Origin of the sequence: Ideonella benzenivorans, assembly GCF_020387415.1 — a bacterium.
GTDB lineage: Bacteria > Pseudomonadota > Gammaproteobacteria > Burkholderiales > Burkholderiaceae_C > Ideonella > Ideonella benzenivorans.
Genome location: NZ_JAGWCB010000008.1, coordinates 139,690 through 196,271 on the forward strand (window position 1 = coordinate 139,690; position 56,582 = coordinate 196,271).

The following is a 56,582-nucleotide window of genomic DNA, read 5'->3' on the forward strand; positions in this document are numbered from 1 at the left end:
ACCTGGGTGAGCATCGCCAAGCGCGATGCCGCCGAAGTCGGCACCACTGCGGAGTGGTAGTTCAGTTGGTTAGAATACCGGCCTGTCACGCCGGGGGTCGCGGGTTCGAGTCCCGTCCACTCCGCCACAGATTCGATGTTGTCATCGACCCGTTGGGGGTATAGCTCAGCTGGGAGAGCGCTTGCATGGCATGCAAGAGGTCAGCGGTTCGATCCCGCTTACCTCCACCATCGGCGATGACGGCAACGGAACCTTGCGCCCTTCGTCTAGAGGCCTAGGACACAACCCTTTCACGGTTGGTACAGGGGTTCGAATCCCCTAGGGCGTACCAGTTTGGACTGGTCAGGTGGCTGACACCTGGGTGAGCATCGCCAAGCGCGATGCCGCCGAAGTCGGCACCACTGCGGAGTGGTAGTTCAGTTGGTTAGAATACCGGCCTGTCACGCCGGGGGTCGCGGGTTCGAGTCCCGTCCACTCCGCCAAATCTCCGGTCCATGGACTTGCTTCATGGGCCACACAAGCCGCCGAAACCTGTCACCAGGTTCGGCGGTTTTTTGTTTTCAGGCGGGCTGTCGCCGTGGCCAGAGGCCGGTCACCAGCGCGGTGCCGGCCAGGATGACCCCGCAGGCGCCGACCATGGTCGGGCTGATCGATTCGCCCAGAAACAGCGCGCCCCACAGGACCGCAAAGGCCGGGATCAGGAAGGTGACCGTCATCGCATTGGCGGCGCCCACGCGGGCGATGAGCCGGAAATAGAGCACATAGGCCAGGCCGGTGCACAGCACGGCCAGCAGAATGGCGGCCCACCAGGCTGACACCGCCGGCGGCTGGGTGGGCCAGTGCGTGAGCATCAGGGGCACGAGCAGCAGGCTGGCGGACAGTTGGCTGCCTGCGGCCAGCGCCATGGAGGGAATGCCCTGCAGATGGCGCCGGGTGAAGTTCGCCGAGAAGCCGTAGAGCAGTGTGGCCGCCAGGCAGGCGCCGATGGCCAGCACGGGGCTCACGCCTTCGGCCCCCGGGTGGACGCTGGCCCGGTCCCAGGCCAGCCAGAACACACCGGCAAACCCCAGCAGCAGGCCCAGCCCGCGGGTGCGGGAGGGGCGTTCCCCCAACCACAGCCAGGCCAGCAGCGCGCCCCACAACGGGGTGGTGGCGTTGAAGATGGCTGAAAGCCCGCCGCTGATGGCCAAGGCGGCCAGGCCAAAGCAGATGAAGGGCAGGGCCGAGTTGGTCAGTCCCACCAGCAGAATGGGACGCCAGTGCCGGCGCAGGGCGGCCGCCTCGCCGCGCCACACCAGCAGGGGCAGCAGGCAGACCACGGCGCCCGTCACCCGCAGGCCTGCCAGGGCCAGGGGACCGAAGGCGGCGGCGCCCATGCGGATGAACAGGAACGAGGCGCCCCAGATGGCGGCCAGCAGGGCCAGTTCGAGCAGATCCCGGAGCTTCATCGTGGCCACGCCCCTTCCTGGCGCAGCAGGGCCGTCTTGCGATCCAGCCCGCCCGCGTAGCCGGTCAACTGGCCGCCCGTCCCCAGCACGCGGTGACAGGGAATGAAAAGGCTCAGCGGATTGCGCCCAACTGCCGCCCCCACGGCGCGGACAGCCTGCGGGCGGCCCAGTTCGCGGGCCAGTGCACCGTAGGTGGTGGTGCTTCCGGCTGGCAGGTGCTGCAACTGCGTCCAGACCGCCTGCTGAAATGCGGTGCCCACCGGGGCCAGCGGCAGGTTAAAACGGGCCCGTACGGGGGCCTGCCAGTAGTCCGCCAGTTGTTGAATGGCCTGTCTCAGCACCGGATGGGTGGGCGCCAGGGGCGCATCCAGCGGGCCGGGGTGGTGGCGCTGCCCCTCGAACCAGGCCCCTCCCAGACCGTCGGCCGTGGCGGCCAGTCGCATGGGGCCCAGGGGCGTGTCGATGAGGGCCTGGGCTTGCCAGGGCGGGCGTGTGGTGGTGCTCATGCGGGATCGGGGAGAAGCGGGTCGGCGGCGGGCGAGGGGGCGAATGTGGTGCTGCGGGCAGGGTCCAGGCCTTGCCACAGGTGCATCACGGCATACGAGCGCCAGGGGCGCCAGGCGTCGGCATGGCTCTGCGTGGCCTGGGGGGCGTGGCTGGCCAGGGCCCGCAAGACGCCCGCATCCCGGGCAGGGAAGGCGTCGGGCCAGGCCAGTACCCGCAGGGCGACCATCTCGCAGGTCCAGTCTCCCACACCAGGCAGGGCGCGCAGGCGGGCCAGCGTGGTGTCCATGATCGCGTCGGGGGAGAGCTCCAGCCCCTCATCGGTCACCGCGCGGGCCAGGGCCTGCAGGGCAGCCACCCGGGTGCGGACCAGCCCCAGGCCGCCCAGCCGCTCGGGGGCCGCATCGCGCAGGGCCTGCGGGCTGGGAAAGTGGCGGCCCAGGCCGGGCACCGGTGTGCTGCATGGCGTGCCCAGGGTCTGGACCAGACGGGCGGCCAGGGTGGTTGCAGCGGCCACGCTCACCTGCTGGCCCAGGATGATGCGCACCGTGGTCTCGAAGCCATCCAGACAACCCGGCACCCGCAGCCCGGGGCGCGGCGCGGCCAGTGGGCCCAGGGCCTGGGCGATGTCCAGTGGCTGGGCATCCAGATCCAGCAGATGTCGGACCCGCCGCAACACCTGGGGCAGGGCAGGCAGCAGACCGCTGGACAGCACCAGCCAGGCACCTTCGCGCCGTGCGTCCAGTTGCAGCCCCAGCCAGCCGGTGGCACCGTTGGCAAGGGTCAGGGTGTGCCACCAGTGATCGTCGTGCCAGGCCTCGACGCCGCCCAGCAGCCGCGCCCGCAGGAATCTGTTCATGCCCGCCCGGTCATACGGCGGGCGCCAGGGCAGGAACAGCCGGAGGGTGTCGCTGGCGGGGCGCGCAGGGGTGGGGCCCCGCAGCGCCTGGGGCGCCATCCGGTAATGGTCGCGAAACGCGGTGTTGAAGCGCCGCAGGCTGCTGAAGCCCGCGGCCAGGGCCACCTGGGCGATTGGCAGGGGCGTGTCGGTCAGCAATTGCTTGGCCCGCAACAGGCGGCGGGTGCCGAGCCACTGGATCGGGCTGACACCGTGCTCGGCCTGGAAGATGCGCCGGAAGTGGCGTTCGGTCACCCCCAGGCGGGCCGCCACGGCGGGCAGCTGCACCGCTTCACCACGGTCCAGCGCCAGCTCCAGCAAGCGCGTGCCCGCCTGGGTCAGGGCGCGGGATGAGTCGACCAATGCAACCCGGGCCAACCCCGGCGCCAGTTCCGGGCGGCAGCGCAGGCAGGGCCGAAAGCCGGCGGCTTCGGCCCGGGCGGGCGTGAGAAAGAAGCGGCAGTTCTCCCGCTTGGGCAGCCGCACCCGGCAGATGGGGCGGCAGTAGATGCCGGTGGAGGTGACGCCCACATAAAGCCGTCCGTCGAAGCGGGCGTCGTGGGTCTGCAGGGCCCGGTAGGCCGCCTCTTTGTCCAGTGCCGGTGCGAGGGGCGGCGGCAGAGTCGGGTTGGCGGACCGGGTGGGCATGGCCGCGATGATAGAGACCGGCCTCGGCTTGTCCCGCCGTTTTCGGACATCTGCTTGCGGCGGGCGACGATCTCCCCCGGCATCCCGGCGTGGCGTCTCTACAATCCACGCGCAGTCGTCGGTGTTTTCCCCATCCTCTTCTTCAGCTCCAACATCCAATTCCCATGAAAGTCGATGCATCCATCTTCAAGGCCTATGACATCCGCGGCATCGTGGGCAAGACCTTGAACGACAGCGTGGCCGAACATCTTGGCAAGGCCTTTGGCACGGAAGCCCTGAAGGCGGGGCAGAAGGCTGTGGTGGTGGGGCGCGACGGGCGTCTGTCCGGACCGGGTCTGGTGGAGGCGCTCAAGCGGGGTCTGGCCTCGACCGGGCTGGACGTGGTGGATCTGGGCGCGGTCACCACCCCGATGGTCTATTACGTCGCGGCCACGCGCGGCAAGTTCGGCTGTACCAGCGGCATCCAGGTGACCGGCAGCCACAATCCCAAGGACTACAACGGCTTCAAGATGGTGCTGGCCGGCCGCGCCATCTATGGCGACGAGATCCTCGGCCTGCAGCGACGCATCGAAGCCGAGGACTATGCGCAGGGCCAGGGCCGCATCGGGACGATGGACATCCTGTCCGAATACACCCACCGGATCGTCCGCGACTGCCAGCTGGCCCGGCCGATGAAGATCGTGGTGGACTCGGGCAACGGCATCCCCGGGGCCAGCGCGCCGGGCATCCTGAAGGCCCTGGGCTGCGAGGTGATCGACCTGTACTCCAAGGTCGATGGCGACTTCCCCAACCACCACCCGGACCCCTCCAAGCCCGCCAACCTGGCCGACCTGATCAAGGTGGTGCACGCGACCGATGCCGAACTGGGCCTGGCCTTCGACGGCGATGGCGACCGCCTGGGCGTGGTGACCAAGGACGGCCAGATCATCTACCCGGACCGCCAACTGATCCTGTTCGCGCGCGACATCCTGACCCGGGTGAAGGGCGGCACCATCATCTACGACGTCAAGTGCACCCAACGTCTGGCTCCGGAGATCAAGGCGGCCGGTGGTGTGCCGCTGATGTGGAAGACTGGCCACTCGCTGGTCAAGGCCAAGCTCAAGGAAACCGGCGCCCCGATCGCCGGCGAGATGAGCGGCCACATCTTCTTCTCGGAGCGCTGGTACGGCTTCGACGATGCGATGTACACCGCTGGCCGGCTGCTGGAGATCCTGTCGCGTTCGGACGATCCGAGCGCGGTGCTGAACGCGCTGCCGACCAGCTTCAACACGCCGGAACTGAACGTGCCCTGCGCCGAGGGGGAGCCGGCCCAGGTGATTGCCAAGATCCTGGCGACCGCGAAGTTCCCCGGCGCCGAGATCATCACCACCGACGGTTTGCGCGCGGAATACCCGGACGGCTTCGGCCTGGTGCGGGCGTCCAACACCACGCCCGTGCTGGTGATGCGCTTTGAAGGGCATACGCCGGAGGCCATGCACCGCATCGAGCATGACTTCATGGCCGCGCTGCGGGCGGTGAAGCCGGACGCCGAGTTTGCCGCTGCGGCGCACTGACGTTCCGCCGTCCCCCTTGAACCGCGATGACGTGTCGCCGCTGCGGGCGGCGCTGGCCCGGGGGGCCTACTCCTGGGCGCTGCGGCTCGGGGCGCCCGCCTACCTGGCCAAGCTGTGGCAGCGTGGTCGGCGTGAGCCGCTGTACCGGCAAGCCTGGGGCGAGCGCTTCGGCCTGAACCTGCCGCCGGTGCTCCCCGGGGCGCTGTGGCTGCACGCGGTGTCACTGGGGGAGACCCGGGCCGCGGCGGCGCTGGTGGCCGCGCTGCGGGCGCGCCAGCCGGGCCTGCGACTGGTGCTGACCCACGGCACGGCCACCGGGCGGGAGGCCGGGCAGGCCTTGCTGGTGCCGGGCGACCAGCAGCTCTGGCTGCCTTTTGACACCCCCGGGGCCGTGCGCCGCTTCCTGCAGCATGTGCGCCCCCGCGTGGGGGTGCTGATGGAAACCGAGATCTGGCCCAACCTGCTGCACGAGGCGCAGCAGCAGGGGGTGCCGATGGTGTTGGCCAACGCGCGGCTGAGCGAGAAGAGTGCCCACCAGGGCGAGCGTTTGGCGGCTTTGATGCGGCCGGCCGCGGATGCCCTGCAGCTGGTGCTGGCCCAGACCGAGGCCGACGCCAGCCGCCTGCGGGCCGCCGGGGCGGCCCGGGTCGAGGTGTGCGGCAACCTGAAGTACGACCTGCACCCCGACCCAGGCCAATTGCAGCGTGGGCACGACTGGCGCGCCAGACTGAACCGGCCGGTGGTGGCGGCCGTCAACACCCGCGAAGGCGAGGAGGCGGCCCTGTTGCCGCGGTGGGCGGCCCTGCCGGCGCCGCGCCCCTTGCTGCTGCTCGTGCCACGCCATCCCCAGCGCTTTGACGCCGTGGCCGCACTGGTCCGGCAACAGGGCCTGACGCTGTCGCGCCGTTCCGACTGGCCGGCGGGCGGTCCGGGCGCTGCGGAGACGCTGGCAGAGGTCTGGCTGGGTGACAGCCTGGGCGAGATGCCGCTCTACTATGGCCTGGCCGATCTGGCCTTGCTGGGGGGGAGCTTTGCGCCGCTGGGGGGGCACAACCTGATCGAGTCGGCAGCCTGTGGCTGTCCGATCATCCTGGGGCCCTCCACCTTCAACTTCGCCCAGGCGGCCGAGGGGGCTTTGGCCGCGGGGGCCGCCTGGCGGGTGGCGGATTGGGCCGCGGGCCTGGACCTGGTCCAGGCCCTGTTGGCCGATCCGCCGCGCCTGGCTGCGGCGGCCACGCAGGCCACTGGCTTTGCCGGTGCCCACCGGGGCGCGGCCGACCGGATGGCCCAGGCCATCCTTGAACTCTCGTTCAGCGGGCCAGCAGCCCGTTGACCCGCTGCACGTCGGCGTCGCTCAGTTGGCCAGTCACCTGGCGCAGCTTGAGATCGCCCATGATCACGTCATAACGCGCCTTGGAGAGTTGCTGCTCGGTGTTGTAGAGCTGGGTCTGGGCGTTGAGCACGTCCAGGTTCACCCGCACGCCCACCTTGTAGCCCAGCTGGGTGGCTTCCAGAGACAGCTTGCTGGAGGTCTCGGCGGCCTCGTAGGCCTTGACCTGGGCCAGGCCGGTTTGCACGCCCAGGAACGCCGAGCGGGTCGACTGGGCCACGCTGCGGCGAGTGCCTTCCAGGTCATTGACCGCCTTGTCTTCCAGCTTCAGGGTTTCCTGGATCCGGTTCTGGGTGGCAAAGCCGCTGAACAAGGGGATCGACAGCGTCACGCCGATCGATTTGTTGGTGTTGGTTCCAGCCTGGTGAGCCGCAGGGTCCGTGTCGATGTCGACATGGCCCTTGGTGTAGCTGCCGGTCAGGGCCAGCGTGGGCAGGTGGCCGGCACGGGCTTTTTCGGTCTCCAGCTTGGCAATGTCCAGTGCCAGTCGGGCCTGGGCCACGCTCGGGCTGCGATCGTCTGCCGTGCCCAGCCAGTCGTTCAGATTGGCCGGCGCGAGCGGGGGCAGGGCCGTCGGCTTGGCCAGCGGCCAGGGCTGGAGGCCGGTGCGGCCGACCAACTGCTCCAGGGCCAGCTGCTTCACATGCAGGTCGTTGGCCGCCGCCAGTTCCTGGGCGATGACCAGGTCATAGCTGGCCTGGGCCTCGCGGGTGTCGGTGATGGTGGCCGTGCCCACCTCGAAGTTGCGCTTGGCCGAGGCCAATTGCTCGGCGATGGCCTTCTTGTTGGCCTGGACCGTGGCCAGGGTGTCGGTGGCCGCCAGCACGTCGAAGTAGGCCTGGGACAGGCGAACGATCAGGTCCTGCTCGGCCGCCTGCAACTTGGCCTTGGCCACATCCACCGTCTTGTCGGCCTGGTCGATGGTCAGGCCGTTGGCGCGATTGAACAGGCTTTGCTGGGCGGTCACGGTGACCGGTGTGCTGGTGCTGCTAGTCCGCGTGGTCGAGGGGGTGTAGGGCGTGTCGCTGATCGTGCGGTCCGCCGAGGCCGTCAGGGCCACGCTGGGGCGCTGCAGCGCATAGGTCTGCGCCGCCTGGTACTGAGCCGACTCGGCTTCGGCCCGGGCGCCGAGGTAGGTGGCATCGTAGGCCCGGGCCGCCTCGTAGAGCTCCTGCAGGCTCTGGGCCCGGGCGGTTCCCCCGAGGCAGAGAGCGGCCAGGGCCAGGGGCACAAGGCGGGCACTCGGGATGAACAGGGAGCGCGGAGACAGCATGGTGTTTTCCTCTGGAGACGATGGATGAAAGCAGGGCACGGACGCGGTGAGGCGGCTCCGGACTCAGTAACGCGGCATGTCCGGGGCGACCTGGCGAGCCCACGCATCGGTGCCGCCCTCCAGGTTGTACACAGCCTCCAGACCGTGCTGCATCAGGAATGCGACGACCTGCGCGCTGCGCATCCCGTGATGACAAAAACAGACGACAGCTTGCTGCGTAGGCAGCTCTGGATAGCGTTCGGGAACTTCGCGCATCGGGATGGCCGTCGTCGTCACGCCTTCCAACACCAGAGGGGCCAGAGCCACCTCCCACGGCTCCCGCACGTCCAGCAGCACCAGGCCGGGATGGGCCTGGGCAAAGCTGAGCAGATCCTGGACGTGCAGCCGGTTCATGGGGTCAGAAGTGGAAGCGCGTGGGCTCGGAGAAACCATCCAGCCTCGGAGCCACGGTGTCGAACAGGTCGACCTTGGACAGCGCGCGGTCGGATTGCCGGGTGTAGAGCACACCGCGCATCACCGGTTCCGAACCTTCGATGGTGACCAGGCGGCCGCCCACCTTCAGTTGGTCGAAGATGACCTGCGGCACCTGCGCCACCGAGCCCGAAAGCACGATCACGTCGAAGGGGCCTTCGGCAGCCAGACCTTCGCGGCCATCGGCCTCGCGCACGGAGACATTGGACAGACCGGCGCGACGCAGGTTCTCGGTGGCCAGGCGGACGAGCGTCGGGCGGTTCTCCAGCGTGATGACGCGCTGGGCACGGTGGCCGAGCAGTGCGGCCATGAAACCCGAGCCCGCACCGACCTCCAGCACCGATTCATGGCGCTGGACCTTGGCTTCCTGCAACAGGCGGGCTTCCACACGCGGGGCCAGCATCACCTGTCCGTCCGGCAGCGGCACTTCGGTGTCGACGAAGGCCAGCGCACGGTAGGCGGTGGGCACGAAGTCCTCGCGCTTGACAGTGGCCAGCAGGGAAAGCACGGCGGGGTCCAGCACATCCCAGGGGCGGATCTGCTGTTCAATCATGTTGAAGCGGGCTTGTTCGATGTTCATCACGGCGTCCTCGATGAAAGGGTCCGGCAGGGGAAGGCCGGTCAACTTTTCATTCTAGGTGGCTTGGGGGCGCTGCCGACGCACCGTCCGCACGGATGCCATTGAGCAGCAACTGCAGGTGTTCCCGCATGAAGGCCTCGGGTTGCACATCCTTGAAGCCGCAGGCCCCCAGGGAGTGCTTGTTGACGCAGAGCATCACCATGGGCATGGTGATGGAGCGCACCGCCATGTCGACGTTCACCGGGCGGAACTCGCCCCGTGTGATGCCCTGCCGAAGCAGGTCGGCCATGATGGCTTCACCCGGCTCGATGACCTCCCGCGTGTAGAACTCGGCCAGCTCCGGAAAATTGCACATCTCTGTCAGCAGCAGCTTGAAGACACCCGAGGCCGGGCTGTTGTAGACGCGGACCCACCAGGCCAGCAAGCTGTCCTGCAGCGCTTCGGTGCTGCTGCCGGCATGGGTCGCCAGTTGCTGGGCGCCCGCAGCGACTTCCTTCGCCAGGGTTGAGCGCACCACTGCCTTCAGCAACTCTTCCTTGCTGGGGTAATAGAGGTAGAGGGTGCCCTTGGAGACGCCGGCCAGGCTGGCCACCTCTTCGGACCGGGTGGCCGCAAAGCCCTTCTCCACGAAGAGCGCGAGGGCGGCATCCAGCAACTCCTGGGGACGGGCATCCTTGCGCCGCTGGCGAGGCTGATGTTCAGACATCTCACTAATGACCAATTGGTCATTAATGCTAGCAGCGGTGGGGGTGACGTCAATACCCATTGGGGTATTTTGACGGAAAGCCTCTCGCTCGTGAAGAGGGGGGGGGCCCTCGCCGGCTCAGATGCCCGTCAGTTCAGGGGAAAACCCGCGGGTATGATCGCCCGGCTGTTCTGAATCAATCTCAATCCGAGGAGCGCCCGCTTTGGACTTTCTGCTGCTCAAGGCCGCCATCATGGGGGTGGTCGAAGGCCTGACCGAATTCCTGCCCATTTCGTCCACGGGGCACCTGATTCTGGCGGGTTCCCTGCTGAACTTCGCGGATGCCAAGGCCAAGGTGTTCGAGATCGCCATCCAGTCGGGTGCGATTCTCGCCGTGGTGCTGGTGTACTGGCATCGACTGCGGGATGCGGTGATGGGTATCGCCACCCAGGCCGCTGCCAGGCGCTTCGTGTTCAATGTGCTGATCGGCTTTCTGCCGGCGGCGGTGCTGGGCCTGCTGGTTTACAAGACCATCAAGGCCCATCTGTTCAATGCGCCTGTGGTGGCCGCGTCCTTCATCGTCGGCGGGCTCATCATCCTGTGGGCGGAGCGGCGGCCGACGGCGCAAGTGCGCATCCAGTCGGTGGATGACATGACCTGGCTGGATGCCCTCAAGGTGGGCTTGGTCCAGTGCCTGGGCATGGTGCCTGGCACCAGCCGCTCGGGTTCCACCATCATTGGCGGCATGCTGCTGGGGCTGTCGCGGCAGGCCGCCACCGATTTCAGCTTCTTCCTGGCCATTCCCACCCTGGTCGGCGCCGGGGCCTACAGCCTGTGGAAGGAGCGGGCCTTGCTGAGCATGGCCGATGTGCCGCTGTTCGCCGTCGGGTTCTTTGTCTCCTTTCTCAGCGCCTGGGTCTGCGTGCGCTGGCTGCTGCACTATGTGGCCAGCCACACCTTCATCCCCTTCGCCTGGTACCGCATCGCCTTTGGCGTGGTGGTGCTGCTGACGGCCTGGACGGGCTGGGTGAGCTGGGCAGACTGATTCGGTTCGCGGGCGCGGGGGCTCAGGCACAATGCCGGCCCCGTCCCGTTTTGACGCCATGACCAACGTGAGCTCCCTGCCGCCTGCCGAAGACACCCCGCCTGACGCGCACGACGACGACCGTCTGGCGGGTGGCGCCCCGCGTCGCATCCGCAGCTACGTGCTGCGCGCCGGGCGCATGGGCACAGGCCAGCAGCGCGCGCTCGAGGAGCTTGGCCCTCGCTATGTGCTGCCCTTCGACGGGCAGCCGTTGAACGCCGCCCAGGTGTTTGGGCGCGAGGCGCCGCTGGTGGTCGAGATTGGTTTTGGCATGGGCAGCGCCACTGCGCAGATCGCCCAGACCCGGCCAGACACCGACTTCATCGGCATCGAAGTCCACACGCCCGGCGTGGGGGCCCTGCTCAAGCGCATCGGCGAGGAGGGGCTGGGGAACCTGCGCATCATCCAGCACGATGCCGTCGAGGTGCTGGAGACGATGATCGCCCCGGGGTCTCTGGCTGGCGTGCATGTGTTCTTCCCCGATCCCTGGCACAAGAAAAAACACAACAAGCGGCGTCTGATCCAGCCGCCGTTCGTGGCCTTGCTGGCCTCGCGCCTGAGGCCGGGCGGTGTCTTGCACTGCGCAACCGACTGGCAACCGTATGCCGAGCAGATGCTGGAAGTGCTGTCGGCCGAGCCCCTGCTGCGCAACACGGCCGAGGGCTACGCGCCGCGTCCAGACTACCGTCCGCTGACCAAATTTGAGAGCCGAGGCATCCGTCTGGGGCACGGCGTGTGGGATCTCCTCTTCGAGAGGCGAGGAATCGCGTAAACTACGCGCTCTCGTTTTCCTGCGGGCGTCGTTCAATGGCAGGACCTGAGCTTCCCAAGCTCAAGACGTGGGTTCGATTCCCATCGCCCGCTCCACTTCTCGGCAAGTGGTTCATGCGACACAGCCTTCAGCGCTGATGTCGTTCCGCCGCAGAGACCTCCTACACATCGGAGTTCCTGTGGCCCGCATTCCCAACACCGGTCTTGTCCCTCGGGGGCTGTGTCGTTCGCACGAGCGTTCTGTCCTTCTGCGGGTGTGCAGCAACGGCAGAGTGTGACCGGGCTGCAGACGGAATGCCTGATCTCGACCCCATCGCCAATCCATCTGGGCGCCGTCAGGGATGAGGTCTTCATCCCTTGCACCGTGGGGCCGGCCGCCCAGGTCCGGGTTTTTCCGTGTCTGATCTGCGCTTCCTCGCGGGTTAGTCCCGAGACGGAAAAGGGACCTCGCCAGCTTAAAGTTTCTTATCCAGAAGTGAACGACCGTTCGCTTTTGAAAACACGATGATATTGAAGGAGTCCTGGATGCGTTTCCTGCGCCCATTGTCTTTGTTGCCGCTGGCTGCGGCACTTGTGTTGGCCGGTTGTGGTGGTGGCAGTGAAGATGCCCCGCCGGCTCGCGGAACGATCGTGTCGGCGCTGGAGGACGCTGAGTTGAATCCCAGCCAGACCTGGCCCATTCCCACCACCCAGATCGATGCGGGGACGGCGGCCACGGGCGTGCAGGCGCTGACCGGCAAGGCCACCTGCGATGTCCACATCGCCTACGTGCTCTACATGACGCGCGATCCGCAAGGTGAGGCTGCGACGGCCTCGACCGCGGTGTTCATCCCCTCGGGCGATGCGAGCGTGTGCTCGGGCTCCCGCCCCGTGGTGTTGTATGCCCACGGCACGACGACCGAGAAGGGCTTCAACATGGCCGACATCGCGAACAACGATGAGGGCAGTCTGGCGGCCGCGATGTTCGCCGCGCAGGGCTACATCGTCGTGGCGCCGAACTTCCTGGGCTATGACCTGTCCAGCCTGAGCTATCACCCCTACCTGAACGCCGAGGCCCAGGCCGTGGACATGGTGGATGGCCTGCGGGCGGCGTCGACCTTCCTGAAGGCGCACAGCAGCGTCCAGCCCTCGTCGCAGCTGTTCGTGACGGGCTACTCCGAAGGCGGTCACGTGGCCATGGCCACCCAGAAGGTGATCGAGCGCGATTACACCAGTGAGTTCACCGTGACTGCCGCCGCGCCGATGTCCGGGCCGTACAACCTGACCCGCTTCGTGGGGCAGATCCTGGCCAGCCCGGACTACTGCACGGGGGTGGGTTCCAGCGACCCGAACTGTGCGGTCAGCGTGGGCGGAACGCTCTTCGCCCCGCTGCTGATGACCAGCTGGCAGAAGGCCTACGGCGACGTCTACGCCTCACCGGCGGATGCCTACCAGGCGCCGTACAGCGACTTCATGGAGAGCCTGCTGCCGAGCAACAGTTCGGTGGAGGATCTGATGGCGGCAGGCAAGCTGCCGGCGGATGCCACCTTCCGCAAGCTGTTCGGCACCGGTGGCCTGTACACCGAGAGCTTCCGCACCACGTCGCTGGCGAACACCGGCAGTGGCCTGCTGGGCGCGGCCGCCAAGAACACGCTGCTGGGCTGGACGCCGAAGGCGCACATGGCGCTGTGCTATTCCTCGGCTGATCCGACGGTCTTTGGCTACAACACCACCGATGCCCAGGCCGACTTCGCGTCCCGCAACGTGACCGTTCCTGCGCTGAACCTGCGTGGCAGCACCACGACGATCGCATCCACGCTGGGGACGCAGGCGGCAACGCTGGCGGGTGCCTTCCAGGCAACCTATGCCCTGCCGGCCAACCAAGGCAACGAACACAGCAACGCGGCACCGTTCTGCGCAGCCTTCGTCAAGGGCTTCTTCCAGAACTTCGTGCAGTGACCTCTTCAGCAAGGATGTTTTTCATGCGCCACTCTCACAACAAATCCTCGCACGTTCTGCGTCTGGCGGCCGTGGCGGCCACGCTGGGGCTGACCGGGCTGGCTGCCCATGCCGAAGAGACCCCCAGCTGGCTCAAGGGCTGGAGCGTGTACCTGGGCGGGGCCTACATCGACGTCAACGTCGCCCCCAACCACTTCACCACCGACACTCCGACGGCCGTGGACAACGCCCAGACCGCACACGGCATCACCGCCGGCCTGGAAGTGGAAGACAAGGCGACCATCGGTTTCGGTATCGTCTATGCCTTCAGCCCGAAGTGGAGTGCCGAGCTGGCGCTGGGGATCCCGCCCGAGCACAGCGTGAAGGGCACCGATGCGATCCAGTCCTTCGGACAGGTGGCGCTGGTCAAGCAGGCCCCGCCTTCGGCCTTTTTGAACTACCACTTCGATGAGCTGCTGCCGGGTTTCTATCCGTTCGTGGGCCTGGGGGTGAACTACACCAAGTTCGTGCGTACCCGCAGCACCCAGGCCGGCAATGCGGCCAGCGGCGGTCCGACGAAGATCAAGCTGTCGCCCTCCTGGGGGCTGACCGGCCACGTGGGCGGCACCTACAAGATCGATGACCACTGGTCGATCGTCGGTACCGTGGCCTACGCGGATGTGAAGAGCACGGTGACCAACACCACCGAGGTCAATAACGGCGACGGCATCCAAACCGTGATCCGCAAGGACCGCCTGAACTTCCGTCCGGTCGTCTACACCCTGTCGGTCGGCTACGCCTTCTGATCCGACGCTCACCAGCCCCGGGTGACGGGTCCGCCTCGCCACCCGGGTGCATGGTCACACGGCGTGCCATGCGGCATCATGTCGGGACGACACGAGCAGCCCCATGAGCACGCCCCACCAAGTCCTCATCCTCAGCCCGGCTTCACCGGACCTCGCGACCTCGGCCTTTGGTCCCTTCGTGCTGCATGCCTGCCGCACCTTGGAGGAAGCTGCCCAGGCGCTCGCGGCGCAGACCTATGACGCCGTGCTGCTGGACCTGCCATCACCAGACGGGGCCTCGGTCTTGTCGGGCTGGCCTGGCTTGTCACGCGCGGCGCTGGACTGCGCCGTGCTGGCGGTCCTGGCGGACCCCACTCCCGCCCAGTGCGTGAAGTTGCTGCAGCGCGGGGTGCGGGACATTCTGTCGCCGGTCGATCTTCAGCCCGAGGTGCTGGGACGTTGCCTGCGGCTGGCCATTGAGCGCAAGAAGCTTGATGACACCGCCCGACGCGCTTACAGCATCGACCTGTCCACCGGCCTGCCGAACCGGCAGCAGCTGCAGGAACACATGACCCATCTGCTGGCGCTGCGCGAGCGGGAGCCCGCCGCGATGGCGCTGATCGTGCTGCAGCTGGAGGGGGTGCAGGCGGTGGAGACCTCGTTGGGCAGCGAGGCCGCCAACGTGCTGCGGCGCAAGCTGGCCGTGCGCCTGCGGGCCTCGCTGCGGGCCAGCGATGTGGTGGCCTCGCTGGGCGACGACCTGTTCGCCGTGCTGTTGGCCTGGATTGATGCGCAGGAAGATGCCGAGCGGGTGGCCCGCAAGCTGCTGCAGGCCGTCAGCCAGCCCTATCTGGTGGCAGGGCAGGCGCTGCCCTTGTCGGCCCGTCTGGGGGTGGCCCAGTACCCGGCCCACGGCCGGGAAGCGCGGGCTCTGCTCAGCCGGGCGCTGGGGCAGGCCGCAGGAGACGGCATGGCCCGTCAGCTGAGGGGGGCGGCGGCGAACGACGATCTGCCGCCGGCCGCCGACTGATCACTTCTGGATGTCGCCCAGGCAGAGGTACTTGACCTCGATGTAGTCGTCCATGCCCTGGTGTGCACCTTCACGGCCCAGGCCGGACTGCTTGACGCCACCGAACGGCACCTCGGCGGTGGAGATCAGCCCGGTGTTGATGCCCACCATGCCGTACTCCAGCGCCTCGCCGACACGGAAGATGCGGCCGATGTCGCGGCTGTAGAAGTAGCTCGCCAGACCGAACTCGGTGGCGTTGGCCAGCTCGACGACCTCGGCTTCCGTCTGGAAGCGGAAGACCGGGGCCACCGGGCCGAAGGTCTCTTCCTTCACGCAGAGCATGTCGCTGTTCACATTGGCCAGCACGGTGGGGGTGTAGAAGCGATCGCCCAGGCGTTCGCCACCCGCCACCAGCGTGGCGCCCTTGTCCAGTGCGTCGGCCACATGGCGTTCCACCTTGCCCACGGCCGCGTCGTCGATCAGCGGGCCCTGGGTCACGCCGGAGTCGAAGCCGTTGCCGATCTTCATCGCGCGGGCCTTCTCGGCCAGCCTTTCGACGAACTGGTCGTACACGCCGTCCTGCACGTAGAAGCGGTTGGCGCAGACACAGGTCTGGCCGGCATTGCGGTACTTGCTGACCATCGCGCCTTCCACGGCGCTGTCCAGGTCGGCATCGTTGAACACGATGAAGGGCGCGTTGCCGCCCAGTTCCAACGAGACCTTCTTGACCGTCGGCGCGCACTGGGCGGCCAGGATGCGGCCGACCTCGGTGGAGCCGGTGAACGACAGATGGCGCACCACATCGCTGCTGCACAGCACCTTGCCCACTTCGATCGAGTTGGCGCCATCGGCCGTGACGATGTTGAGCACGCCAGCGGGCATGCCGGCGCGCTGGGCCAGCTCGGCCACCGCCAGGGCGGACAGCGGGGTCTGCTCGGCTGGCTTGATCACCACCGGGCAGCCGGCGGCCAGGGCCGGGGCCACCTTGCGGGTGATCATCGCGATCGGGAAGTTCCAGGGCGTGATGGCCGCGCACACGCCGATCGGCTGCTTGATGACCAGGTAGCGCTTGTTGTTGTCGGTGGTCGGGATGGTCTCGCCGTAGACGCGCTTGCCTTCTTCGGCGAACCACTCCAGGAAGCTGGCACCGTAGCCCACCTCGCCCTTGGCCTCGGCCAGCGGCTTGCCCTGTTCGGCCGTCATCAGCCGGGCCAGGTCATCGGCGTTGGCGTGCATCAGCTGGAACCACTTCATCAGGATCGCGGCGCGTTCCTTGGCGGTCTTGGCGCGCCAGGCCGGCCAGGCCTTGTGGGCGGCCACGATGGCATGGTGGGCGGATTCGGGGCCGTGGTTGGCCACCTCGGCCAGCTTCTGGCCGGTGGCGGGGTCGATGACGTCAAAGCGGCTGTTGGCCGCCACCCACTCGCCGTTGATCAGCGCGTCGGTCTTGAGCAGGCTGGCATCCTTCAGCTGGGCCAGTGGGGAGGTGGACACGTCCATGGGATTCTCCTGAGCAAGGCTCCCGCCGTCGGGCGGAAGCGGTTGAAACCACACTCTATCGCGGGGCAGGGCCCGCTTCTCAGCGACGACGGCCTCGGATCCATTCCAGCACCAGCATCAGCCCGGTGGTGAAGAGGATCAGCAGTGTCGCCACGGCGGCGATGGTCGGGTTGATGTTTTCGCGGATGCCGGTGAACATCTGGCGCGGCAGCGTCACCTGGTCCGGGCCGGCAATGAAGAGCGTCACGACCACCTCGTCGAAGGAGGTGGCAAACGCGAACAGCGCACCGGAGATCACACCCGGTGCGATCACCGGCAGCGTCACGCGGAAGAAGGTCTGCACCGGGCCGGCCCCCAGGCTGAGCGAGGCCCGCACCAGGTTGTGGTTGAACCCCTGCAGCGTGGCCAGCACGGTCGTCACCACAAAGGGGGCGCCCAGCGCCGCGTGCACGACGATCAGACCGGTGTAGGTGTCGGCCAGGCCCAGCCGGGCGAAGAACAGGTAGCAGGCCACGCCCACCACCACGATGGGCACCACCATCGGGGCGATCAGCACGCTCATCAGCAGGCCCTTGCCCGGGAAGTTCACCCGGGCCAGACCCACCGCGGTCAGCGTGCCCAGCGTGGTGGCCAGCAGGGTGGCCGCCGGCGCGACGATGAAGGAGTTTTTCGTCGCGCGGCCCCATTCCTCGGAGGTGAAGAGGTTGTGGTACCACTGCAGCGACCAGCCCGGCATCGGGTAGGCCAGGAAGGAGCTGGCCGAGAAGGACAGCGGCATGATGACCAGGATGGGCAGCAGCAGGTACAGCAGCACGCCCAGGCTGAACAGCCGCAGCAGCCACCAGCCCGCCTTGTCGATTGGCGTGGCATAGGCCGGAAACTGGGGGCGCAGGAAGGAAAAGAAGCTCATCGGATCACCCCAGGCTCAGTTCGGACTTCACCACGCGGCGGTAGAGGCCGTAAAGCACCAGCGTGGCGGCCAGCAGGATGGCGCCCAGCGCACAGGCCATGCCCCAGTTGATGTCCACGTTGGTGTACTGGGCGATGTAGTAGCTCAGCATCTGGTCATCGGCGCCGCCCAGCAGCGCGGGCGTCACGTAGTAGCCGATGGACAGGATGAACACCAGCAGGCCACCCGCACCCACGCCTGGCCAGGTCTGCGGCACATAGACGCGGAAGAAGGCCGCCAGCGGAGAGCTGCCCAGCGACACCGCGGCACGTTGATAGGTGCCGGGCACCGACTTCATCACGCTGTAGAGCGGCAGGATCATGAAGGGCAGCAGGATGTGCACCATCGCCACGATCACGCCGACACGGTTGAACAGCAGGCTGAGGGGCTCGTTGATCACGCCGATGCCCATCAGGGCGCTGTTCACCAGGCCTTCGCGCTGCAGCAGCACGATCCACGCTGCCACCCGCACCAGGATGGAGGTCCAGAACGGCACCAGCACCAGGATCATCAGCACATTGGCCTGGCGCGGCGTCAGCGTGGAGAGCCAGTAGGCCAGCGGGTACCCCAGCACCAGGCACCAGACGGTGACCACGGCGCTGATCTCGAAGGTGCGCAGCAGGATGTCGACGAACACCCGTTGATCGGGCGCGACCTGCTCGATGCCGCCCTCGGGCTTGCGGTGCAGGTCCACGGCCGTCAGCAGGTAGTCCGGTGTCCAGCGGGAAGCGTTCTTGCCGATGGCCTGCCAGTACGGCAGTTCACCCCAGCGCGGGTCCAGGGCGAGCATCCGTTCCTTGACGGCCTCGGGGCTGAGCTGTTCCCCCAGGGGCAGGGCGCGGTAGGTGCCCATGATGAGGGAGCGCGAGCCGGGCAGCTCGGTGTTGAGCCGGCGGGCCAGGCCGCCGGCTTCCGAGCTGTCGCCCAGATGGCTCAGATCCTCGGCCAGCGCCGCATAGGCCGCTGCGGGCGGCAGATCCTGGCGTTTCCAGCCGGACAGGGCCTGGCCGGTGCGCGGCAGGGCGTCGGCCACCTCCGGGTTTTCGATCGCGCGCACCAGCAGCGCCCCGATGGGGACCAGCAAGGTCACCAGCAGGAACAGCAGCAGCGGCAGGGTGAGGGCGATGGCCGTCACGCGGCGACGCCGCTCTGATCGGGCCAGGGCGCGGGTCAGTGCAGCTGCTCCCGCGGGCGGGAGTGCAGCAGCACTGGTCGAGGCTGTGACGGTCATCGTGAACTCACCTCAGCGGCTGATCATTGCGCGGCCCAGGAGGCGAAGCGCTTCTCCAGTGCCTCACCCTGGTCGGCCCAGAATGCGATGTCGAACTTCAGCGAGTCCTTGGCGTTGGCCGGCGAGGTCGGCAGCAGGGCCTGCACCTTGGCGTCCAGCTTGGCCAGGGCCTTGTTGTTGGTCGGGCCGTAGGAGATGTTGCGGGCGTACTCGGCCTGGGCATCCGGCGAAGCCGCCAGGGCGATGTACTTCATCGCCAGGTCCTTGTTGGGCGTGCCCTTCGGGATCACCCAGTAGTCCAGGTCGTAGATGCCGCCGGTCCAGGTGATCTTCAGGTTCTTGCCCTCGCGCTGCGCGGCGTCGATGCGGCCGTTGAAGGCCGTGGCCATCACCACGTCGCCGGCGACCAGGAACTGCGGCGGCTGGGCACCGGCTTCCCACCACTGGATGTTCGGCTTGAGCTCGGACAGCTTCTTGAAGGCGCGGTCCGCACCGGCCTTGGTGGCCAGCACCTTGTAGACGTCGGCCGGCTTCACGCCGTCGGCCATCAGCGCGAATTCCAGGTTGTAGCGGGCGCCCTTGCGCATCGCACGCTTGCCCGGGAATTTCTTGACGTCCCAGAAGTCGGCCCAGGTCTTGGGCGGATGCTTGAGCTTGTCGCCGTCGTAGGCCATCACGGTGGACCAGACGAAGGCGCCCACGGCGCATTCACTGACCGCGGCCGGGACGAAGTCGGCCTTGTTGCCGACCTTGCTCCAGTCCATCTTCTCGAACAGGCCTTCATCGCAGCCGCGGGCAGCGTCCGGGCTCTCCACCTCAACCACGTCCCAGCTCACCTTCTTGGTTTCCACCATGGCCTTGATCTTGGCCTGCTCGCCGTTGTATTCGACCGAGACGATCTTCGTGCCGGTCTTCTTCTCGAACGGCTCGACATAGGCCTTCTTCTGGGCCGCGCCATTGGCACCGCCGAAGTTCACCACGGTGAGCTGGCTTTCGGCCAGTGCCGGCAGGGTGGCCAGCAGGGCGGCCGCAGCGGCCACGGAAATCTTGAACATACGCATGTCTCCTGACAGGAGGGGTTGGGGAACTCAGGGAAGGTCGAGCGGAGAGTTCGTTTTTTCTTATGGATTCACGCTGCGCGTTCAGGCATAGACGCGCAGGTAGGGTGTGGCAATGTGCAGCCACACCGATTGCCCGGTCACGGGCTGCTCACCGCTGGAGAGCGGCAGCTTGACCGTGGCCTGGGCCTGGCCGGCGATGGCACATCGCAGGCGCAGGTGGTCACCGAAGTAGATGACATCGGTGATCGCGGCCTTGATCGTGTTGCCCTCATGCTCGGGGGGCGTGAACAAGGCCGTGATGCGTTCGGGGCGGACGGACGCCACCACCGAGGTGCCGGGGGGCACATGGTTGACGTTGATGCCGCTCAGGCGTTCGCCGGTGGGCAGCACCATCTCGCAGGCATCGTGGGCGGAGGTGGCGGTGGTGCCGGTCAGCAGGGTGCTGTCGCCCACGAAGCCGGCGACGAAGCGGTTGGACGGGGTCTCGTAGAGGCGCTCGACCGCGTCGATCTGCTGGATCTCGCCGTCGTTGAACACCGCCACGCGGTCGCTCATGGTCAGAGCCTCGCCCTGGTCGTGGGTGACGTAGACGAAGGTGATGCCCAACTGGCGGTGCAGCTCCTTGAGTTCGAGCTGCATGTGCTCGCGCAGCTGCTTGTCCAGTGCGCCCAGCGGCTCGTCCATCAGCACCAGCTGGGGCTGGAACACCAGGGCGCGGGCCAGCGCCACGCGCTGCTGCTGGCCGCCGGACAGCTGGGCGGGGTAGCGATCGCCCTTGCCGCCCAGCTGCACCATGTCCAGGGCCTTGGCCACACGCTGGGCGAGCTCGGCCTTGGGCAGCTTGCGCACCGTCAGCGGGTAGCCCACGTTGTCCGCCACGGTCATGTGGGGGAACAGCGCGTAGTTCTGGAACACCATCCCGAAGTTGCGCTTGTGCGGCGGGGTGCGGGTGATAGGCGCGCCATCCAACAGGATCTCGCCGGCCGTCGGGGATTCAAATCCCGCCAGCATCATCAGCGTGGTGGTCTTGCCGGAGCCGGACGGCCCCAGCAGGGACAGAAACTCGCCGCGCTGGATCTCGAGATCCAGGGAGCGGACCACCAGGCTCTGACCGTCATAGGTCTTCTGAACGCCGGCGAAACGGACCAGGGGGGGCGGACTCATGGTGTGCGGAACCCTCGAGCAGACTCGGTTGCAATGCCGTGGAAGGGGAGTGGCTCCCCGATCGGCGGACGGGGGCCCGAAACGGAGGCCGGGCCGGCCGCATCCCGCGGCCGGGCCCGGTGAATGCAGGTTTTAGGCCTGGCTGGCGGCCACGAGGGACTCTTCCAGCAGCTTCAGGCCTTCCTGCAGCAGGGCATCCGACGCGGTCAGCGGCACCAGCACGCGGATCACGTTGGCGTACACACCGCAGGACAGCAGCACCAGACCGCGCTGGATCGCCTCGGCGCAGACGCGCTTGGTCAGCTCGGCATCGGGCTGGTGCGGGTCGCCGTTCTTGCACAGCTCGATGGCCAGCATCGCGCCCAGACCGCGCACGTCGGCGATGCTCTTGTGGCGCTGGGCCATGGCCTTGAAGCCGGTGGTCAGCAGTTCGCCGATGGCCTTGGAGCGGTCCAGCAGCTTCTCTTCCTCGAACACGTCCAGCACGGCCAGCGCGGCGGCGCAGGCGATCGGGCTGCCGGCGTAGGTGCCGCCCAGGCCGCCGGGTTGCGGCTTGTCCATGATCTCGGCCTTGCCGATCACCGCGGAGATGGGGAAGCCGCCACCGATGGACTTGGCCATGGTGATCAGGTCCGGCACCACCGGCCACTGTTCGCAGGCCAGCCAGGTGCCGGTGCGGCCGGCACCGGCCTGCACCTCGTCAGCGATCATCACGATGCCGTGCTGGTCACACAGCGCGCGCACCGCCTTCACGAATTCGAGCGGCGCCGCATAGAAGCCGCCTTCACCCTGGACCGGTTCCAGGATGATGGCCGCCACGCGCTCGGCCTCGACGTCGTACTTGAAGATGGCTTCGATCGAGGCGATGGCGTCGGCCACGCTGACGCCATGCATCGCGTTGGGGTACTTGGCGTGGTAGATCTCGGCCGGGAAGGGACCGAAGCCGATCTTGTACGGGGCGACCTTGCCGGTCAGGCCCATGGTCAGCAGGGTGCGGCCATGGAAGCCGCCGCCAAAGGCGATCACGGCCTGGCGCTTGGTGGCCGAGCGGGCGATCTTGATCGCGTTTTCCACGGCTTCGGCGCCGGTGGTCAGCAGGAAGGCCTTCTTGGCGAAGTTGCCGGGGGCCAGCGCCACCAGGCGCTCGCACAGTTCCACATAGGGCTCATAGGCCAGCACCTGGAAGCAGGTGTGGTGGACCTTGTCGATCTGGGCTTTGACGGCGGCGGCCACCTTCGGGTGTTGGTGGCCGGTGTTCAGCACGGCGATGCCGCCCGAGAAATCGACATAGCGCTTGCCTTCCACGTCCCAGACTTCGGCGTTTTCGGCACGGTCGACAAACACGTTGTAGGTCTGTCCGACGCCGGCGGGCAGGATCGCCTGGCGGCGGGCCATCAGTTCGGCATTGGTCTGGGAAGATGTCTTGGACGAGTCGCGGGGCATGAAGAGTCTCTCCTGATCGGGCGGCGGGCACGGTGTCGGCCGCTGGAGGTCGATTCTGAGAGGCATGCCGTCGGCGCTACCATGTACAGATCACGGCAAGACAGCTCAGTACTGTGCAGGTCCGTGAACCGGTACACCTCTGCTGTCCATGTTGTTGCAACTCAAGCCTTCTTCCACCACACCACTGGTCGCACAGATCGTGGACGGGGTGCGCACCCTCATTGCCGATGGGGAGTTGCGGCCAGGCACCAAACTACCCTCGATCCGGCAGTTTGCCCAGGTCCATGGCGTCAGTGTTTTCACTGTCGTCGAAGCGTATGACCGTTTGGTGGCAGTCGGCTTGCTGGTGTCGCGCCCGCACAGCGGTTTCTTCGTCAAGCGGCGCCAGGTGGGCGGGGCGGATGCCGGGGGAATCGAGCGGGTCGCCGGGGCGGACTTTGACGCCAAGTGGTACCTCAGCCGCATCTTCGAGCATCGCCACCTCAACATGAAGGTGGGCTGCGGCTGGCTGCCCGGCGACTGGCTGTTCGAAGACGGCCTGCGCAAGGCCCTGCGGGCCATGGCGGCGGAGGAGGGCGAACTGGGCGGCTACGGCGATCCCAAGGGCTTTCGTCCCCTGCGGCAGCTGATCTGTGAATCGATGGTGGAGCGTCAGGTCCAGGTGTGGCCGGAACATGTGCTGCTCACGCAGGGGTCCAGCCAGGGCCTGGACCTGGCCTTGCGGCGCCTGGTGCGGGCCGGCGACCCGGTGCTGGTGGACGATCCGGGCTACTCCAACCTGCTGTTTTCGCTGCGCTACCAGGGGGCCCAACTGCTGGGCGTGCCGCGCCTGCCGCGCGGCTATGACCTGGTCACGCTGGAGCGCCTGATCATCGAGCACAAGCCCAAGGTTTTCTTCACCCAGCCCCGGCTGCACAGCCCCACGGGCTCCGTGGCACCGTTGGCCCATCTGCACCGGGTGCTGCAGCTGGCCGAGGCGCACGACCTGATCATTGTCGAGAACGACATCTATGCCGACCTGGACCCCGAGCCGCGCCCGTCGCTGGCCAGTCTGGATGAACTGCATCGCGTGATCACGGTGGGCAGCTATTCCAAGACCATCTCGCCGAACCTGCGTGTGGGCTACCTGATGGCCCATCCGGACATGGTGGAGGACCTGGCCCAGCTGAAGATGGTGTCGGGCCTGACGAGCTCGGAACTGGGGGAGCGCCTGACCCACGGCGCCCTCACCGAGGGCCGCTGGCGCAAGCACCTGAAGAGCCTGCGCGAACGCCTTGCGGCCGCGCACGAACTGACGGCGGGCCGCCTGGTCGACCTGGGTTTCGAGCTCTTTAGCGAGCCCAAGGCCGGCATGTTCCTGTGGGCGCGCCATCCGGCGCTGCCCGACACGGTGGCCCTGTCCAACCAGGCGGCCGAGCAGGACATCATGCTTGGCCCGGGGCACCTGTTCACCTGTGACCTCACGCCCAACAACCCCTGGTTGCGCTTCAACGTGGCGTTCAGCCTGGAAGACCGGCTCTACAGCTTCCTGCGGGAACAGCTGAAACGCTGATTGCTTACACCAAGTTGGTGGCGTGCGCCACCGGTTGGCGCAATGTCCCGCATAGTCGAGCACTGCACTTGGCGCCCAGAGTGCGCAAGATCGCGCCTGTCCCTTATCCCTTGTCAATGGATCACTGGAAGGAGCCCACCATGCGTGAACACGTGTTGCAGCAAGTCCGTGCCGATGTCGCCACCCTGACGGCCCAGCCCACCGAGGCGCTGGATGCCGATCAACTGCTGACGATGATCCAGCAGGGCATTGCCCATGAGCACGAACTGCGAACCCAGACGGCTGGCGGCGCCAGCACCCTGACGCTCAACGGCCTGCTCAATGCCGAGCTGAGCCTGCGGACCGGCGTCTTCGGCGAGAAGCGGCCCGCCTTCAAGGCCGAGTTCTGATCGCGGCCAGCGCGGCCAGGCCTGCGCGCGCATCGCCCACCACCAGGTGGGCCGCGCAGGCCAGCATCAGGTTGCGCGGCAGACCGAAATCCTCGACGGCGCAGCCGGCGGCGTCCGTGGCGCCACCCATCTGCACCCGCAACGGGCGGCCATCGTCCAGGTAGCCCACCACCGGCTTGCCCAGCGCGGCGGCAAAGCCCACCTCGAAGGCCGTGCCTGAATCCGGCTCTGCGCCGCGGAAGTTGTTCAGGTTGGCCAGCACCGCGTCGGCTTGGCGGATCAGGCCCAGGTTGGCCTCGTAGATCCAGCGTGCGGCGGCAGCGCCCGCCAGCCCCGCCGGCAGGGCGTTGTCCAGCGGGTACAGCCCCGCCCAGCCTTGTTCGGCACACAGCGCTCTCAGGCGCTCGCCCCGGGCCAGGGCATCCGGGCGAAACACATCGAAGCCGGCGAGGTAGACCGTGGGCGTCATGCGCAGGGAGCCTGAGGTGGCGTGGTGAAGCGATCGCCGATTTTCGGCACCGCCGCATGCGCGGTCCACGCAGGCGCTGGCCCGGGGGCGGCTCCTATAATGAAAGGTTCCATTTCTCCCCCGTCCGGGTTCTGAGCCGGGCGGGCTCACTTTCTCGAAAGTTCCGGATGAAAGCCGCCGAGATCCGCCAGACCTACCTGAAGTTCTTCGAGAGCAAGGGGCACACCATCGTATCGTCCAGCCCGGTCGTGCCGGGGGATGATCCGACACTGCTGTTCACCAACGCCGGGATGAACCAGTTCAAGGACGTGTTCCTGGGCTTCGACAAGCGGCCCTACAGCCGGGCCACCACGGCGCAGAAGTGCATCCGCGCCGGCGGCAAGCACAACGACCTGGACAACGTCGGCTACACCGCGCGGCACCACACCTTCTTCGAGATGCTGGGCAACTTCTCGTTCGGGGACTACTTCAAGCACGACGCCATCAGCTACGCCTGGGAACTGCTGACCCAGCACTTCAAGCTGCCGGCTGACAAGCTGTGGGTGACGGTCTATTCCGAGGACGACGAGGCCTACGACATCTGGAACAAGGTGGTGGGCGTGCCGGCCGAGCGCATCGTGCGCATCGGTGACAACAAGGGCGGTCGCTACCAGTCCGACAACTTCTGGATGATGGGCGACACCGGCCCCTGCGGCCCCTGCACCGAGATCTTCTTCGACCATGGCCCGGACGTGGCCGGCGGCCCTCCGGGCAGCCCCGATGAAGACGGCGACCGCTACATCGAGATCTGGAACAACGTGTTCATGCAGTTCAACCGCACCGAAGACGGTGTGATGCACAAGCTGCCCAAGCCCTCGGTGGACACCGGCATGGGCCTGGAGCGCATCGCCGCGGTGCTGCAGCATGTGCATTCGAACTACGAGATCGACCTGTTCGTCGCGCTGATCGCCGCGGCCAAGGCGGCGGTGGAGAGCGCCGGCGGCACCGACATCGACCCGGCCTCGCCCAGCCTGAAGGTCATCGCCGACCACATCCGAGCCTGCTCGTTCATCATCGTGGACGGCGTGATCCCCGGCAACGAAGGCCGCGGCTATGTGCTGCGCCGCATCGCTCGGCGCGCGATCCGCCACGGCTACAAGCTGGGCGCGCGCACCCCGTTCTTCCACAAGATCGTGGCGGAACTGGTCAACCAGATGGGCGAGGCCTATCCGGAACTGCGCCAGGCCCAGGCCCGCGTGACCGAGGTGATCCAGCAGGAAGAGGAGCGCTTCTTCCAGACCATCGAGCGTGGCATGGAGATCCTGGAAGGCGCGCTGGCGGCCATGGAAGCGGCGGGCGCCAAGCAACTCGACGGCGAGACCGCCTTCAAGCTGCACGACACCTACGGCTTCCCCGTGGACCTGACCGCCGACGTCTGCCGCGAACGCGGCGTGACGGTGGACCAGACCGGCTTTGACGCCGCCATGGCCCGCCAGCGCGAGCAGGCCCGGGCCGCCGGCAAGTTCAAGATGGCCGCCGGCCTCGAATACAGCGGCGTGCCGACGACCTTCCATGGCTACGAGCACCTGGTGTGCGAAACCTCGAAGGTGGTGGCTGTCTATGTGGACGGCACCCCGGTGCCCGAAGCCAAGGCGGGTGACGACGCCGTGATCGTGCTGGACCATACCCCGTTCTACGCCGAGTCCGGCGGCCAGGTGGGCGATGCGGGCGAGCTGCGCAACGGCACGACCCGCGTGCTGGTCGAGGACACCATGAAGATCCAGGCCGACGTGTTCGGCCACCACGGCCGCGTTGTCGAGGGTTCGGTCAAGGTGGGTGATGCCTTCGTCGCCAAGGTGGATGCCGAGCGCCGCGCGCGGACGGTGCGCAACCACAGCGCCACCCACCTGATGCACAAGGCCCTGCGCGAGGTGCTGGGCACCCATGTGCAGCAGAAGGGCTCGCTGGTCACGCCCGAGCGCACCCGTTTCGACTTTGCCCACACCGCGCCAATGACGGCCGAGGAGATCCGCAAGGTCGAGGCCATCGTCAACGCCGAGATCCTGGCCAACGCCCAGGCCAAAGCGGAGGTGATGGGCATCGAGGACGCGCAGAAGAGCGGCGCGATGATGCTGTTCGGCGAGAAGTACGGTGACACCGTGCGCGTGCAGAGCATCGGCAGCTCCAAGGAGTTGTGCGGTGGCACGCACGTCAAGGCCACCGGCGACATCGGCCTGTTCAAGGTGGTGGCCGAGAGCGGCGTGGCCGCCGGCATCCGCCGTATCGAGGCGGTGACCGGCGACAACGCGCTGGCCTATCTGCAGGGCCTGGAAACCACGGTGAACCACGTGGCAGGCACCCTGAAGGCCGCGCCCACCGAGGTGGAACACCGCGTGGGGGCGGTGTTGGAGCAGGTGCGCACGCTGGAGAAGGAAGTGGCGGCCCTCAAGGGCAAGCTGGCTTCTGCCCAAGGTGACGAACTGCTGTCCCAGGCGGTGGATGTCAAGGGTCTGAAGGTGCTGGCCGCGACGCTGGAAGGCGCCGATGCCAAGACCCTGCGCGAGACCATGGACAAGCTCAAGGACAAGCTCAAGACCGCGGCCATCGTGCTGGCGGCGGTGGATGGCGGCAAGGTGCAGCTGGCCGCCGGCGTCACGTCTGACAGCACCGGCAAGGTCAAGGCCGGCGAGCTGGTCAACTTCGTCGCCCAGCAGGTGGGCGGCAAGGGCGGCGGCAAGCCCGACATGGCGATGGCCGGCGGCAGCGATGCCGCGGCCCTGCCGGCGGCGCTGGCCTCGGTGCAGGGCTGGGTGGCCGAACGGGTCTGATCACCGCGGGGGCAAAAGCCCCTGCGCCGGGTGGCCTCGGTGGGGGCGGCTTAGCATGCCGCCCGCCAACCACAACCTCCTGGAGACCGAGATGTCGATCACCCTGGGCGCCACCGCGCTGCCCGTCTTCACCACCGCGCTGACCAACCTGGGCCATCTGCTGGACAAGGCCCGGGCCCACGCCGAGGCCCGTCAGTTCAGCCCCGACGTGTTCTGCACGATGCGTTTCGCGCCGGACATGCTGCCCTTCACGGCCCAGATCCGCATCGCCTGCGACGCCGCCAAGAACGGCAGCGCGCGGCTGGCGGGCATCGAGGCGCCGAAGTTCGAGGACAAGGAAACCACCTTCGCCGAGCTGCGCGAGCGGGTGGCCAAGACCCTGGCCTGGCTGGCCACGCTGCAGCCGGCACCGATCGACGGCCGGGAGGCCGCCGAGATCACCTTTCCGGTGGGGCGCGAGGCCACCCGTACCCTGAGCGGCCAGGCCTATCTGCTGCACTGGGCCATTCCCAACCTGTTCTTCCACGTCACCACCGCCTACGACCTGCTGCGCCAGGCCGGCGTGCCGCTGGGCAAGGCTGACTATCTGGTCGGCCCCAACGCGGGCTGAGTCTGGGCTCAGTGCAGCTTGAGGCGGCCCGAGACGCGCCGCTGAAGCAGCCGCACCAGGGCCAGCACCATGGTGTCGACGGTGCCGATGATGGCGCGGTGGTGGTTCAGGTGCAGGGACATGTACATCCACTTCGCGATCAGCCCCTCGACGAAGAAGTTGCGACCTGAGAGCCCGCCCATCAGGTTGCCCACGCCCTTGTTCTCGCCCAGCGAGACCAGCGAGCCAAAGTCGCGGTATTGGAAGGGCGCGCTGACCGGACGTTCCTTCAGCAGGCCCAGCAGCACCTGCTTCAGGTAGCTGGCCTGCTGGTGGGCGGCCTGGGCCCGGGCCGGCACCAGGCGGCCGCTTTCCCATTCGCAGGCGGCGCAGTCGCCCATGGCGTAGACGCCCTCGGCCGAGCTGCGCAGCTGCGCATCCACCACGAACTGGTGGGCGCGGTTGGTGGTCAGCCCGAGGCGCTCGTTGCTGTCGGCCGCCTTGATGCCGGCCGCCCAGACGATCAGGTCGGCAGGGATGCGGCCTTTGTCTGTCACCAGCGCATCGGCCTCGATGGCTTGCACCCGGGTGCCGGTCAGCACCTTGACCTGCTTGCGCTGCAGGGCCACCTGGGCTTGCTGGGAGATCTTCTCGGGCAGGCCGGCCAGGATGCGCGGCGCGGCTTCGACGATGGTGATGTCCAGGCGGAAGCGCTGCTCTTTGCTCAGGCCCTCGGTCAGCTCCTGGTGGGCCTCGATCAGCTCGGCTGACAGCTCCACCCCGGTGGCGCCAGCGCCGACGATGGCCAGCGAGAGCAGCTTGTCCTCGGAAAACGCCGTGCGCACGAAGGCGGTGAGCAGGCGCTGGTGGAAGCGCTCGGCGTCCAGCGTCTGCTCCAGCACATAGGCATGCTCGGCGCCCGGGGTGCCGAAGAAGTTGGAGCCGCTGCCGATGGCCAGCACCAGCCAGCGGTAGCTGATGTGTCGTTCCGGCACCAGCACCTGTCCCTGGGCGTCCAGCACTGGTGCCAGCGTGATCTGGCGTTTCTGGGGGTCCAGGCCGCCCAGCTCACCCAGCGTGAAGCTGAAGTGGTTGCGCCGGGCCAGGGTGGTGTAGGACAGGCCCTCCTGATGGGCATCGAGCGTGCCGGCGGCCACCTCGTGCAGGGTGGGCTTCCAGATGTGGAAGGAGGCGCGGTCGATCAGCAGGACCTTTTCCTGGCCGCCGGCGCCGCCGCCGACGATGACGATGTCGTAATGCATGGGGTGCGTGGGGAGTGCCAAGCGAAGGTTGGCAAGTCTCGCACCATGTCGGGCCCGCCGGATCAGCGGTTCGGCGGGGTGGGCGCGGTCATGTGCCGGTCCAGGCCCTGGGCGCGCCACTGCGGCAGGTACTGCGGGTAGTCGCGCTGGATGAAGTCGATCAGGGCCTCGCGCACCGCGCAGCGCAGGTCCCAGGCGGCCGAGGAGTTGGCGGCCGTCACCAGGGCACGCAACTGCAGGGCCTGTTCACCTGCTTCGGTGACCTGCAGCAGGGCCAGGCGCTTGTCCCACAGCGGCGAGGCCTCGCAGGCCCGCTGCAGCGCATCTCGCAGCGGCGCGAGCGGCATGCGGTAGTCCACCCACAGGAAGACGGAGCCGATCAACTCGGCGTTCTCGCGCGTCCAGTTCTGGAACGGGTGTTCGATCCACCACTGCAGGGGCACGATCAGGCAACGCTGGTCCCAGATGCGCACGACGACGTAGGCACTGCTGATTTCCTCGACCACGCCCCATTCGCCCTCGACGATCACCACATCGTCCAGCCGGATCGGCTGGGTCAGGCCGATCTGCAGGCCGGCAATCAGGTTGCCCAGCACCGGCCGTGCCGCGAAGCCGGCGATGATGCCCATCATGCCGGCCGAGGCCAGCAGGCTGGTGCCGATCTGCCGCACCGTCGGGAAGGTCATCAGCGCCAGGGCCGTCCCCACCAGGCTGACCACGCCCACCAGCGTGCGCGAGAGCACCCGGGTCTGGGTGTAGAGGCGGCGGGCCTGCAGGTTGTCGGCCTGCGTCAGAGGCAGGCGGCTCAGGTAGGCGGCCGTGTAGTGGTTGATGCTGCGCACGATCAGCCAGGTGACGCAGGCCATCACGCCCAGCGCGGTGAGGCGCTGCAGGCCCTGCACGCCGTGCAGGTCGTCTGGCGCACCGTGCCAGACCAGGCTGAGCGCGATCAGCGGCAGCAGCCAGCGCGCCGGCAGATGGGCCCCCGTCACCACAGCGGCCGCCTGGGCATGACCGCGCGTGGCGTGGTCCAGGAGGCGGCGCCCCACCCGGTAGATCACCGCGGAGGCGATCAGGGCCACCAGGGCGGCCCCCAGCAGGGTCAACCATTCGGCCATGGGGTCGGGCAGGTCGTGGAACCAGGCGAGCAGAGGTGTCATGCAGAAGGGGGGGCGTGGAGGAGAAGCGTGGTTATGCTTGTGCAAATGTAATTGATCGGGATTCCACGGTGGCGGGGGGCGCGGGGTTCGCATCGGGGCAGGGGACGTGCGACACTGGCAGGCCCCGTGTTTTCCTGGAGACCCCGATGGCGGCGCCCCGCATGAGTACCGAACAAGAAATCGAGGCGCTGGATGCCCTGTGCCAGCGCATGGCTGGTTTCGAGGAGGGCGTCTCGCTCGAATGGCTGGACGGCTACATGACGGCCCTGATGGCCGGTCCGCGCCGCCTCACGCTCGACGAGTGGCTGCCGACGATGGCCGAGGGGGCCTTCGAGCGGGCCTTTGCCGATCCGGCCGATGCCGAGGCGGCCCGCCAGGCGGTCCAGGCCCGCTGGGACGTGCTGGCCAACCAGCTGGATCCGGAAGAGCTGCTGGACGATACCGATGTGCTGCGCCTGGCGCCGCTGATGATCGAGCTGAGCGATGAGGACAAGCAGCGCCTGGTGGACGAAGGGCATGTGAAGGCCGAGGAGCTGCACCTGCTGGAGCAGACCGGTGAGGTCTGGGCGCTGGGCTTCATCGACGCGACGCGCAACTTTCCGCAGGACTGGCCCGAACCCGATGCCGAGACCGAGGAAGGCCAGCTGTTCGAGGAATGCATGCTGCGCGTCGTCTCGCTGACGATGAATCCGGAAGAGCTCAAGGAGGTCTATGACGACCTCTATGAGGGCGAGGAGCTCAGTCGCGACGAGCTGATCCACGAGGCGCTGTACGCGGCGCAGGACATGCGCCTGTACTGGCTGGACCACGCCCCCAAGCCGCCGCAGCGCCGTGTCGGCGATCTGCCCGGCCGCAATGACCCCTGCCCCTGCGGCAGCGGCAAGAAGTTCAAGAAGTGCCACGGCGCGCAGATGCAGTGAAGACCGCGGTGCGCGGGGCAAGGCCAATTCGATGAAGGAACGACAGGATCTGACAGGCAAGCACATCGTGCTGGGCCTGTCCGGGGGCGTGGCCTGCTACAAGGCGGCCGAGCTGACCCGGGAGCTGACGAAGGCCGGCGCCACGGTGCAGGTGGTGATGACCGAGGGCGCCGAGGCCTTCATCACGCCGGTGACGATGCAGGCCCTGTCGGGCCGGCCGGTCTACACCAGCCAATGGGATGCGCGCCCGGACAACAACATGGCGCACATCCAGCTCTCGCGCGAGGCCGATGCGATCCTGATCGCGCCGGCCAGCGCGGACTTCATCGCCCGGCTGGTGCAGGGCCGGGCCGACGAGTTGCTCTCGCTGCTGTGCCTGGCGCGGCCGATCGAACGGGTGCCGCTGCTGGTGGCCCCGGCGATGAACCGCGAGATGTGGGCCCACCCGGCCACCCAGCGCAACGTGGCGCAGCTGCAGGCCGATGGCGCCACCGTGCTGGGCCCGGCCGCGGGCGACCAGGCCTGTGGCGAGGTGGGCGATGGGCGCATGCTGGAGCCGGCCGAGCTGCGCGACGAGCTGATCGCCTTCTTCCAGCCCAAGCGGCTGGCTGGCCGCAGGCTGCTGATCACCGCCGGCCCCACCTTCGAGGCCATCGATCCAGTGCGTGGCATCACCAACCACTCCAGCGGCAAGATGGGCTTTGCCATCGCCCGCGCCGCGCAGGAGGCGGGCGCCGAGGTGACGCTGGTGGCTGGCCCGGTGCACCTGCCCACGCCACGCCATGTGCGCCGCATCGACGTGCAGAGCGCGCAGCAGATGTACGACGTGGTGCTGCCGGCGGCTGCACGGCATGAGGTGTTCATTGCGACCGCTGCGGTGGCCGACTGGCGCCCGGCGCAGATGAACGCCCAGAAGATCAAGAAGGACGGCAAGAAGCAGGCCCCGGTTTTCGAGCTGACCGAGAACCCGGACATCCTGGCCGCGGTGGCGGCACTGCCGCAGCCACCGTACTGCGTGGGGTTTGCCGCCGAGAGCGAGCACCTGTTGCAGCATGCCCGCGAGAAGCTGCTGCGCAAGAAGGTGCCGTTGATCGTGGGCAACCTGGGGCCGGCCACCTTCGGGCGCGACGACAACACCCTGGTGCTGGTGGATGTCGACGGCCACCGCGAGCTGCCCACAGCCGACAAGCTGACCCTGGCCCGCGCCCTGGTGCGCGACCTGGCCGAACGACTGAAGACCTCTGCCTGATGACGACGATCGACGTGAAAGTGCTGGACCCGCGCATGGCGGACCAGCTGCCCGCCTACGCCACCCCCGGCAGCGCCGGCCTGGACCTGCGCGCCTGCCTGGACCAGCCGCTGGTGCTGGCGCCGGGGCAGACCGCGCTGATTCCCACCGGCTTGGCGGTGCACATCGGAGACCCCGGGCTGGCGGCGCTGATCCTGCCGCGCTCGGGCCTGGGCCACAAGCATGGCATCGTGCTGGGCAACCTGGTCGGGCTGATCGACTCCGATTACCAGGGGCCGCTGATGGTGAGCTGCTGGAACCGCAGCGACGCGGCCTTCACGGTGCAGCCGCTGGAGCGCATCGCCCAGATGATCATCGTGCCCGTGGTGCAGGCGGCGTTCCGTCGGGTGGACACGTTCGAGAGCAGCCACCGCGGCGAGGGCGGTTTCGGCTCCACCGGCCGCGGCTGACACCGCGGGCCGGCGGTCTGTCGGCGTTCAGTGCAGCGCGGCGCCGGGCGGCGGGCTGCTGATCACGGTCAGCGTCGATTCGCTCACCGAACCGGCCTCGATCTCCTCGGTCGTGGCCGGGCGCACATCCATCACCTTCAGCGCAATACGCAGGGCCATGCCGGCCAGCGGGTGGTTGGCGTCCAGCACCACATGCTCGGGGTAGACCTCGGTCACCGTGTAGACGAGATCCCCCGGCATGTCCGGCGTGGCCGCGCCCTTGGGCAGGCCTTCAAAGCGCATGCCGGGCTCGGTGTTCTCGGGGAACAGCGCGCGGGCTTCGTAGCAGACCAGGTCGGCGTCGTAGTCGCCAAAGGCATGCTCGGGTTCCAGGTGCAAGTCGGTCTCGTAGCCGACGCCCTGGCCCGCCAGGGCCTCCTCGACCTTGGGCAGCAGGTCATCGCCACCGTAGAAGAACTCCACGGGGTCGGTCAGTTCGTCAATGCGCTCACCTTGACCATCCGACAGGGTCCAGGTCAACGTCACGACACAAGGGGAAGTGATGTCCATCAGGAGATGATCGCACAAGGGCCGCCACAATCCGGGCCCATGACCGTGAACCCCTTGCAGAAACTCCCCTTGCTGGGTGGCCTCTCGCCCGCCCAGTTCATGCGCCGCTACTGGCAGAAAAAACCGTGTCTGATCCGGCAGGCCGTGCCTGGCGTGGTGCCGCCCGTGGACCGCGCCGAGTTGCTGGCGCTGGCGGCGCGCGATGACGTCGAATCCCGGCTGGTGCAGCAGGCCAAGGGCGGTTGGCAACTGCGCCACGGGCCCTTCAGCCGCCGGCAGATCCCGCCGTTCAGCCGCCCGGGCTGGACCCTGCTGGTTCAGGGGCTGGATCTGCATGTGCAGGCCGCCCACGAGATGCTCAGCCAGTTCCGTTTTGTGCCCGAGGCCCGGCTGGACGACCTGATGATCAGCTACGCCAGCGACGGGGGCGGGGTCGGTCCGCACCTGGACTCCTACGACGTGTTCCTGCTACAGGTGTCCGGCCGGCGCCGCTGGCGGGTGGGGCCGGTCCGTGACAGCGCCCTGGTCGAGGACATGCCGGTGAAACTGCTGGCCCATTTCGAGCCGACCGAAGAATGGGTGCTGGAGCCGGGCGACATGCTCTATCTGCCACCGCGCTGGGGGCACGACGGCATTGCCGAGGGCCACGACTGCATGACCTGTTCGGTGGGGTTTCGCACGCCCACCCCCACCGAAACCGCCCGGGATGTGCTGCAGCGGATGATCGATGCCCTGGAGGCGCCGGAACACGAGCCGCATTACCGTGATCCGGCCCAGTCCGCGACCGATACGCCCGGACGGATCCCGCCCGCTCTGCAGGAATTTGCCCAGCAGGCCGTGATCTCGGCACTCAACGACGCCCACAGCCTGGCCTGTGCCTTGGGCGAATCGTTGACGGAGCCCAAGGCCATCGTCTGGTTCGAGGGGGGCGAGCCGCTGCAGGAGGGGCAGGGCCTGCGCCTGGACCGCCGTACCCGCATGATGTACGACGAACGGCACGTCTTCATCAACGGCGAGTCGTTTCGCGCGGCGGGGCGGGACGCACGGCTGATGCAGCAACTGGCGGACCAGCACACGCTGGGGCCCCGGGAGGTGCGGCAATTGAGTGCTGGCGCCCGTGAACTGGTGGACGATTGGGCCGAGGCGGGCTGGTTGCACGGCGTCTGACAGCACTCCCTTGGTGCAAACCGGCCTCTGATCAGTGCATCTGGGCCGCCACAAAGTGATGCGCCAAGGCAACGAATCCAGGAGCTTGGAATTCGAGACATGGAATGTCCAGGGCACTTTCCCTGAGGCTGCGTATAATGTAAGTCTAGGCTCAGAAAAAGTTCATGGAGTTGCGTATTGCCCTCTGAACATTTCTGGTCCTCGCGAGGAGGAGGCGCGCACGAACAGCGAGCTTCCAGAATGACCGGTATTTTTTGTTCGACTCTTTTCGATTCGAGGATTTTCATGAACAAGTCGCTCCTGCTGGCTTCCCTGATCGCTGCTGCTGCCCTGACCGCTTGCGGCAAGAAGGACGAAGCTCCTGCTCCCGTGGACGCCGCTCCTTCGGCTGCTGAAGCCGCTTCGGACGTTGCTCCGGCCGCTTCGGAAGCCGCTCCGGCCGCTTCGGACGCTGCTGCTCCCGCTTCGGAAGCCGCTTCGAACTAAGAAGACACAGGTTCAGCCCCTCGGGCTGCCTGCGACAAAGCCGCCTTCGGGCGGCTTTTTTCATGCCCTCGGCGCGGGGCAGCATGGCGGTGCACCCATGAAAAACGGCAGCCGAAGCTGCCGTCCTGAGGGAGCGGAGGGTGCTCAGTACTTGAGCTCGTCCACCAGCTGCTGGACGATGCGCTGTGCGCTGGCGCTGTTGTCCGGCTCGCCATTGGGTTTCTGCACCGTGACCTGGGTGAGGTTGCCCTGGGCCTTGAGCACGATGCGGTAGCGTCCCAGCGCCAGTTCGGCTGGCTCCCTGGCACCAAACAGTTTCGAGATGAAGTTGGGCGAATCCTGTGCGGCAATCTTCGGGTCCACATAGCGGACCGCGTAGGTGACCAGGGCATGGTCGCGGTCTTCGACGGTGAAGCCGGTGCGGTCCAGGGCCAGACCGACGCGACGCCAGGTGCGTTCCAGCCCGTCGTCCACTTCCAGCGTGGCCCCCGGTTGACCGGCGACCACACGGGCCTTGGCGGCCACTTGCACAACCTGACCTGGTGCCGCAGAAGCGGCACCGCTGGCGGCGCTGGCCGCGGTGGCGACGGGCGAGATGGCCTGCATCAAGCGGGTCAGCAGTTCCGTTTCCAGTGCGGGATCGACCGGGCGGTTGGTCCAGGTGGTGTTGCCGTCGCGGCCGGTGTAGACCTCTTCCAGCCCGTGGTGGGTCACGTAGACCTCGCTGCCGGCGCCATCGGCGCTGCGGACCACCCGGATCGTGAAGCGGTCACGCAGGCCGCTGTCGTACAGGCGATCCAGCACCTGGCCGATCGTCGAACGGATCAGGTCCTTGGGCAGGTTGGCGCGGTTTTCGACCCAGTCGGTTTCCAGGACACCGGAGGCGGCATCCTCCTTCGTGAACTTGAAGTTCCGGTCCAGCAGGTACTCCCGCACCGCCGGCCAGACCTCCTCAGGGCTGCGGCGGGTGACCAACCATTGCTGCTGGCCCATGCGGGCGATGTGGGTGTCGCCGGCCGAGGTGATGGCCACGGTGGGCACCGCGCTGGCGGCATCGCCCGGCCGGGCCGGGTTGCGCAGATCGGAGGCCGACACCGCGCCGGCCTGCGGCGCATAGCGGTTGTCGCGGGCCAACTGGCTCAGGTCGGGAGGCACATCCAGCGGCTTGACCTTGCGGGCGGCCGTGCCGTAGTCGATCTTGTCATCGGGCAGCACGCTGCTGATCATGCCGCAGCCGGCCAGGCTTGCGGCCAGGGCCAAGGTGGCGGCGCGCACGGCCGTGATCGAGAAGGCTTGTTTCACTTGGGGGATCTCCGGAGGGCGCCGGGGTGCCGGACCGCCGCAGGGACAGGGAACAGCGGGTGCCCGATCAAGGGCACCGCAGCGGGTCAGATCAGAGGATGCCGCTTTCGCGCAGGGCAGCGCGCACGGTGGCCTGGCCGGCTGGCGTCAGCTCGACGATCGGCAGGCGCACGACATTGCGGCAGCGGCCCATTTGCGACAGCGCCCACTTGGTCGGCGCCGGGCTGGATTCGCAGAACAGCTGCTTGTGCAGCGGCAGCAGGCGGAAGTGGATTTCACGGGCCTTGGCCACGTCGCCAGCGATGGCGGCCATGCACAGCTCATGCATCAGCTTGGGCGCGATGTTGGCGGTCACGCTGACATTGCCCTTGCCGCCCAGCAGCATGGTGGCGATGGCACTGCTGTCGTCGCCGGAATACACGGCGAAGTTCGACGGCACATGCTTGATCAGCCAGGCGGCACGCTCGATGTTGCCGGTGGCCTCCTTGATGCCGAAGATGCCGGGCACTTCGGTCAGACGCAGCACGGTCTCGGGCTGCATGTCCGCCACGGTGCGGCCCGGCACGTTGTAGAGCATCACCGGGATGTCCACCGCCTCGGCGATCGCGCGGAAATGGCGGTAGATGCCTTCCTGCGAGGGCTTGTTGTAGTAGGGCACGACCTGCAGCGTGCAGTCGGCGCCGACATCCTTGGCGTACTTCGACAGCGTGATCGCCTCGGCGGTGCTGTTGGCGCCCGCGCCGGCCAGGATGGGCACCCGGCCTTTGGCGTGCTCGACCGCCACGCGGATGATCTCGCAGTGTTCTTCCACGTTCACCGTGGCCGATTCGCCCGTGGTACCGACCACGCCGATGCAGTCGGTACCCTCGGCGATGTGCCAGTCGATGAGTGCCTTGAGCGCGTCGTAATCGACGCTGCCGTCCTCGTGCATCGGCGTCACCAGAGCGACGATGCTGCCAACAATCGGTGTCATCAGGAATTCCTTCGGGGAAGCGGTGATTCTAGCCCTGGCTCAGCTGAGAAAAGGGCAGGGGATGGCGGGCTGGCACCCCGGGGGCGGGCCCACCCGGCCGGACCGCGGCAATGCGCTGCACGAAGCGGTCGGGTTGCGCCAGGAAGCCATCCTCGTAGGCGACGATCTGCCAGCCCAGACAACGCGCGAGCAGCTCGCCCGGTTGAAGCAGAAAGTCGGGGCGGGAGGGCTTGCCGATGAGGGCCTGGTGGCAGGAAAAGGTTTCGTAAAGCAGCCAGCCCCCGGGCGCCACGCAGGCCATCAGTTCGGCCCAGCGGGGCCGCCACAGGTAGTGGGTGACGACCACGGCCTCGAATTGGCGCCCGGCCAGCGGCCAGGGGCCCGCCTCCAGATCGCCTTGTAGGATCTCCGCCTGGCCGGCCAGGTCCGTGAGGGCCGTGGTGTCGCGGTCGATGCCGGTCGCCTGAAAGCCGTGCGCCGCCAGCCAGCGCAGGTGCCGGCCGTTGCCGCAGGCCAAGTCCAGCACCCGGGCCCCGGGGGGGAGCTGTCCGGCCCAGCGGGTGATCCAGTTGGAAGGGGTGGGCCGTCCGGGCAAGGGCATGCGTCGCCTGGGGTCAGAAGCAGGCCCAGAGCCGGCCGGCCAGGTCCAGCGCCAGTTCGGGGCGCAGATAGGCCGCGAACACCAGGGCCAGCACGACCAGTGCCAGGGTCCAGCCAAGCAGGCGCCAGGTCCGGGCGGCGCGCACTGCGCGCGCTGCAGCATTCTTCACGGGTGGCTGGGCGCTGGCCACGGCAGGGAGGACTCAGGCTGCAGCCGGCACCGGGCGGGCGACGGGGGTTTCACGCACCGGCTGGTTGGCCAGGCCCGCAAACACGCCCAGCGCGACGGCGATCCACCACACCAGATCGTAGCTGCCGGTCAGGTCATAGAGCTTGCCACCCAGCCAGACCCCCAGGAAAGAGCCGACCTGGTGGCTGAGGAAGACGATGCCGCCCAGCATGGACATGTACCGCACACCGAAGACCTGGGCCACGATGGCGTTGGTGGGTGGCACGGTGGACAGCCACAGAAAGCCCATCACGGCGGCGAACAGGTAGACGCTCAGCGGCGTCAGCGGCGCCCACAGGAACAGCACGATGACCAGCGAGCGCAGCAGGTAGATGCCCGACAGGATGTGGCGCTTGGCCATGCGCTGCCCCAGGACGCCGGCGGTGTAGGTGCCGAAGACATTGAACAGGCCGATCAGCGCCAGGGCGGTGGTGGCCACCTGCGGGTCCAGGCCATGGTCCTTCAGGTAGCTGGGCATGTGCACCCCGATGAACACCACCTGGAAGCCGCAGACGAAATAGCCGGCCGTCAGCCAGCGGAAGCTGCTGGAGCCAAAGGCCTCGCGCAGGGCGTCGCCCACGCTCTGGTGGGGCTCGTCCGCGGCCCGGGTGTGCGTCTGGGCGGGTTCCTTCAGGCCCCAGGCCAGCGGGGCGATGGCCAGCGCGGCGCAGCCCAGCACGAACAGCGCGTTCTGCCAGCCCCAGTGGCCGATCAACCAACTCTCCACCGGCACCATCAGGAACTGGCCGAACGAGCCGGCGGCGGCGGCCACACCCATGGCCCAGGAACGCTTCTCGGGCGCCACGTTGCGCCCGATCACGCCGTAGACCACCGCATAGGTGGTGCCCGACTGCGCCATGCCCAGCAGCAGGCCCGCGCTGCCGGTGAAGGCCAGGCCGGAGCTGGCCAGGGCCATCAGCACCAGGCCGCCGGCGTAGAGCAGTGCACCGGCCACCAGCACCCGGAAGGCGCCGAAACGGTCGGCCAGCATGCCGGCGAACGGCCCTGCCAGGCCCCAGGCGATGTTCTGGATGGCCATCGCGAAGGCGAAGGTCTCGCGGGTCCAGCCTCGGTCCATCGTGATCGGGGCCAGCCAGAGGCCGAAGCCGTGGCGGATGCCCATCGACAGGGTCACGATGGCGGCGCCGCAGGCCAGAACCTGGGTCATCGACAGGGGGCGGTGGGATGAGGAGGGCATCCGGGCACTGTAGCGGAAGCCCGGCAGACCTGTGCCAGGCGGGGCCATCCCGGTTTTGTGTCACCCCGGCTCCCTACAATCGCCCGCCATGGCGACACGTTCCTCTTCCGTCACGCCGGTCTACGGCGAGGCTTCCATCCGGGTGCTCAAAGGCCTGGAGCCGGTCAAGCAACGACCGGGCATGTACACGCGCACCGACAACCCCCTGCATGTCGTGCAGGAGGTGATCGACAACGCCGCCGACGAGGCGCTGGCAGGCTTTGGCAAGCGCATCGCCGTCATCCTGCACGCCGACAACTCGGTCACGGTGGAGGATGACGGGCGCGGGATTCCCTTCGGCCTGCACCCTGAAGAACAGGTGCCGGTGCTGGAGATCGTCTACACCCGGCTGCATGCGGGCGGCAAGTTCGACAAGGGTTCGGGCGGCGCCTACAGCTTCTCTGGCGGCCTGCACGGGGTGGGCGTCAGCGTGACCAACGCACTGGCCACCCGGCTGCAGGTGACGGTCTGGCGCGAGGGCCAGGTGGCCACGCTGGCCTTCGCGGGCGGGGACGTGGTGGAGCCGCTGGTGGTGCGCAAGGCCGGCAGCGGCGACCGCAAGCAGGGCACCTCGGTGCGGGTCTGGCCCGACGCCCAGTATTTCGAGAGCCCGGACCTGCCGCGCCAGGAGCTGATCCACCTGCTGCGCAGCAAGGCGGTGCTGATGCCCGGCGTCACTGTGACGCTGACCACCGAGAAGCCCGGTGGCAAGGAGGCGGAGACCCTGACCTGGCAGTTCAAGGGCGGCTTGCAGGACTATCTGCAACAGTCGCTCTCGGCCGACCCGGTGATTCCGCTGTTCGAGGGCGAGCATTACGCGGCTGAGGGCGAACACGACAACTTCGCCGCCGGTGAAGGCGCGGCCTGGGCGGTGGCCTTCACCGAGGAAGGCACGCTGCTGCGCGAGAGCTACGTCAACCTGATCCCGACGGTGGCCGGCGGCACCCACGAGGCTGGCCTGAAGGACGGCCTGTTCGGCGCCGTCAAGGGCTTCATCGAGCTGCATTCGCTGCTGCCCAAGGGCGTCAAGCTGATGCCCGAGGACGTGTTCAGCCGGGCCAGCTTCGTGCTGTCGGCCAAGGTGCTGGATCCGCAGTTCCAGGGCCAGACCAAGGAGCGCCTGAACAGCCGCGATGCGCTGCGCCTGGTGTCGGCCTTCGTCAAGCCCGGGCTGGAGCTGTGGCTGTCCCAGCACGTGGATTACGGCAAGAAGCTGGCCGAGCTGGCCATCAAGGCCGCGCAGACCCGCCAGCGCGCCGGCCAGAAGGTCGAGAAGCGCAAGGGCTCGGGCGTGGCGGTGCTGCCGGGCAAGCTGACCGACTGCGAAAGCCGCGATCTGGCGCTCAACGAGTTGTTCCTGGTCGAGGGCGATTCGGCCGGCGGCTCGGCCAAGATGGGGCGCGACAAGGAAACCCAGGCCATCCTGCCGCTGCGCGGCAAGGTGCTCAATGCCTGGGAGGTGGAGCGCGACCTGCTGTTCAAGAACACCGAGATCCACGACATCTCGGTGGCCATCGGCGTGGACCCGCATGGCCCCAGCGACAGCCCGGACCTGTCCGGCCTGCGCTACGGCAAGATCTGCATCCTGTCCGACGCGGACGTGGACGGCTCGCACATTCAGGTGCTGCTGCTCACGCTGTTCTTCCGCCACTTCCCCAAGCTGATCGAGACCGGCCATGTGTATGTGGCCAAGCCGCCGCTGTTCCGCATCGACGTGCCGGCCCGTGGCAAGAAGCCGGCCGCCAAGGTCTATGCCCTGGACCAGGGCGAGATGGACGTGGTGCTGGAGAAGCTGCGCAAGGAAGGCGTGAAGGAGACCGCCTGGAGCATCAGCCGCTTCAAGGGCCTGGGCGAAATGAGCGCCGAGCAGCTGTGGGACACCACGCTGAACCCGGACACCCGGCGCCTGCTGCGGGTGGGCTACGGCCCGGTGAATTTCGACGGCACGGTGAGCTCCATGGGCAAGCTGATGGGCAAGGGCGAGGCCCAGGCCCGGCGCGAGCTGATGGAACTGCATGGCGACTCGGTCGAGATCGATGTCTGAACCGGGACCTTGGGGGCATGCCCCTGCTTTTCCGGCGCTTGGCGGCCCCGACGCTTCCTAGAATCGTTGACGCCTGTACTGATGCTGGAAGGTTCCGTCATGTCCGCCGTCTCGCTGTCTCGTGTGGCCTGCCAGGCCGCGCTCTGCCTGTCCCTGTGGCCGGCCGGGCCCGCGGCGGCGCAGCAGCTCTGGGGCTATGTGGACGGCGCGGGCGTGGCCCACTTCGCGGACCAGGCGCTGGACTCACGCTACCTGCCGGTGCTGCCGGAGCCCGGTCAGCTGCAGATCCGGGTGCCAGGCAAGACCATGTCGGGCAGCCGGCTGTTGACCTGGCTGGATTTCGCACCCGAGGTCAAGCGGGTGCAGCCCTGGCTGAAGGAAGCCGAGCGCGTGACCGGCGTGGATGCGGAGTTGCTCAAGGCGATCATCACGGTCGAATCCGGCTTCCGCAACGACCTGGTCTCGTCGCGCGGGGCCATCGGCCTGATGCAGATGATGCCGGATGCGGCCGACCGCTATGCCACCCGCGCCGAGGCGCAGGCCCCGGCGGAGGAGCGTCTGCGCAACCCGCGGCTCAACATCCTGACGGGCGCGCGCATGCTGGCGGACCTGAGTCGGCGCTATGGGGGCGTGGACGTGGCGCTGGCGGCCTGGAATGCCGGTGAGGGCAGCGTGCGCCGTGCCGGTGGCAAGATGCCGCCCTTTGAAGAAACCCGGGCCCATGTGCACATGGTGCTCGAGCTGTACTGGACCTTGCTGCAACAGCGGCTGCAAGGCGGTGTCCGCCAGATGACGCTGGTGGGCTGGAACGAAGGGGCGCAGCCGCTGCGCTGAGCCCGACCTGGATCGATGGAACAGACTTCCCTGAGTTTTCAAGCCGACGGCGACGACGGATCGAACGAGATCGCGCTGGCGCACTACGCCCAGCAGGCCTATCTGGAATATGCGCTGAGCGTGGTCAAGGGCCGTGCGCTGCCCGATGTCTGCGACGGAGCCAAGCCAGTGCAGCGTCGCATCCTGTACGCCATGCAGCGCATGGGCCTGAGCTTTGGCGCCAGCGGCGCGCCCAAGCCGGTCAAGAGCGCCCGGGTGGTGGGCGATGTGCTGGGCCGCTTCCACCCGCACGGGGACCAGGCCGCCTACGACGCGCTGGTGCGCATGGCGCAGGACTTCTCCCAGCGCTATCCGCTGATCGACGGCCAGGGCAACTTCGGCAGCCGGGACGGCGACGGCGCCGCGGCCATGCGCTACACCGAAGCGCGCCTGTCGCCGATCGCCCGCCTGCTGCTCGACGAGATCGACGAGGGCACGGTGGAGTTCGTGCCCAACTACGATGGCTCCACCGAGGAACCCCGGCAGTTGCCGGCACGCCTGCCCTTTGTGCTGCTCAACGGCGCTTCGGGCATTGCCGTGGGCCTGGCCACTGAGATCCCCAGCCACAACCTGCGCGAGGTGGCGGCGGCCGCGGTGGCGCTGATCCGCAACGAGCAGTTGCCCGACGAGGAACTGTTCGCGATGCTGCCGGGGCCGGACTTTCCGGGCGGCGGCCAGGTCATCTCCAGCGTGGCCGACATCCAGGCCGCCTACAGCAGTGGCCGGGGCAGCCTGAAGGTGCGTGCGGTCTGGAAGATTGAGGACCTGGCACGCGGGCAGTGGCAGCTGGTGGTGACCGAGCTGCCGCCCGGTACCAGCGCGCAGAAGGTGCTCGAAGAGATCGAGGAGCTGACCAACCCCAAGGTCAAGGCCGGCAAGAAGGCGCTGACCGCCGAACAGACCCAGCTCAAGGGCGCGGTGCTGTCGGTGCTGGACACGGTGCGCGACGAATCCAGCAAGGACGCGCCGGTGCGGCTGGTCTTCGAGCCCAAGAGCCGCACCGTGGAGCAGCAGGAGCTGATCACCACGCTGCTGGCCCACACCAGCCTGGAGACCAACGCCCCGGTCAACCTGACCATGGTGGGCCTGGACGGCAAGCCGGTGCAGAAGAGCGTGCGCCAGATGCTGCTGGAGTGGATCCGCTTCCGTCAGAGCACGGTGCAGCGGCGCACCCGCCATCGCCTGGACAAGGTGCTGGACCGCATCCACGTGCTGGAAGGCCGCCAGCTGGTGCTGCTGAACATCGACGAGGTGATCCGCATCATCCGCAACGCCGACGAGCCCAGGCCGGCGCTGATCGAGCGCTTCCGCCTGAGCGACCGCCAGGCCGAGGACATCCTGGAAATCCGGCTGCGCCAACTGGCCCGGCTGGAGGCGATCAAGATCGAGCAGGAACTGGCGAACCTGCGCGAGGAGCAGGCCAAGCTGGAGGACATCCTGGGCAACCCAGGCAGCCTGCGCCGCACGGTGATCAAGGAAATCGAGACCGACGCCAAGCAGTTCGGCGACGACCGCCGCACCCTGATCCAGGAGGAGAAGCGGGCGGTGGCCGAGGTCAAGGTGGTGGACGAGCCCGTCACCGTGGTGGTCAGCCAGATGGGTTGGGTGCGGGCCCTGAAGGGCCACGAGGTGGATGCCACCACGCTGGGCTTCAAGTCCGGTGACACGTTGCACGGCCATTTCGCCTGCCGCAGCGTGGACACGCTGCTGGTCATCGGCAGCAACGGTCGGGTCTACAACGTCGCGGTGGCCGGCCTGCCGGGCGGGCGGGGGGATGGCGTGCCCATCACCTCGCTGATCGAGCTGGAGCCGGGCACGCAGGCCCAGCATTACTTCGCGGGTGCCCCCGACACCACGCTGCTGCTGGCCAACAGCGGTGGCTTCGGCCTGCTGGCGCGGGCGGCGGACCTGTTCACCCGCCAGCGCGCGGGCAAGAGCTTCCTCAGCCTGGAGGCCCAGGAGACCGTGCTGCCGCCGGCCGTGGTGGCCTTGGCGCACCGCCAGGTGGCCTGTCTGTCGGCCAGCGGCCGCCTGCTGGTCTATGCGCTGGCCGACCTGAAGCTGCAACCCAAGGGCGGCCGCGGCCTGACGCTGATGGATGTGGACGCCAAGGATCCGCTGATCTCGGTCTGCAGCTTTGGCGAGGTGTTGCGCGTGCTGGGCGCCGGCCGCGGGGGCAAGCCCAAGGACGAACTGGTGAAGGGCGCCGCTCTGGCGTCCCACGTGGGCAAGCGGGCCCGCAAGGGCAGCAAGGTCGAGGCGGTGCTCAAGCCCGCCCAGGTGCTGGCGGGCTGAGGCTCAGGCCGAGCGGCGGGTCGCCCAGCGAGTGGCCCAGCCTGGCACCGGGGGCAGGGGTGGCAGTGGCGGCAGCAAGGCCTGCCAGAGCGGCTGCGTGGTGTCGCCGGTGAGCTGGCGGGTGATGGCGCGCTGCACCGGGGGCAGCCAGTTGGTGGCGCGCACGATGGCCTCGCGGGCCAGCTTGGCCGGCCGGCTGTCGTTGGTGAACAGCTTCACCACCGTGTTGGTGCCCAGGTAGATCGGCAGCGTGACGCGGCGGTGCTCCTCCGCGTAGCGGGCCAGGGGCGGCGTCGCGCCCAGGTCGCGTCCCTCGGCATGGGCCTGGGCCAGTTCGCGGGCCAGCACCTCGACCCCATAGAGGCCAAAGTTGTAGCCATGCGCGGTGACCGGGTGCATGCCCACGGCCGCATCGCCCACCAGCACGAAGCGCGGCGCGAAGAAGCGTTCGGCATAGACCGCGACCAGCGGGTAGCTGTGGCGCTCGCCGGCCGGGCTCAGCGTGCCCAGCCGGTGGCCGAAGGCCTCGTCGACCCGGGCGGCGAAGTCGGCCTCGGGCAGCGCCATCAGCTCGGCCGCGCCGTCGCTGGTGACGGTCCAGACGGCCGAGGACTGCTGCCCGGCCATCGGCAGCATCGCCAGCGTGTGGCCGTGCAGGAAGCACTCGTGCGCGGTGCCGTCGTGGGGCAGGCTGTGCTGCATGCGGCAGACGATGGCGGTGCGCCCGAAATCGAGCATGCGCGCGCCAATGCCGGCCAGGCGCCGCAGCGTGGAGAAGCGGCTGTCGGCTGCCACCACCAGCGGTGCGCGCAGCACGCGGCCGTCGGCCAGCGTGACCTGGGCACCTTGGGCGTCGTGGGACAGGGCGGTGACCTGGGCATCGCCGGTCAGCGTGACCGCCGCGGTGCGCGCCACCGCGCCGGCGTAGCAGGCCTGGCGGATGCGGTGGTTGGGCACCAGCCAGCCGAGCTGCGCGTGGCCGTCGGCTCGGCCGCTGAAGGGCAGCACGAACGGCGAGTCGCCGTTGGTGACCTGGGCGGTCTTCAGCGGGGCGATTTCATCGGTCGGCAGGCGCTCCCACAGGCCCAGCCGGGTCAGGATGCGGCGGGCGCGGTGGGTCAGGGCGATGTCCCGGCCGTCTTCGGCCGGCGCTTCTAGCGCGGCGAGCGGGGCCTGTTCCAGCACCTGGCAGCGCAGGCCGGCATCGGCCAGGGCGCAGGCCAGTGCCAAGCCGGCAGGCCCGGCGCCCACGATCAGGACATCGGTGGTGGGAACAGGCGGGGTGGTCGGCTCGGTCATGGGAACAGTCCTGCGGGCGCGGCCCGCTGAAATGGCAAGCCGGCATCATCGCCAGGCCCGCAGGAAACTGTCTTGACCGGGGTCAGTCTCGCCGGGTTCAGCGGCCGCGGCGGGCGGCCAGCGCGCAGGCCACGCCGCAGAGTGCGAACAAGGCCATGCTCCAGAGGGCGAAGGGCACGCCCAGCAGGTTGACGGCCGCGTCGGCGCAGGAGGCCTGCGGCGCGAACAGGTCGGGGGCCAGGTCGTACAGGCCCAGCGCCTGCATGATGCGGTCGGCCAGGGTCAGGGCGCAGCTGGCGCTGGCGGCGGCCACGAAGTGCTGCCACAGGGCCACACCCACGCCGCCCAGGCACAACAACAGGCCCAGCCCGGCCAGGCCGCGACGCGCTGCGGGCCACAGGGCCCCCAGGACGGCCACCCCGGCCAGCAGCAGGTAGATCAACCGCTGGAAGGTGCACCAGGGGCAGGGCAGCATGTCGAAGCGGTACTGCCCGATCAGCGCCCCGGCCACGCTGACCAGGCTGGCCAGCGCCACCCCGGCCAGCAGCAGGCGGGGCGAACCCGTCACGCGGGTGAGCAGGCTCATGGCTTGAGTTCGGCCACCAGTTCGATCTCGACGCAGGCGCCCATCGGCAGCTGGGCCACGCCGAAGGCGCTGCGCGCATGCGAGCCGATGTCGGCGCCGAACACCTCGACCAGCAACTCGGAGCAGCCGTTGGTCACCAGATGCTGTTCGGTGTAGGTGGGGGCGGAGTTGACCAGGCTCACCACCTTGACGATGCGGGCCACGCGTTCCAGGTCACCGGCGGCGGCTTGCAGCGTGCCCAACAGGTCGATGGCGATGGCGCGGGCGGCCTGCTGGCCTTCTTCGGTGCCCATGGTGGCGCCCAACTGGCCGATCCAGACCTTGCCATCCCGCTTGGCGATGTGGCCCGAGATGAAGACTTGGTGACCGGTCTGGACAAAGGGAACGTAGGCAGCGGCAGGAACGGCCAGGGGCGGCAGCTCGATGCCCAGGGCCTGCAGGCGCGCAGCGACGGACATGTCAACGTACTCCGAAGGAATGAGGGGTGGAAACGGCGCCGATCCTACACTGCGCCGCATGCTGTCAGGGGTGGGCGGTGTTTGGACACTGAGCGTGCTGGCCTGGGTGTGCGGTGTGGCGCTGCAGCTGGCCCAAGCCGCCGTGTGGCCCACTGGGGTGGATGCCACCTTGGTCGGTCTGGCCGCCGGGCTGGTGGCGCTGGCCTGGCGCTGGCGGGGGCGCCGTCGGGGGGCCGGGGTCTGGGCGCTTGCCCTGCTGATGGCCGGGGCTGGCAGCACCGACTGGCGGGCGGCCGAGCGGCTGTCGCACCGCCTGCCGGCCGCGCTGGAGGGGCAGGACCTGCTGCTGGAAGGCCGTGTGCGCGGTCTGCCGCAGCTGAGTCCGCAAGGGCAGGTCTTCCTGCTGGACACCGAGCGGGCCTGGACCCAGGATGCGGCGGCGCAGGCCCGTGGCCTGGCGCGGCCGGATCGGCCCCTGGCGTTTCGGGCGCGGGTGCGGCTGGTCTGGTCGACGCCACAGGCGCCGGGTGAACCGGACCCGCCAGGCCTGGCCCGCACCCTGCCGCGCGCCGGGGAGGCCTGGCGGCTGCCGGTGCGTCTGCGCCGACCCCACGGGTTGGCGAACCCCGGTGGGTTTGATGCGGAGCTGTGGCTGTTCGAGCAGGACATCGGCGCCACCGGCAGCGTGCGGGCCGCCCAGCCGGGGCAGGCGGTGCGTCTGGCGGGGCCGCGTCCCTGGCACCCGCTGGAAGAACTGGACCACGCCCGTCAGGCCTGGCGGGACCGCATCCTGCTGGCCAGTCCCGAGGCGCGCTCGGCCGGCCTGCTGGCCGCCCTGGCGGTGGGGGACCAGGCCGCGATCGATGCGCAGGACTGGGACCTTTACCGCCGCACCGGCATCGCCCACCTGGTCAGCATCAGCGGCAGCCACATCACGATGTTTGCCGCGCTGGCCATGGCCCTGGTGGCGCGCCTGTGGCGGCTGCGGCCCGGCTGGGCGCTGGCGGTGCCCGCACCCCAGGTGGGGCGCTGGGGCGGCCTGCTGCTGGCCACGCTGTATGCCTTGCTGTCCGGCTGGGGCGTGCCCGCGCAGCGCACCGTCTGGATGCTGGGGACGATGGTGGTGCTGCGCAGCGTGGGCCTGCCCTGGCCGGGCTGGGCCGTGGGCGCGGTGGCCGCGGCAGGCACGGTGGCCTGGGACCCCTGGGCCCTGCTGCAACCGGGGTTCTGGCTGTCCTTCCTGGCAGTGGCGCTGCTGATGATGCAGACGGAGGCCGGCAGTCGGTCGGACCCGGTGGACCCGCCTTCCGTTCCGAGGCGCTGGTGGCGCAGCCTGGCCGCCGCCTGGCGCACGCAATGGGCGGTCACGCTGGGGTTGGCGCCGTTGACCTTGCTGTTCTTCGGACAGCTGTCCCTGGTGGGGTTGCCCGCCAACCTGCTGGCGGTGCCCTGGGTGACCTGGGTCATCACGCCGCTGGCCCTGCTGGGCGTCGTCTGGCCGCCGCTGTGGGGGCTGGCCGGCCTGGCCTTGGTGCCGCTGCACGGGGCCCTGGCCTGGTTGTCGTCACTGCCTTGGGCGACCTGGTCGGTGCCGCCGGCGGGGCCTTGGGCCACCGGCCTGGCGCTGGTGGGTGGGGGGCTGGCCGTGGCACGCCTGCCGCTGGCCGTCCGGACGCTGGCGGTGCCGATGGTCCTGCCGCTGCTGGTGCTGGTGCCACCGCGGCCCGCACCCGGGCAGTTCGAGTTGCTGGCCGCGGACGTGGGGCAGGGCAGTGCGGTGCTGATCCGGACCGCGCACCATCTGCTGCTCCACGACGCCGGCCCCCGCTACGGCGGCGAGGCCGATGCCGGCCAGCGCGTCTTGGGGCCCCTGCTGCAGACCCTGGGCGAGCACCAGATCGACGAACTGGTGCTCAGCCACCGCGACACCGACCATGTGGGGGGTGCCGAGTCCTTGATCGAGGCGGTGTCGGTGCACCGGCTGCGGGCCAGCCTGGTGGCGGGGCATCCTCTGCTGGGGCGGGTGCCCGACACGGTGCCGTGCCAGGCCGGGCAGCAGTGGTCCTGGGATGGGGTGGACTTCCAGGTGCTGCATCCCTTCACCCCGGCCCGGGAGGGTGAGGCCTCCAACGCCCAGAGCTGTGTGCTGCGGGTGCGGGATGCGGCCGGGCGCCAGGCCCTGCTGACCGGTGACATCGAACTGGCCCAGGAGGAGGCGCTGGTGCGTCGTTGGGGCACCGAGCTGCGCAGCGAGGTGCTGGTGGTGCCCCACCATGGCAGCCACACCTCCTCGGGCGCCGAATTCCTGGCGGCGGTGGCCCCTCAAACGGCCGTCATGCAGCAGGGCTACCTGAACCGGTTCGGGCATCCCCATGCCGAGGTGCTGGCGCGTTATCGCCAATTTGGCATCAAAGTAGTGCGAACGGACGACTGTGGTGCGTGGACGTGGAATGATGGTGGTGCGGAATGCACGCGAGACGTGCATCCACACTATTGGCAGTGGGGCGACCGGAAGCCACCGCCCGAGGCTGGTGCGGTTGTTGCTAGCTCACCCAAGGTAGGAGAGCGCGAATGAGACCCAGCTTCGACGAGATGCATCTGAACAGCGCCACCGTGCGCGAGCATTACAAAACCTACGACCGCTGGCTCGCCCAGCAGCCGCGCGACGTGATGAAAGCGCGTCGTGAGGAGGCGGAGATGATCTTCCGCCGCGTGGGCATCACCTTTGCCGTCTATGGCGACAAGGATGGCGGGGAGGGCACCGAGCGCCTGATCCCGTTCGACCTGATCCCCCGCGTGATTCCTGCCGGCGAGTGGCGGGAGATGGAGAAGGGCCTGAGCCAGCGGGTCACCGCGCTCAACCGCTTCATCCACGACATCTACCATGACCAGGAGATCCTGAAGGCGGGGCTGATCCCGACCGATCAGATCACCCACAACGCGCAGTTCCGCCCCGAGATGATGGGCGTGGACGTGCCGCGCAACCTGTACTCGCAGATCGCCGGCATCGACATCGTCCGGGCGGCCAACCCGGATGGCAGCGGCTCCTACTACGTGCTGGAGGACAACCTGCGGGTGCCCAGCGGCGTGAGCTACATGCTCGAGAACCGCAAGATGATGATGCGCCTGTTCCCGGAGCTGTTCTCCGAGCACCGGGTGGCGCCGGTGGCCCACTACCCGGACCTGCTGCTGGAGACGCTGCGCAGCGTGGCGCCCAACGGCGTGAACGACCCGACCGTGGTGGTGCTGACCCCCGGCATGTACAACTCGGCCTACTTCGAGCACGCCTTCCTGGCCCAGCAGATGGGGGTGGAGCTGGTGGAGGGACAGGACCTGTTCGTCAAGGACAAGTTCGTCTTCATGCGCACCACCCAAGGCCCCAAGCGGGTGGACGTGATCTACCGCCGGCTGGACGATGACTTTCTCGATCCGCTGGTCTTCCGCAAGGATTCGACCCTGGGTTGCGCCGGCCTGGTCGAGGCCTACAAGGCCGGCAACGTGACCTTGTCCAACGCCATCGGCACCGGGATCGCGGACGACAAGTCCATCTACCCCTACGTGCCCAAGATGATCGAGTTCTACCTGGGCGAGAAGCCGATCCTCAACAACGTGCCCACCTACCTGTGCCGGGTCGAGGAGGACCTGAAGTACGTGCTGGACCACCTGGGCGAGCTGGTGGTCAAGGAGGTGCACGGTGCCGGTGGCTACGGCATGCTGGTCGGCCCGGCGGCGACGAAGGCCGAGATCGAGGATTTCCGCGCCCACTTGGTCACCAACCCCAGCAACTACATCGCCCAGCCCACGCTGAGCCTGTCCACCTGCCCGACCTTCGTCGAATCGGGCATCGCGCCGCGCCACATCGACCTGCGGCCTTTCGTGCTGTCGGGGGCCGAGGTGCAGATGGTGCCGGGCGGCCTGACCCGCGTCGCCCTGAAGGAGGGCTCGCTGGTGGTCAACTCCAGCCAGGGGGGCGGCACCAAGGACACCTGGGTGCTGGAAGACTGATTCGATCGGGGAAAGCCAAGAACATGCTGTCAAGAACCGCCGACCATCTGTTCTGGATGTCGCGCTACATGGAGCGCGCGGAAAACACCGCCCGCATGCTGGATGTCACCTACCAGACCGCGTTGCTGCCGCAGTCGGCTGCGGTGGCCGAGCAGGGCTGGCGCGGCCTGCTGAGCATCTCCGAGCTCATCTTCGACTACCAGAACCGCTATGGTGCGATCGACGCCAAGCAGGTGATGGACTTCATGGTGCGCGACGAGCGCAACCCCTCGTCCATCCTGTGCTGCCTGCGCGCGGCGCGCGAGAACGCCCGCGCGGTGCGGGGCTCGCTGACCACCGAGGTCTGGGAGACCACCAACCAGACCTGGCTGGAGTTCAACCGCCTGGTGGCGGATGGCCTGCTTGCACGCGATCCGGCCGCCATCTTCGAATGGGTCAAGTTCCGCTCGCACCTGTCGCGCGGCGTGTCCGTGGGCACCATGCTGCAGGACGAGGCCTTCCACTTCCTGCGCATCGGCTCCTTCCTGGAGCGGGCTGACAACACGGCCCGCCTGCTGGACGTGAAGTTCCATGCGGTGGAAAGCGACTTCTACGGCAGCGCCGACGAGCGCGACGGCGACTACGACTTCTACCACTGGTCAGCGATCCTGCGTTCGGTGTCCGCGTTCGAGATCTACCGCAAGGTCTACCGCAACGTGATCCTGCCGGAGAAGGTGGCCGAGCTGCTGATCGTCCGGCCGGACATGCCGCGTTCGCTGGCGCACTGCATGAACGAGGTCGTGACCAACCTGAAGCTGGTGGCCAATGCGCAGTCGGGCGAGACCCTGCGCCGGGCCGGGCGGCTGCGCTGCGACCTGGAGTACGCCCGCATCGACGAGATCCTCTCCACCGGCTTGCACGCCTATCTGTCGCAATTCCTCGACCGCGTGGGCGACCTGGGCGCAGGCATCGCCCGCGACTTCCTGGTGGCCTGCGACTGAGTTCGGTCCGGCTTTGTCACAAGGGCCGGTGTTTTCCTGTGGGAGCATCGCCGGCCCTGTCCCATTGATCCGATTCATGCGCCCTGCGGGGTGCCGAGGTAAGGCCCGTGTCCATCCACGTCGCGCTCAAGCACGTCACCCATTACCGCTATGACCGGCTGGTGAACCTGTCGCCGCAGGTCGTTCGCCTGCGTCCGGCACCGCACTGCCGCACGCCAATCCTGTCCTACTCGCTGCGGGTGGAGCCCACCAAGCACTTCACCAACTGGCAGCAGGACCCGTTCTCCAACTACCTGGCGCGTCTGGTGTTTCCGGAGCCCACCACCGAGTTCAAGGTCACGGTGGACCTGGTGGCCGAGATGTCGGTCTACAACCCCTTCGACTTCTTCCTGGAGCCGGGGGCCGAGACCTATCCGTTCACCTATGAGCCTGGCCTGGCGGCCGAGCTGGCGCCGTACTTGGTGGCCGAAACCCCCACGCCGGCCTTTGCCGCCTTCCTGGCGACCATCGACCGCAGCGAGGCCCGCACCATCGACTTCCTGGTCGGCCTGAACCAGCGCCTGCAACACGACATCTCCTACCTGATCCGCATGGAGCCGGGCGTGCAGACGCCCGAGGAGACGCTGACCAATGCCTCCGGTTCCTGCCGCGACACCGGCTGGCTGCTGGTTGAGACGCTGCGCCACCTGGGGCTGGCGGCGCGCTTCGTGTCGGGCTACCTGATCCAGCTGAAGCCGGATGTGAAGTCGCTGGACGGCCCGAGCGGGACCGAGGTGGACTTCACCGACCTGCATGCCTGGTGCGAGGTGTACCTGCCCGGCGCGGGCTGGATCGGCCTGGACCCGACCTCGGGCCTGATGGCCGGGGAAGGGCACATCCCCCTGGCCTGCACGCCGGCACCGTCCAGCGCGGCGCCCATCACCGGGGCCGTGGACGAGTGCGAGGTCGAGTTCAGCCATGAGATGGGGGTCACCCGCATCTACGAATCGCCGCGCGTCACCAAGCCCTACAACGAGGACCAGTGGGCCGGTGTGCAGCAACTGGGCGAGCGCGTGGATGCCCAGCTGCTGGCCGACGATGTGCGGCTCACCATGGGCGGCGAGCCGACCTTTGTCTCGGTGGACGACCGCGACGGCGCCGAATGGAACACCGATGCCCTGGGCCCCACCAAGCGCATCTTTGCCCAGGATCTGGTGCAGCGGCTGCGCGACGAATACGGCCGTGGCGGTTTCCTGCACTTCGGCCAGGGCAAGTGGTACCCGGGTGAGCAGTTGCCGCGCTGGGCGCTGTCGATCTATTGGCGCACCGATGGCCAGCCGTGCTGGAGCGACCCCTCGCTGTTCGCCGACGAGCGCGACATGCACCAGTACACCAGCGAGGATGCCAAGCGCTTCCTCGCCACGCTGACCCGTCACCTGGGCCTGGACGACAAATTCATCCAGACCGGTTTCGAGGACACCTGGTACTACCTGTGGCGCGAGCGCCGCCTGCCGGTCAATGTCGACCCCTTCGATTCACGCCTGGACGACGAACTGGAGCGTGGACGCCTGCGCCGTGTGTTCGACCAGGGCCTGGACCAGGAAGTGGGCTATGTGCTGCCCCTCAAGCGCGCCGAAGGGCCGACGCTCAATGGCAGCAGGTGGGAGACTGGCCCCTGGTTCTTCCGCGACGAGCGCATGTACCTGATCCCAGGCGACTCGCCGATGGGCTACCGCCTGCCGCTGGATTCGCTGCCCTGGGTGAAGGACAGCGAGTACCCGTACCTGGTCGACTACGATCCCTTTGCGCCCCGGGGCGAGCTGCCGCCCGCGGCCGAGCTGCGCCGGCAGATGCTGGGCCTGGGAGGTGGTGCGCCCACGGGCGAGGCCTATGCCGCCCGGCAGGCCGGCAGCGGCTTTGCCGAAGGCGGCACCGTGGCCCTGCAGAACAGCCCGCAGGGCGGGGCCGCCGCCGGCGTCGGGGGTTTGCCGGCGGCGGGGTCGGTGGCCTCGGAGGCCTACCCGGAGCGCTTCCAGTCCGCCCACTGGATCACCCGCACCGCGCTCTGCGTGGAGGTGCGCGACCCGCGCCGCGCCAATGGGCCCAAGGCGGAGAAGGTGGGGCAGGTCAGTGGCGTGCTCTATGTCTTCATGCCGCCGCTGGCGCACCTGGAGGACTACCTGGAGCTGTTGACCTCGGTCGAGGCGACGGCGGCTGAACTGGGCATCAAGGTGGTGCTGGAAGGCTACCCGCCGCCGCGCGACCCGCGCCTGAAGCTGCTGCAGGTCACGCCCGATCCCGGCGTCATCGAGGTCAACATCCACCCGGCCCACAGCTGGAAGGAGCTGGTGCAGCACACCGAGTTCCTCTACGACGCGGCCTGGCGTTCACGCCTGTCGACCGAGAAGTTCATGCTCGACGGCCGCCACACTGGCACCGGTGGAGGCAACCACTTCGTGCTGGGGGGGGCGACGCCGTCCGATTCGCCCTTCCTGCGCCGGCCGGACCTGCTGGCCTCGCTGCTGGCCTACTGGCACAACCACCCCGCGCTCAGCTACCTGTTCTCGGGCCTGTTCATCGGCCCGACCAGCCAGGCTCCGCGGGTGGACGAGGCGCGCAACGACCAGCTGCGGGAGATGGAGATCGCGCTGGGCGAGATCGAGCGCAACAAGGGCGTCTATGGGCAGGACATGCCGCCCTGGCTGGTGGACCGCACGCTGCGCAATGTGCTGGTCGATGTCACCGGCAACACCCACCGCAGCGAGTTCTGCATCGACAAGCTCTACTCGCCGGACTCGTCCAGCGGCCGCCTGGGCCTGCTGGAACTGCGGGCCTTCGAGATGCCGCCGCATGCCCGCATGAGCATCGTGCAGCAACTGCTGCTGCGCGCGCTGGTGGCCCGCTTCTGGAAGGATCCCTACCGGGCGCCGCTGGTGCGCTGGGGCACCGAGCTGCACGACCGCTTCCTGCTGCCCACCTTCATCCAGATGGACTTCGAGGATGTGATCGAGGACATGCAGCGGGCGGGGTACGCCTTCGACAGCGCCTGGTTCGCGCCGCACTTCGAGTTCCGCTTCCCGAAGATCGGCGAGATCGCCGCGCGTGGCGTGCACATGGTGTTGCGCAACGCGCTGGAGCCCTGGCATGTGATGGGCGAGGAGGGGTCGGCCGGCGGCACGGTGCGCTTCGTCGATTCCTCGCTGGAGCGCATCGAGGTCAAGGTCAGCGGCCTGGTCGATCCGCGCCACCGCGTCACGGTCAATGGCGTCACGCTGCCGCTGCAGCCCACCGGCCGGGTGGGCGAGTACGTGGCGGGCGTGCGCTTCCGTGCCTGGCAGCCGCCCTCGGCCCTGCACCCGACCATCGGCGTGCATGCGCCGCTGACGGTGGACCTGGTGGACACCTGGGCCCAGCGCTCTCTGGGCGGGGGGCGCTACCACGTGGCCCACCCGGGCGGGCGCAACTACAGCACCTTCCCGGTCAACGCCTTCGAGGCCGAGAGCCGCCGCCTGGCGCGCTTCTTCCCCTTCGGCCACACGCCGGGCAAGATGGTGGTGGCCGAGGCCGAGCGCAGTCTGGAATTTCCGTTCACGCTGGACCTGCGCAAGGTCGGGCGCTGACGGGCCGGACATGATGTTTCCGTGACACATGACCCGTCAGGCTGGGCCCCCCCCGAACCCGGGCGCTGGTCCGACAAGGCATGATCACGGGATGTCTTCCGGTGTTCCCCAGATCGTCCCGTTGCCGCCCCAGCAGTCCAGCCTGCTGTCCGACGAGGCACTCGACCCCCTGGCCTTGGCCCAGGGGGCGATGCAGCGTGGCGACGAAGGCCACTATGACGAACTGACGGGGCGGGTCAACACGTCCGGCGCCGGTTCGGCCGAGCTGGCGCCCGCCTGGCAGCAGTTCTTCCAGTCCTCCGGGGTCGAGGGCTGGATGGACCTGCCCAACCGGGTCGAGCGCCTGCGCCACCGCGTGCGCGAGGACGGCGCCACCTACAACGTCTACGATGACCCCGACCAGCCCACGCGGCCCTGGCCGCTGGAACTGCTGCCGATGCTCATCGGCGCGGAGGAATGGCCGGCGATCGAGCGCGGCGTGGCCCAGCGGGCCCGGCTGCTGAACGCGGCCATGGCCGACATCTATGGCGAGCGGGTGCTGCTCGACCGCGGGCTGCTGCCGCCCTCGCTGGTGCTGGGGCATCCGCAGTACCTGCGGCCCCTGCATGGGGCCGAGCCGTTGGGCGGCGTGCACCTGCACGTGGTGGCCTTCGACCTGTCGCGTAACCCCGATGGCGGCTGGCGGGTGCT

Annotated in this window: 49 protein-coding genes and 5 tRNA genes (1 of these 54 running past the window's edge); 29 read left to right on the top strand and 25 right to left on the bottom strand. The window is 68.3% G+C overall.

From position 1 onward, the window contains the following. The first annotated feature begins 50 nt into the window (after window positions 1-50). The 4 genes from KGA65_RS06365 (at window position 51) to KGA65_RS06380 (ending at window position 482) form a co-directional block, all read left to right on the top strand. Window positions 51-127: transfer RNA gene (locus tag KGA65_RS06365), tRNA-Asp, on the top strand. Window positions 128-154: 27 nt separating this feature from the next. After that, a tRNA-Ala gene (locus tag KGA65_RS06370) sits at window positions 155-230 on the top strand. Window positions 231-255: 25 nt separating this feature from the next. Continuing rightward, window positions 256-331: transfer RNA gene (locus KGA65_RS06375), tRNA-Glu, on the top strand. A gap of 74 nt (window positions 332-405) precedes the next feature. Next, window positions 406-482: transfer RNA gene (locus KGA65_RS06380), tRNA-Asp, on the top strand. Between the two features lie 78 nt (window positions 483-560). Here the strand turns inward: KGA65_RS06380 and KGA65_RS06385 are convergent. Genes KGA65_RS06385 through KGA65_RS06395 form a run of 3 tightly spaced genes read right to left on the bottom strand, consistent with a single transcriptional unit; the run spans window position 561 to window position 3,498 of the window. Further along, window positions 561-1,448, bottom strand: coding sequence for a DMT family transporter (locus KGA65_RS06385; protein ID WP_225862311.1), 888 nt, complete (start codon window positions 1,446-1,448; stop codon window positions 561-563). Continuing rightward, a complete protein-coding gene (locus tag KGA65_RS06390) occupies window positions 1,445-1,954 on the bottom strand; it encodes a methylated-DNA--[protein]-cysteine S-methyltransferase (protein ID WP_225862312.1) in 510 nt (169 codons plus the stop codon). The genes KGA65_RS06385 and KGA65_RS06390 overlap by 4 nt, the downstream gene beginning before the upstream one ends. Then, the gene (locus KGA65_RS06395) at window positions 1,951-3,498 is read right to left on the bottom strand and encodes an Ada metal-binding domain-containing protein (protein ID WP_225862313.1); all 1,548 of its coding nucleotides are present in this window, start codon (window positions 3,496-3,498) and stop codon (window positions 1,951-1,953) included. Before KGA65_RS06395 ends, KGA65_RS06390 begins: the two co-directional genes overlap by 4 nt. 164 nt (window positions 3,499-3,662) lie before the next feature. Between KGA65_RS06395 and KGA65_RS06400 the strand changes: the two genes are divergently transcribed. Then, window positions 3,663-5,051: a phosphomannomutase/phosphoglucomutase gene (locus KGA65_RS06400; protein WP_225862314.1), complete on the top strand. Its 1,389-nt coding sequence runs from the start codon at window positions 3,663-3,665 to the stop codon at window positions 5,049-5,051. Window positions 5,052-5,067: 16 nt separating this feature from the next. Continuing rightward, a complete protein-coding gene (locus tag KGA65_RS06405; RefSeq protein WP_225862315.1) occupies window positions 5,068-6,384 on the top strand; it encodes a 3-deoxy-D-manno-octulosonic acid transferase in 1,317 nt (438 codons plus the stop codon). On the opposite strand, the gene KGA65_RS06410 is transcribed toward KGA65_RS06405, so the two are convergent. The 4 genes from KGA65_RS06410 to KGA65_RS06425 form a co-directional block, all read right to left on the bottom strand. Beyond that, complete coding sequence (locus KGA65_RS06410; RefSeq protein WP_225862316.1) at window positions 6,362-7,714, bottom strand: TolC family outer membrane protein; 1,353 nt, start codon at window positions 7,712-7,714, stop codon at window positions 6,362-6,364. The genes KGA65_RS06405 and KGA65_RS06410 overlap by 23 nt on opposite strands. A gap of 63 nt (window positions 7,715-7,777) precedes the next feature. Further along, window positions 7,778-8,107, bottom strand: coding sequence for a rhodanese-like domain-containing protein (locus KGA65_RS06415; protein ID WP_225862317.1), 330 nt, complete (start codon window positions 8,105-8,107; stop codon window positions 7,778-7,780). A gap of 4 nt (window positions 8,108-8,111) precedes the next feature. Then, window positions 8,112-8,765 (bottom strand): protein-L-isoaspartate O-methyltransferase family protein, encoded by a 654-nt coding sequence (locus tag KGA65_RS06420; protein WP_225862318.1) that lies wholly within the window; start codon window positions 8,763-8,765, stop codon window positions 8,112-8,114. Window positions 8,766-8,814: 49 nt separating this feature from the next. After that, the gene (locus tag KGA65_RS06425; protein ID WP_225862319.1) at window positions 8,815-9,471 is read right to left on the bottom strand and encodes a TetR/AcrR family transcriptional regulator; all 657 of its coding nucleotides are present in this window, start codon (window positions 9,469-9,471) and stop codon (window positions 8,815-8,817) included. 202 nt (window positions 9,472-9,673) lie between these two features. Between KGA65_RS06425 and KGA65_RS06430 the strand changes: the two genes are divergently transcribed. From KGA65_RS06430 to KGA65_RS06455, 6 genes are all read left to right on the top strand, one after another. After that, window positions 9,674-10,495: an undecaprenyl-diphosphate phosphatase gene (locus KGA65_RS06430; protein WP_225862320.1), complete on the top strand. Its 822-nt coding sequence runs from the start codon at window positions 9,674-9,676 to the stop codon at window positions 10,493-10,495. 58 nt (window positions 10,496-10,553) lie between these two features. Then, window positions 10,554-11,306 carry a tRNA (guanosine(46)-N7)-methyltransferase TrmB gene (trmB, locus tag KGA65_RS06435; RefSeq protein WP_225862321.1) on the top strand — a complete coding sequence of 251 codons (753 nt, stop codon included), beginning with the start codon at window positions 10,554-10,556 and terminating at the stop codon, window positions 11,304-11,306. Window positions 11,307-11,327: 21 nt separating this feature from the next. Continuing rightward, window positions 11,328-11,401: transfer RNA gene (locus tag KGA65_RS06440), tRNA-Gly, on the top strand. Between the two features lie 558 nt (window positions 11,402-11,959). Continuing rightward, window positions 11,960-13,243 carry an alpha/beta hydrolase family protein gene (locus KGA65_RS06445; protein WP_225862322.1) on the top strand — a complete coding sequence of 428 codons (1,284 nt, stop codon included), beginning with the start codon at window positions 11,960-11,962 and terminating at the stop codon, window positions 13,241-13,243. Window positions 13,244-13,266: 23 nt separating this feature from the next. Beyond that, the gene (locus KGA65_RS06450; protein WP_225862323.1) at window positions 13,267-14,028 is read left to right on the top strand and encodes an OmpW/AlkL family protein; all 762 of its coding nucleotides are present in this window, start codon (window positions 13,267-13,269) and stop codon (window positions 14,026-14,028) included. A gap of 103 nt (window positions 14,029-14,131) precedes the next feature. Further along, window positions 14,132-15,037: a GGDEF domain-containing protein gene (locus KGA65_RS06455; RefSeq protein ID WP_225862324.1), complete on the top strand. Its 906-nt coding sequence runs from the start codon at window positions 14,132-14,134 to the stop codon at window positions 15,035-15,037. Here KGA65_RS06455 and KGA65_RS06460 read toward each other — a convergent pair whose 3' ends face one another. The 6 genes from KGA65_RS06460 to gabT all read right to left on the bottom strand — a co-directional run bounded on the left by KGA65_RS06460 (window position 15,038) and on the right by gabT (window position 22,364). After that, on the bottom strand, window positions 15,038-16,516 hold the full coding sequence (locus tag KGA65_RS06460; RefSeq protein ID WP_225862325.1) for an NAD-dependent succinate-semialdehyde dehydrogenase: 1,479 nt from the start codon (window positions 16,514-16,516) through the stop codon (window positions 15,038-15,040). A gap of 79 nt (window positions 16,517-16,595) precedes the next feature. Continuing rightward, complete coding sequence (locus tag KGA65_RS06465) at window positions 16,596-17,426, bottom strand: ABC transporter permease (protein WP_225862326.1); 831 nt, start codon at window positions 17,424-17,426, stop codon at window positions 16,596-16,598. Window positions 17,427-17,430: 4 nt separating this feature from the next. Beyond that, window positions 17,431-18,696: an ABC transporter permease gene (locus KGA65_RS06470; protein ID WP_225862327.1), complete on the bottom strand. Its 1,266-nt coding sequence runs from the start codon at window positions 18,694-18,696 to the stop codon at window positions 17,431-17,433. 23 nt (window positions 18,697-18,719) lie between these two features. Then, entirely contained in the window at window positions 18,720-19,751 is a 1,032-nt protein-coding gene (locus KGA65_RS06475; RefSeq protein ID WP_375142611.1) for an ABC transporter substrate-binding protein, read from the bottom strand. Between the two features lie 87 nt (window positions 19,752-19,838). Beyond that, window positions 19,839-20,921 carry an ABC transporter ATP-binding protein gene (locus KGA65_RS06480; RefSeq protein ID WP_225862329.1) on the bottom strand — a complete coding sequence of 361 codons (1,083 nt, stop codon included), beginning with the start codon at window positions 20,919-20,921 and terminating at the stop codon, window positions 19,839-19,841. Window positions 20,922-21,053: 132 nt separating this feature from the next. Then, window positions 21,054-22,364, bottom strand: coding sequence for a 4-aminobutyrate--2-oxoglutarate transaminase (gabT, locus tag KGA65_RS06485; RefSeq protein ID WP_225862330.1), 1,311 nt, complete (start codon window positions 22,362-22,364; stop codon window positions 21,054-21,056). Window positions 22,365-22,515: 151 nt separating this feature from the next. On the opposite strand from gabT, the gene KGA65_RS06490 reads away from it, so the two are divergent. Next, window positions 22,516-23,916: an aminotransferase-like domain-containing protein gene (locus KGA65_RS06490; RefSeq protein ID WP_375142614.1), complete on the top strand. Its 1,401-nt coding sequence runs from the start codon at window positions 22,516-22,518 to the stop codon at window positions 23,914-23,916. A gap of 140 nt (window positions 23,917-24,056) precedes the next feature. Continuing rightward, window positions 24,057-24,305, top strand: a complete 249-nt coding sequence (locus KGA65_RS06495; protein ID WP_225862332.1) for a hypothetical protein — start codon at window positions 24,057-24,059, stop codon at window positions 24,303-24,305. Here the strand turns inward: KGA65_RS06495 and KGA65_RS06500 are convergent. After that, complete coding sequence (locus tag KGA65_RS06500; RefSeq protein WP_225862333.1) at window positions 24,289-24,774, bottom strand: nucleoside 2-deoxyribosyltransferase; 486 nt, start codon at window positions 24,772-24,774, stop codon at window positions 24,289-24,291. The two genes, KGA65_RS06495 and KGA65_RS06500, sit on opposite strands and share 17 nt — an antisense overlap. A gap of 167 nt (window positions 24,775-24,941) precedes the next feature. Here KGA65_RS06500 and alaS point away from each other — a divergent pair, with 167 nt between their 5' ends. Further along, window positions 24,942-27,581 carry an alanine--tRNA ligase gene (alaS, locus tag KGA65_RS06505; RefSeq protein ID WP_225862334.1) on the top strand — a complete coding sequence of 880 codons (2,640 nt, stop codon included), beginning with the start codon at window positions 24,942-24,944 and terminating at the stop codon, window positions 27,579-27,581. A gap of 91 nt (window positions 27,582-27,672) precedes the next feature. Next, window positions 27,673-28,191, top strand: coding sequence for a DUF1993 domain-containing protein (locus tag KGA65_RS06510; RefSeq protein ID WP_225862335.1), 519 nt, complete (start codon window positions 27,673-27,675; stop codon window positions 28,189-28,191). 8 nt (window positions 28,192-28,199) lie between these two features. On the opposite strand, the gene KGA65_RS06515 is transcribed toward KGA65_RS06510, so the two are convergent. After that, window positions 28,200-29,432 (bottom strand): NAD(P)/FAD-dependent oxidoreductase, encoded by a 1,233-nt coding sequence (locus tag KGA65_RS06515; RefSeq protein ID WP_225862336.1) that lies wholly within the window; start codon window positions 29,430-29,432, stop codon window positions 28,200-28,202. Window positions 29,433-29,494: 62 nt separating this feature from the next. Beyond that, entirely contained in the window at window positions 29,495-30,592 is a 1,098-nt protein-coding gene (locus KGA65_RS06520; protein WP_225862337.1) for a mechanosensitive ion channel family protein, read from the bottom strand. Between the two features lie 161 nt (window positions 30,593-30,753). Between KGA65_RS06520 and KGA65_RS06525 the strand changes: the two genes are divergently transcribed. From KGA65_RS06525 to dut, 3 genes are read left to right on the top strand one after another with little or no spacing between them, the layout of a single operon-like run. Next, window positions 30,754-31,512 carry a YecA/YgfB family protein gene (locus KGA65_RS06525; RefSeq protein ID WP_225862338.1) on the top strand — a complete coding sequence of 253 codons (759 nt, stop codon included), beginning with the start codon at window positions 30,754-30,756 and terminating at the stop codon, window positions 31,510-31,512. A 31-nt stretch (window positions 31,513-31,543) separates the two neighbouring features. Further along, window positions 31,544-32,761, top strand: coding sequence for a bifunctional phosphopantothenoylcysteine decarboxylase/phosphopantothenate--cysteine ligase CoaBC (gene coaBC, locus KGA65_RS06530; protein ID WP_225862339.1), 1,218 nt, complete (start codon window positions 31,544-31,546; stop codon window positions 32,759-32,761). Then, entirely contained in the window at window positions 32,761-33,210 is a 450-nt protein-coding gene (gene dut / locus KGA65_RS06535; protein WP_225862340.1) for a dUTP diphosphatase, read from the top strand. The genes coaBC and dut overlap by 1 nt, the downstream gene beginning before the upstream one ends. Window positions 33,211-33,237: 27 nt before the next feature. On the opposite strand, the gene KGA65_RS06540 is transcribed toward dut, so the two are convergent. Further along, entirely contained in the window at window positions 33,238-33,759 is a 522-nt protein-coding gene (locus KGA65_RS06540) for an FKBP-type peptidyl-prolyl cis-trans isomerase (protein WP_225862341.1), read from the bottom strand. Window positions 33,760-33,798: 39 nt separating this feature from the next. On the opposite strand from KGA65_RS06540, the gene KGA65_RS06545 reads away from it, so the two are divergent. Then, a complete protein-coding gene (locus tag KGA65_RS06545) occupies window positions 33,799-34,926 on the top strand; it encodes a JmjC domain-containing protein (protein ID WP_225862342.1) in 1,128 nt (375 codons plus the stop codon). A 240-nt stretch (window positions 34,927-35,166) separates the two neighbouring features. After that, window positions 35,167-35,412: a hypothetical protein gene (locus KGA65_RS06550; protein WP_375142612.1), complete on the top strand. Its 246-nt coding sequence runs from the start codon at window positions 35,167-35,169 to the stop codon at window positions 35,410-35,412. 144 nt (window positions 35,413-35,556) lie between these two features. Here KGA65_RS06550 and bamC read toward each other — a convergent pair whose 3' ends face one another. From bamC to KGA65_RS06575, 5 genes are all read right to left on the bottom strand, one after another. After that, entirely contained in the window at window positions 35,557-36,714 is a 1,158-nt protein-coding gene (gene bamC / locus KGA65_RS06555) for an NlpB/DapX family lipoprotein (protein WP_225862343.1), read from the bottom strand. 91 nt (window positions 36,715-36,805) lie between these two features. After that, window positions 36,806-37,687 (bottom strand): 4-hydroxy-tetrahydrodipicolinate synthase, encoded by an 882-nt coding sequence (dapA, locus tag KGA65_RS06560; RefSeq protein ID WP_225862344.1) that lies wholly within the window; start codon window positions 37,685-37,687, stop codon window positions 36,806-36,808. 28 nt (window positions 37,688-37,715) lie between these two features. After that, window positions 37,716-38,288 carry a class I SAM-dependent methyltransferase gene (locus KGA65_RS06565; RefSeq protein WP_225862345.1) on the bottom strand — a complete coding sequence of 191 codons (573 nt, stop codon included), beginning with the start codon at window positions 38,286-38,288 and terminating at the stop codon, window positions 37,716-37,718. Between the two features lie 13 nt (window positions 38,289-38,301). Beyond that, window positions 38,302-38,478: a hypothetical protein gene (locus KGA65_RS06570; protein WP_225862662.1), complete on the bottom strand. Its 177-nt coding sequence runs from the start codon at window positions 38,476-38,478 to the stop codon at window positions 38,302-38,304. Between the two features lie 12 nt (window positions 38,479-38,490). Continuing rightward, on the bottom strand, window positions 38,491-39,714 hold the full coding sequence (locus KGA65_RS06575) for an MFS transporter (protein WP_225862346.1): 1,224 nt from the start codon (window positions 39,712-39,714) through the stop codon (window positions 38,491-38,493). 88 nt (window positions 39,715-39,802) lie between these two features. On the opposite strand from KGA65_RS06575, the gene KGA65_RS06580 reads away from it, so the two are divergent. The 3 genes from KGA65_RS06580 (at window position 39,803) to parC (ending at window position 44,965) form a co-directional block, all read left to right on the top strand. After that, entirely contained in the window at window positions 39,803-41,797 is a 1,995-nt protein-coding gene (locus KGA65_RS06580; RefSeq protein WP_225862347.1) for a DNA topoisomerase IV subunit B, read from the top strand. A gap of 99 nt (window positions 41,798-41,896) precedes the next feature. Next, window positions 41,897-42,631 carry a lytic transglycosylase domain-containing protein gene (locus tag KGA65_RS06585; protein WP_225862348.1) on the top strand — a complete coding sequence of 245 codons (735 nt, stop codon included), beginning with the start codon at window positions 41,897-41,899 and terminating at the stop codon, window positions 42,629-42,631. 15 nt (window positions 42,632-42,646) lie between these two features. Then, window positions 42,647-44,965, top strand: a complete 2,319-nt coding sequence (parC, locus tag KGA65_RS06590; protein ID WP_225862349.1) for a DNA topoisomerase IV subunit A — start codon at window positions 42,647-42,649, stop codon at window positions 44,963-44,965. 3 nt (window positions 44,966-44,968) lie between these two features. On the opposite strand, the gene ubiM is transcribed toward parC, so the two are convergent. The 3 genes from ubiM to KGA65_RS06605 all read right to left on the bottom strand — a co-directional run bounded on the left by ubiM (window position 44,969) and on the right by KGA65_RS06605 (window position 47,308). Further along, on the bottom strand, window positions 44,969-46,264 hold the full coding sequence (ubiM, locus tag KGA65_RS06595) for a 5-demethoxyubiquinol-8 5-hydroxylase UbiM (RefSeq protein ID WP_225862350.1): 1,296 nt from the start codon (window positions 46,262-46,264) through the stop codon (window positions 44,969-44,971). 97 nt (window positions 46,265-46,361) lie between these two features. Then, a complete protein-coding gene (locus KGA65_RS06600) occupies window positions 46,362-46,850 on the bottom strand; it encodes a disulfide bond formation protein B (protein ID WP_225862351.1) in 489 nt (162 codons plus the stop codon). Next, complete coding sequence (locus KGA65_RS06605) at window positions 46,847-47,308, bottom strand: RidA family protein (protein ID WP_225862352.1); 462 nt, start codon at window positions 47,306-47,308, stop codon at window positions 46,847-46,849. The genes KGA65_RS06600 and KGA65_RS06605 overlap by 4 nt, the downstream gene beginning before the upstream one ends. A 58-nt stretch (window positions 47,309-47,366) precedes the next feature. Between KGA65_RS06605 and KGA65_RS06610 the strand changes: the two genes are divergently transcribed. From KGA65_RS06610 to KGA65_RS06630, 5 genes are all read left to right on the top strand, one after another. Next, window positions 47,367-49,883, top strand: a complete 2,517-nt coding sequence (locus KGA65_RS06610) for a DNA internalization-related competence protein ComEC/Rec2 (RefSeq protein WP_225862353.1) — start codon at window positions 47,367-47,369, stop codon at window positions 49,881-49,883. Continuing rightward, window positions 49,880-51,313: a circularly permuted type 2 ATP-grasp protein gene (locus KGA65_RS06615; RefSeq protein ID WP_225862354.1), complete on the top strand. Its 1,434-nt coding sequence runs from the start codon at window positions 49,880-49,882 to the stop codon at window positions 51,311-51,313. The genes KGA65_RS06610 and KGA65_RS06615 overlap by 4 nt, the downstream gene beginning before the upstream one ends. 23 nt (window positions 51,314-51,336) lie before the next feature. Further along, on the top strand, window positions 51,337-52,293 hold the full coding sequence (locus tag KGA65_RS06620; protein ID WP_225862355.1) for an alpha-E domain-containing protein: 957 nt from the start codon (window positions 51,337-51,339) through the stop codon (window positions 52,291-52,293). A 107-nt stretch (window positions 52,294-52,400) separates the two neighbouring features. Continuing rightward, window positions 52,401-55,892, top strand: coding sequence for a transglutaminase family protein (locus tag KGA65_RS06625; RefSeq protein ID WP_225862356.1), 3,492 nt, complete (start codon window positions 52,401-52,403; stop codon window positions 55,890-55,892). A gap of 91 nt (window positions 55,893-55,983) precedes the next feature. Then, window positions 55,984-56,582: the 5' end (the start) of a circularly permuted type 2 ATP-grasp protein gene (locus tag KGA65_RS06630; protein WP_225862357.1), read on the top strand. 2,035 nt of this gene lie beyond the right edge of the window; only the first 599 of its 2,634 coding nucleotides appear in the window; it begins with the start codon at window positions 55,984-55,986; its stop codon lies off the right edge, out of view.

Coding starts and splice junctions, on each gene's coding strand:
- coaBC (WP_225862339.1), top strand. CDS start 31,544: ATGAAGGAACGACAGGATCTGACAGGCAAGCACATCGTGCTGGGCCTG.
- KGA65_RS06385 (WP_225862311.1), bottom strand. CDS start 1,448: ATGAAGCTCCGGGATCTGCTCGAACTGGCCCTGCTGGCCGCCATCTGG.
- KGA65_RS06460 (WP_225862325.1), bottom strand. CDS start 16,516: ATGGACGTGTCCACCTCCCCACTGGCCCAGCTGAAGGATGCCAGCCTG.
- KGA65_RS06395 (WP_225862313.1), bottom strand. CDS start 3,498: ATGCCCACCCGGTCCGCCAACCCGACTCTGCCGCCGCCCCTCGCACCG.
- gabT (WP_225862330.1), bottom strand. CDS start 22,364: ATGCCCCGCGACTCGTCCAAGACATCTTCCCAGACCAATGCCGAACTG.
- KGA65_RS06575 (WP_225862346.1), bottom strand. CDS start 39,714: ATGCCCTCCTCATCCCACCGCCCCCTGTCGATGACCCAGGTTCTGGCC.
- KGA65_RS06525 (WP_225862338.1), top strand. CDS start 30,754: ATGAGTACCGAACAAGAAATCGAGGCGCTGGATGCCCTGTGCCAGCGC.
- KGA65_RS06605 (WP_225862352.1), bottom strand. CDS start 47,308: ATGTCCGTCGCTGCGCGCCTGCAGGCCCTGGGCATCGAGCTGCCGCCC.
- KGA65_RS06585 (WP_225862348.1), top strand. CDS start 41,897: ATGTCCGCCGTCTCGCTGTCTCGTGTGGCCTGCCAGGCCGCGCTCTGC.
- KGA65_RS06400 (WP_225862314.1), top strand. CDS start 3,663: ATGAAAGTCGATGCATCCATCTTCAAGGCCTATGACATCCGCGGCATC.
- KGA65_RS06515 (WP_225862336.1), bottom strand. CDS start 29,432: ATGCATTACGACATCGTCATCGTCGGCGGCGGCGCCGGCGGCCAGGAA.
- KGA65_RS06510 (WP_225862335.1), top strand. CDS start 27,673: ATGTCGATCACCCTGGGCGCCACCGCGCTGCCCGTCTTCACCACCGCG.
- KGA65_RS06580 (WP_225862347.1), top strand. CDS start 39,803: ATGGCGACACGTTCCTCTTCCGTCACGCCGGTCTACGGCGAGGCTTCC.
- dapA (WP_225862344.1), bottom strand. CDS start 37,687: ATGACACCGATTGTTGGCAGCATCGTCGCTCTGGTGACGCCGATGCAC.
- KGA65_RS06500 (WP_225862333.1), bottom strand. CDS start 24,774: ATGACGCCCACGGTCTACCTCGCCGGCTTCGATGTGTTTCGCCCGGAT.
- ubiM (WP_225862350.1), bottom strand. CDS start 46,264: ATGACCGAGCCGACCACCCCGCCTGTTCCCACCACCGATGTCCTGATC.
- KGA65_RS06415 (WP_225862317.1), bottom strand. CDS start 8,107: ATGAACCGGCTGCACGTCCAGGATCTGCTCAGCTTTGCCCAGGCCCAT.
- KGA65_RS06545 (WP_225862342.1), top strand. CDS start 33,799: ATGACCGTGAACCCCTTGCAGAAACTCCCCTTGCTGGGTGGCCTCTCG.
- trmB (WP_225862321.1), top strand. CDS start 10,554: ATGACCAACGTGAGCTCCCTGCCGCCTGCCGAAGACACCCCGCCTGAC.
- KGA65_RS06390 (WP_225862312.1), bottom strand. CDS start 1,954: ATGAGCACCACCACACGCCCGCCCTGGCAAGCCCAGGCCCTCATCGAC.
- KGA65_RS06620 (WP_225862355.1), top strand. CDS start 51,337: ATGCTGTCAAGAACCGCCGACCATCTGTTCTGGATGTCGCGCTACATG.
- alaS (WP_225862334.1), top strand. CDS start 24,942: ATGAAAGCCGCCGAGATCCGCCAGACCTACCTGAAGTTCTTCGAGAGC.
- KGA65_RS06425 (WP_225862319.1), bottom strand. CDS start 9,471: ATGTCTGAACATCAGCCTCGCCAGCGGCGCAAGGATGCCCGTCCCCAG.
- KGA65_RS06480 (WP_225862329.1), bottom strand. CDS start 20,921: ATGAGTCCGCCCCCCCTGGTCCGTTTCGCCGGCGTTCAGAAGACCTAT.
- KGA65_RS06615 (WP_225862354.1), top strand. CDS start 49,880: ATGAGACCCAGCTTCGACGAGATGCATCTGAACAGCGCCACCGTGCGC.
- KGA65_RS06465 (WP_225862326.1), bottom strand. CDS start 17,426: ATGAGCTTCTTTTCCTTCCTGCGCCCCCAGTTTCCGGCCTATGCCACG.
- KGA65_RS06420 (WP_225862318.1), bottom strand. CDS start 8,765: ATGAACATCGAACAAGCCCGCTTCAACATGATTGAACAGCAGATCCGC.
- KGA65_RS06450 (WP_225862323.1), top strand. CDS start 13,267: ATGCGCCACTCTCACAACAAATCCTCGCACGTTCTGCGTCTGGCGGCC.
- KGA65_RS06455 (WP_225862324.1), top strand. CDS start 14,132: ATGAGCACGCCCCACCAAGTCCTCATCCTCAGCCCGGCTTCACCGGAC.
- KGA65_RS06475 (WP_375142611.1), bottom strand. CDS start 19,751: ATGTTCAAGATTTCCGTGGCCGCTGCGGCCGCCCTGCTGGCCACCCTG.
- dut (WP_225862340.1), top strand. CDS start 32,761: ATGACGACGATCGACGTGAAAGTGCTGGACCCGCGCATGGCGGACCAG.
- KGA65_RS06410 (WP_225862316.1), bottom strand. CDS start 7,714: ATGCTGTCTCCGCGCTCCCTGTTCATCCCGAGTGCCCGCCTTGTGCCC.
- KGA65_RS06600 (WP_225862351.1), bottom strand. CDS start 46,850: ATGAGCCTGCTCACCCGCGTGACGGGTTCGCCCCGCCTGCTGCTGGCC.
- KGA65_RS06470 (WP_225862327.1), bottom strand. CDS start 18,696: ATGACCGTCACAGCCTCGACCAGTGCTGCTGCACTCCCGCCCGCGGGA.
- KGA65_RS06520 (WP_225862337.1), bottom strand. CDS start 30,592: ATGACACCTCTGCTCGCCTGGTTCCACGACCTGCCCGACCCCATGGCC.
- KGA65_RS06550 (WP_375142612.1), top strand. CDS start 35,167: ATGACCGGTATTTTTTGTTCGACTCTTTTCGATTCGAGGATTTTCATG.
- KGA65_RS06610 (WP_225862353.1), top strand. CDS start 47,367: ATGCTGTCAGGGGTGGGCGGTGTTTGGACACTGAGCGTGCTGGCCTGG.
- KGA65_RS06565 (WP_225862345.1), bottom strand. CDS start 38,288: ATGCCCTTGCCCGGACGGCCCACCCCTTCCAACTGGATCACCCGCTGG.
- KGA65_RS06495 (WP_225862332.1), top strand. CDS start 24,057: ATGCGTGAACACGTGTTGCAGCAAGTCCGTGCCGATGTCGCCACCCTG.
- KGA65_RS06540 (WP_225862341.1), bottom strand. CDS start 33,759: ATGGACATCACTTCCCCTTGTGTCGTGACGTTGACCTGGACCCTGTCG.
- parC (WP_225862349.1), top strand. CDS start 42,647: ATGGAACAGACTTCCCTGAGTTTTCAAGCCGACGGCGACGACGGATCG.